Origin of the sequence: Sutterella massiliensis, from assembly GCF_016899755.1 — a bacterium.
GTDB lineage: Bacteria > Pseudomonadota > Gammaproteobacteria > Burkholderiales > Burkholderiaceae_F > Sutterella > Sutterella massiliensis.
The window spans coordinates 57,055-108,572 of record NZ_JACJJC010000009.1 but is presented as its reverse complement, the minus strand read 5'-3'; the positions used below and the strand labels follow the sequence as shown (position 1 = coordinate 108,572).

Sequence of the window (51,518 nt, the reverse complement as noted above, 5' to 3'; positions counted from 1 at the left end):
CGGAACGGGTGCGATTCGCGTGCAGCTTGCCCTCCGCATCCCATCGCCGAAGGGTCGAAATGGAGACCCCAAGAGTTTTCGCAGCTTCTCCGATGCTTATATACCTACTCATTTTGGCAATAAATAGTTATATTCGAGTAGATTTATTTTAACTGATTCAAGCCCTTTTCGATCGCAGTGCCGCTCGGCACAGCGAACATGGCCTTCCCGTCTTCGATTCGGATTTCCTTGACGATCCTTTGCTGTTCGTCGTAGAGGTGCTTAAAGAACGGGCTACGCGCGGCTTCGGCGGGCGTAATGACGCAGGGAAAGTATGGCGGCGGCAGTTTTGCGCCTGAAATTTCGTGCCACTCCAGCGGCTCCGCTTTCCCCTCGTTCTCGTCTTCGTTCCCCGTCAAAAGGGAACGAACTTCGTGAATCCGCTCCGATTGCTTGACCCTGTCGGCCTCATTCGCTTCAGGGGCCGTATTGTGAAGCGCCGTCAGTTCGGCAACGAGCTTCAATCTTTCGATAGGCGTCATGCTCACGGCTCCTTACACGAGGTTTTCCGTCACCTTAAGCGCGTAATTCGCCCAGGCGTCGATTGCCTGATTGACAACGGCCGTCTTTTGTTCATCCCCTTCCCAACGGCCATAAATCTGCGTGAGGATGTCCGAGAGCGCAGGATCATCCATCTGCGGATGCGTTCCGTCAATGACCTGCTGCAGAACTGCTTTGTCGGCGTCCCACTGCGGGTCACCGCCTTCAGTGCTCGATGCGGGCTCCGGCATGATGTCGACACGCTTGCTGGAGGGCTTGGAAAGCTCCTGCGGATCCATCATTGGGACAGCCGTTTCATCTACCGGCGAGGGTGGCACTTCGTTCTCTGATAACGAGGTTTGCGGCTTTTCGTCCGAAGCGGGCGCAGGAGCTGCGTCATTAGGCGATTCGTTGACCTTCGCCGCGGCTTCCTCAGCAGCCTTTCGTTCGGCTTCGGCCTCTTCCGCAGCTTTGCGAGCCGCCTCCTTTTCGGCCTCCTGTCGGGCTCGCTCTTCCTCGAACGCCTTCTTTTCGGCTTCAAGTTTGCTTCGCCCCTCCTCGACCTTTTCGTTAGCCGCCTTAAGGGCGGTTTCAGAGTCAGACAGCTTGATCTTGGCATCGGAAAGCGAGGTCTCAAGCGCCGCAAGCGTGGCCTGAGCATCCGAAAGCTCCTTTTCGAGCGATCCGGACTCGCTCTTCATGTCCGCGATTTTCTGCATGCGCTCCGCTCGTCGTGCATTCGCGCGCTGGAACGCCGCCGAGTTTTTCTCCGCGAGCTTCATGACTCGGCGGGCGACTTCACGAACGTTCAGGTCTTCTCCGTGTTCCGGCGCGACGACGATCGTGATGTCCTTCTTATTGAGGAGCCACTTCCACGAAATCATCTCGCCCTTCGGCGCGAGTTTCGAGGGCTGAGAATCGGGGTTGTGGAAGTAGATCGAAATCGTCTGCCCGTCAGAGAGCTCGAAGATGGCGGCAACGTTCGCGACGCCTCGGTTCTTGAAGGGCTTCGAGAGCTGCATGTTGACGGGCTTGTCCGTCCCGGAGGAGCGCTCCATCACCTGAAGCATGATTTGCATCTTGCGTTCAAGCTTGCTGTAGGGAGACGTGAGCGCATCGAGCGAGAGAATCGCCTCCGTCTCGGGATTTTCCAGAATGTCCGATTCCGTCACGGCATCAAAGATGAGCCCATCAGCCGCGTCGTCGCGTCGAATGTCATAAAGAAGTCGGTCGAGCGAGACGTTCTTCGGCTCCGCCGCTTCGTTCCAATACACGGTTCCAAGCATTGCTATCACTCCTTAAGCGGCGTCTCGCAGTTTTTCAAAAGCCGCAATATCGGCATTCAGGCCATTCAGCATTTGCTGAGCCTGCAGGTTGTTCTCTTGCGTCTGCTGTTCAACCTTGGCGATCTCACCGCGCAGTTCGTCGCAACGCTTATTCACTTCGGCGATAGCCTCCTTAAGAGAGGTCACCTTCTCCGTGAGAACCGCCTCAATGCGAGGCGCGGCCGTCTTGATCCCAGCCGGAACCTTGACCTGAACGCGCGCGAGCTTGCGCTGGAATGCGGCTCGGCCAGAATCCATGGCGTCTACGATTTCTTTAATCGCCTTCTTCGGGTCGTCCTGATTGCGGATGGGCAACGCCTTTCCGTTGAGCTTCACCTGAAAGATGTCGCCCGTCTTTTTGACGCATAGCGTGACCGTCTGCGAGTCTGCGAAAGTGAGATTGACTTCCTTGTACGAAATTCCGGCCGTTCGCTTGATGCGCTGAGGGACTTCCGTCTGAACGACGTTTGCCCCCTGTCGGCCGAAAGCCCGCGTGAAAGTCCGAAGGGCCTTGTCATTCGACGACAAGTCTTCAAAACCGAAAGTTCCAATTGGCATGAGAGGTACCTCAAAGTTGACCTCTCAATTTTCGGATTAGGCCCATGCCCGAAATCGCGCCGTTTTCCCTGATGGGCGATCTACGGTAATACGGAAGTTAGAAAACGAAAGCTCAAGGCAACTGAGGGCTACTGGATTAAGGGCGAGACACCGTTAAAGTAGTACCGACTTGAGCCATAGGACGCCATTCCAAAATCTGAGGTTGCTCGCGGCCAAGTGAGGAGTGGCGTCTTCTTTGATCCCAATGTGGGGCGTCACTCTGTTTCCTCAAGAACTGCAAGCCGTTGAACACGCTTTGGAAAGAAAATTCCGAGCCTATTGAGCCCCACCACCCCGTGATGTAAAATCGCCTATAGAAACGAAAGTTCGAGGGTAATGAAGGCCGCAATCCCCCGGATTTCATCTGGGAGCCCGCGATTGCCAAATGTGGTGCTGACTCGAACCGTAGGGCGTCAACTCAAAAACTGGACCGCGCGGGGAAAAGGTGAGGGTTGGCGCTATTTTTTTATCCTTCGGCCATTCGGATAATAACTGCATCTGGCGAGACTGAAAACGCCCCTTTAAGGCGCTTAACTCGGCCGTTGAATGTACCGCTACCTTTTACATTGAGCTGATATACCTCATTGGCTCCTGATGTTGGCAAAAGGATCTCAGCTAATGCGGGAAACTTTTTCCCCGATTCTTCGTCTTTCACGGGGTGAAGCGAATATACAAATTTCGCACCCGCATGTTTTTTATGATTCGGATCTCGTTCAACCATCCTGGTTTTACGTCCATGCATCAGAATTTCATCAAGTTGCGATAAAGCTATAAGAATGTATTTCGCAACAGCGTACATTTCTTCAGCCGAGAGCATGCTGATCGTACTGAATGGTTCCGTTCGGAGTGAACCCTTTACATCAAAGGAAATGATCTCTTCGCTCCCATCATCATTTTTCATCTGCAGCGTGTATGATCGCCCATAAAGTCGATCATTTACGAAATCCTTCAAGACACTGGAAATTTTCTCTCTGCGTTTAAGTCAGTCAAAATAAGGCTGCAACTCAGCATACGTTGCCACCGAATCAAGTGCACATGTATTCAGAAAGAGGCGCCGAAGCAACATGTACGAATCCATCGAATCCCTCCGTTCTGGCTCTATGGAGAAATTCTGCGGATTCCGTGCGCCTACCCATCAAGGCGTTTTCCAAAAACAGAATTAGATCGTTCAAATATGCCGAAGCCCCGACTTGCGGGGCTTTTTTTGATCAGTAGGCCATCTGGAGCCACGGCTCGAACGGGAGATTCTTTCGAATGTAGACCTCCATTTCAGCCACCTGCTCGGGCGTTGCCTTCACGGACTTCAGCCACTCGCGAATCTCTTGGCGCTGACGCTCCACCCACTCAATCTCGGGGCATTCTTCGATCAACTCCGGAGGCCGTCCAGATTGTCTTTTATATTCTTCCTTAGCTTCTTCGTAGCTCAAAATGCCGATACAGTCATTAGCTAGGAAGGCCTTGTAGGCGTCCGTAAAGCTCTTCGCCATGGGGGAGTCTTTGTCTTCGAGCCAGTCCTGCCGAGTCCCGTACTCTTCCTCCCACCGTTCGTCTTCGGTCATTTCCGGATCGCCATCGTCCATCAGATCGTCAAAATCGTCTTCCATCTCATTCCCCAAAACGGCGGGCGCATTCATTATCGATGATTTGCCCAATCTTCTGCGCTAACGGCCTCGGGGCCTTGCTCAGCATGTATTCACTGAACGCCTCGGCAATCATTTCCTTGACGTTAGTTCCCGCATACCTGCTCAAATCATCACGCATCGTCTTTTTGTGAGTTTTCCACAAATCCAAAATCTCAGCGTTGTATTGCAAATTCAGCATGGCATCCATGGAATGGCCCAGTTCGTGAGCGATAACGCTGCGCGCCGCATCGGATTGGCTATCCGGTCCCAAAGTTCCTTGAGGGTGAAAGCTCTCCGATTCATCACGTTTGACGCTATTGGTCAAATTCTTCCTGAAGTGGCTCGTCATTATGACGCCATAACCATAAGCACAATAGGCATATGCGCGTTCTGATTTATCCATCCCCCTGAACTTTGGAATGGAAACTTCTGGTTTGAGAATTTTTGGATTCGTGTATTTGAGCTCGTTAAAGTACTGCGATTTTGCATATGCGCGCACGTAAACTTCTCGGAGAATTGTTAGAAATTCAGGCGTGACCTCACTACTGTCCTTTACATAAGCCTTGATTCTTTTGTCGTTTTGGACGCCGTAATTTTTCGCCAACTCCATAGTCAAGTTGTAATTTCCGTAACACCTCCACCTGCGATACTGAATGGCGTCATGAATTGTGCCATCGAATTTGGCCGCTGCGAAGCGTTGATAACGGCTGACATCCGCAGTCTTCATCATTTCATCGACTCTCCTCTCGATTTCGTCGAACTGCTTTTTTCTTTCTGCCAGGAGCTCTGCTCCGGTCCCAAGCAATTTCATTTCCGAAGAGTTTGCCAACTCCGGATAACGCCCTAGAACTTCGGCGAGCGCATGCGCAATTCCCTTGGCGTTTCCGGCTTCCGCCTTCTTAAAGCAGATCAGTGAATCGGGAAGCCACGCCTTCACCTGTTCGACGTATTCGGCGGGCTTCAGGTTTTTGCTTTCGTCGAATGGATTGGCCGCCAGCCGATCCAAAACAGCTTGTACCCGCTTCCATGCGCCGAGTTTTTTGCGCAGTTCAAGGATGGTTCCCGTAATGGCGATGCGCGTGACGGCTCCGGCCGTCTGCAGTTCGCGCTTGGCCTCAAAGAGCCTCTTGGTCAGTCCTGCCGCCTCTACCGCGTTCATCGTGAAGGATTCCCCGTGATTTCGTTTCAATGAAATCCATTCTGATGATCCGAGGCTGACGGCTTCGGGCGCATTTTCCGCATTCAACCCGCAAAAACGTTTTGAGACCCCTTCGACACTGCACTTCCGCAGGAAATCATGTCGCCGATGCGTGCGACGGGCTTTCCGTTCGCGTACACCGTTCCCGATCCGCCTGCGAGCGTCCCGTCGTGGCTCGAGTCGCCGTTCGAGTGCGTAACCCAGTGGTCGCCCTGCCGCGTAACGGCAATGCCGTTCACAAAAACGTTTGAAGATCCTGAATCGCAGGTTCTAGGCGGGAAATTGCCGTGTCCCGTGCACGTGTCTCCTACTCAAGACGGGCGACAAGGGCGCGCTCGAAATGGAGCTCGTCTGGTTCGGCGATCGTCCTGCTGGTGTTCGAAAGAACCTCAACGACCCGATCATTCAGGCGCATTGGGAAACGGCGAAGCTTCTCGGCATTGACGAGCGCAAAGACTTGCCGCTCGAAGCGCAGTCCTTGAACGACAACGTTCCGGCCGCGATCGGGATCCCGACCATCAACATCGCCGTCGGCACCACGGCAACATCGCAGGGCGGACACACCTGGTACGAATGGGGCATTCCCGGCAACGGCGAAGCCGAAAGCAAGCGCGTCTACCGCCTCATCATGATGGGACTCCTCGCTGCAGGCTACAACACGGCCGACGGCAAGACGGTCGAACCCGCCCTCGGACCGATCGGTCCGCGCACGACGGAAGAAATGTACAAGTAAGGAGTTCGCCATGAAGTTTCATCATTCGCTTGCTTTCTGTGCCCTCCTTGCTGCGGGCACGGCCTTTGCCGGCACCCACACCGTTTCGATCTCGGCGCCGGGCGGCCACTCTTACGGTTCTTACGGCAACACGAACGCCGTGCACGCCGCTGCCAACGCCATCCGTGAAATCGAAAAGGCGCTCCCCGAAGCGGTCGTGAGCGACTTTAATGGCGGGAGCACCGTGAACGCCATCGCAACCGACGCCGCGTTCAAGGTGACAATCAAAAACGAAGACGCTGCCGCGCTCGAGAAGCTCAAAAAAGCGATCGACGCGGGCGTCGCACGCGAAAACGCTTTCCGCGGCGTCAAAGCGGGCGACCTCACGGCTAGCGGTGCCCCGGCGCATGTTCGCTGGAAGATGGAATGACAAAGCCTGACGCCTTTTCATTCCGTCCGTCTAAACGCCCGATTTCGTTCTTCTGCGCAGCCTGAGCGTTTTCGCGCACCATAAAAGAACCGGCAGAGAGGCAAATGCGTCCCTGCCGGTTTTTCATGCGTCGGACTTCAGCCGCCGGGCTACATCAGAGGCTCGTCTTGAAGATTTCGACGATTTCTTCGCGGGTCAGTACCTTGTAGCCGCCCTTCAGAACGATCGTGTAGTCTGCGGCCTTTTCGACCATGTCGGCTGTGAAGCCGAGTTCGGACGTCTTCATGGCGAGGCCCAGTTCGCGCATCCACGCTTCCATTGCCGCGAGACCCGCCTTCCCGGCTTCTTCGTCGGTCATCCCTTCAACGTTGATGTCCCAGACGTTTGCGGCAAATCGGCGGAATTTCGGGAGCCCGTACGGCATGATGTGGCTGTAGTAGGCGTGGGAGACCGCCGCGAGCGTCATCCCGTGCGTCGCGTCCGTGAGGCCGCCCACGGCGTGGCCGAGCATATGCACCATCCAGTCCGTGGTCTTGCCGCGGGAGATGAGCGTATTGAGGGCCCAGGTGGCCGTCCACATGATGTTCGAGCGCGCTTCGTAATTGTTGGGGTCGGCGTTCGCGATGCGGCTCGAGTGGATGAGCGAGCGCATGAGGCCTTCGCTCAGGTAGTCGCTCGTCGAATCGTCTTCGCCCGAGAAGTACTGCTCGCAGATATGATTGAAGATGTCGTAGATGCCCGCAACCATCTGGCGCTTCGGGAGCGTGAGCGTATAGAGCGGATTGAGAATCGCAAAGCGCGGCATCACGGCTTCGTCCGCAAAGACGTGACCGATCTTCTGGCGCGTGACGTCGTGCGTGATGACTGCACCCGCGTTCATTTCGGAACCGGTGCCTGGCATCGTGAGGATGCAGCCCACCGGGACGATTTCGCAGGTGGGTTCCTCAAAGCGGACGTAATACTTCTCCCAGGGATCGTCGTCGCAATTGACGGAAACGGCGAGCGCCTTCGAGTAGTCGCAGACCGAGCCGCCGCCAACGGCGAGAATAAAGTCAACCTTCGCAGCGCGGGCGATTTCGATGCCTTCGCGCAGTTTCTTGAGCGTCGGATTGGGCATCACGCCCTCGATTTCGGCGACGTTCTTGCCGCAGCGCTTCAGAATTTCGATCACCTGATCGTAGAGGCCCGACTTCTTGACGGATCCGCCGCCGTATACAAGCGCCACGTTGGGGCCGTATTTGGCGAGTTCGGCGTCAAGGTTCTCGAGGGACTTGTCGCCGAAATAGAGTTTCGTCGGGTTGCAGTATGTAAAGTTGCCGAGCATGTTTGTTTTCCTCGCGTTTTTAAATGAATCGGTGATGTTTGGGGTGTTGTCGTTTGTCGGCTCCGGCCGCAGATGCCGAGCGCCCGATGCTTGCCGTCAATAGTGCACTGGCTCTTCGTCAGGCATTTGCTCGATAGCGCCGCATCCTTGCGCATTTCGTCTCATGCGGGAAGCCGCCCGGAAACGAAAGACGCAGCTCTCTTTTCGCGAGAAAGCCGACACAGTCCCCCTTTTGCCGCACAGCCTTCTTCGCTTACTTGAGAAGCGTGCGCTCAAGGAACTTCCCGAGAAGCCGGTAGTGCTTGCGCGTTTCGGGCGCTTTTTCATTCAAGTAGTACTGCGCGTGCGAGATCGCCTCGTAGACGATGAGCTCCGCGTGGGCGTCGGCGAGAAGAAGCCGCTCGTGCATGCGCACGGTGTTGCTCAGAAAAAGGTCGCGCGTACCCGAAACGAGGAGCGTCGGCGGGAATTTCGCGAGGATCTTTTCGTCGGCATAAACGGGCGAAATGTGCGGGTCTCTGAGGTCGTTCTTCCCTGCATAAGCTTCAACAGCACTCTTGATGAGGCCGTCGTAGGTTACGAGGATGTTGTCGACATGCTCGTTCGTATAGTACGTGTCGCCGACCTTGTCCATATCCGACCAGGGCGTTCCCGAAATGAGCGCAGCGGGCATGTCGACACCCGCCTCGGCCGCCTGTATCCCGAGAATGAGCGTCATGGCGCCCCCCGTCGACGTCCCGAAAACCGCGATGTTCTTCGCGGGCACCTTTTCGAGAAGCGCGCGGTAGGCCTTGAAGGCGTCGTCGATCGCGGCCGGGTACGGGTGCTCGGGCGCCATGCGGTAGTCGACAGAGACGATCTTGTAGCCTTCGTGCGCGGCCATCAGAATCGCTTCGCCCGTGCCGGCCGCACCGTGGCCAAGAATGTAGCCGCCGCCGTGAATGTGAAAGATGATCTTGTCGGCCTTTTCAGACGAGAGATTCGCGGGCGTGAGAACCCATGCGGGGACGCCACCGAGCGTCGTCTCTTCGAGCTTCACGCCGTAGCGCGCCGCCATGTCGATCGCTGCCTTCGCGGCGCTCTCGGCATAGGCCTTTGCGATCGGCGTGATGTCGGCGGGTTTGGCGACCCCGTTCAACCAAAGGGGCGGCGGCGCGGCCGTGACGGAGGCAGACATTTCCGGGCTCAGCGTCGTCGGCGCCGGGAAGTGCTTTTCTTCGGCTGCGCCCGCCATGCTCACCCAGCCGATGGCCAGCGAGAGCCCGAGGACGATCGAAAGTGCGCTTTTTTTCATCTCGTTCTATCCGTTCTGATGTTTTTCCTTGTTTGCCGCTCAAGCCGAAACCGGCGCGGTTTGTTTCACTCGCAGCCGGTCGGTGCTTCGGTCAAGCGTTATTGTGGCCTGAATCTCACCAGGCGTACGCTTCGGGCGCTTCGCCGCCCGGGCCCGGGAAAATTTCGTCGAGCTTCGCCATCAGGTCGGCCGAAAGCTTGACTTCCATCCCCTTGATGGAGCTCTCGAGCTGCTCGATCGTGCGCGGTCCCACGATCGGGCACGTGACGTCCGGATTCGCAAGCACCCAAGCCTGCGCCACATCGGCGGGCGCGAGACCCGCTTCGTCGCAAAGCGCTTCATAAGCGGCGACGCGCTCGTAAAACTTCGGGTCGCGAATGGGAAGGGAAGGCTTCGCTCGACGCGAACCCGCGACAGCTTTTTTGAGTGCGCCCGCCAGTAGGCCGCCGTCCAAGGGACTGTAAGTCATGACGCCGAGTCCGTGCCAGCGTGCCGAAGGCAAGACCTCGAGCTCGATCGCCCGGCACGCAAGGCTGTAGCGGCTCTGTTCGCTCACGAGTCCCATGAAGTTGCGCCGACGGGCCTCGCCCTGCGCGGCGGCGATGCCCCAGCCCGGGAAATTGCAGCTCCCCGTGTAAATGACTTTGCCCTGGCGCACGAGCACCTCCATCGCTTCCCAAATTTCCTCCCACGGCGTCAGGCGGTCGAAGTGATGCATCTGGTAGAGATCGATGTGGTCTGTTTTAAGGCGCCGGAGGCTGTCTTCGCACGCTTTTCGGATGTGATAAGCCGAAAGCCGGCCGCCGTTCGGGCCGGGAATCATGGGCTGATAGAGCTTCGTTGCAAGGACGATTTCGTCGCGCTTGCCGCTTCTCTGCAGCCACTCGCCGATGATTTCTTCCGAGATGCCGTAGCCGAGCGGAATGTCCGGGCGCTGCGGGCCGCCGTAGACATCGGCCGTATCGAAGAAGTTGATGCCGCTCTCGAAAGCGCGGTCCATGATCTCAAACGCGGCGGCTTTATCGGTGCCGCAGCCGAAATTCATGGTGCCGAGACAAAGGCGGCTCACAAGGAGGCCGGTGCGGCCGAGTTTCTTGTATTCCATGGTCAACGCTCCCTATCGAACGTACGTTTGCTGCCATCCATTTTGCAGGTGCGGCACCGGCCGCGATTGTCGAATCCGACTTTCGTTTTGCCGGTGCCGATCGTTTGATCGGCGCAATGCGCACTTTTGATTCACTTTTGACGCGCGATTGCGCCCTTCCCCGCCCAATTCTCAAGCCGCATCGGGCTTCATCACGATCTTCAGAACCGGATCGGTGTGCGACGTGAGGCGCTCAAACGCATGCTGCATGTCCTCGATCGGGACAACATCGGTGACATAACGCTTCGGATCAATCATTCCGGAGGCAATGAGATCGATCGTCTCTTCGAATTCCTTGCGGGTGCAGGAGACGCTGCCGATCAAATGCGTTTCGCGAAGCACAAGGCGGTTGATGTCGATCGGAATTGTCGCGTCGATCGTGTTGCCCACCGTGACAACCGTGCCGCCCGGCTTCACGGCGTCAAGCGATGCAGCCAGAGCCGAAGCCGATCCGACGGCTTCGAATACGACGTCAAAGCCCCCGCCCGAAGCTTCGTCGTAGATCTCACGGCGATTCTCGGCCTTGCCGTCAAGGTAAGCGTCAAAGGCCCCGACTTCGCGCGCTTTGGCAAGTTTGCGGTCGTTCGTCTTCACATGGCGACATAAGACGCACCGGCGCGTTTGGCGAGTTCACCCATCATCTGCGCGATGATGCCCGAACCCACGACGAGCACCTTGTCGTGAAGCTTCAGACCGGACTTTCGAACGGCGTGATAGGCCACCATGAGGGGATCGATCAGCGCGGCGTCCGTATCCGTCACGGCGTCGGGGAGCTTGTAGGCAAGGCGCGCCGGACCAACAAACTTCTCGGCATAAGCACCGCAGCAGACGAAACCGATGTAGTTCGTGCCGTTCACCGATCGGCAGAGGTGCTCGAGACCGGCGCGGCACATGTCGCACTCGCCGCAGTAGAGGTTCGCCCAGAAGACGACGCGGTCGCCCGCTTTAAAGTGACTCGTGCCCGGATCTTCTACGACCCCGCAGAACTCGTGCCCCATCCAGAAGTCGCCTGTGTGCTTCGGGTTCCAGCCGTGCTCGGTTTTCCACATGTGAATGTCGGAGCCGCAAACACCGCACGCGGACACGCGAATGCGAATGTCGCCTGCCTTCATTTCAGGCACGGGCACAGACTTCGTTTCAAGCTTTTCCGGACCGACCAGAACGGCCGTCTTCATCATTTCGGTCATGATCTTTCTCCTTAAAAACCACACACGGCAACTCGCTCGTCGTTGGCGGCGGTTGCGTCTCTGGCGGGATGATTTCAACGCCTCAAAATGTATGTCGGCGTGAACTTTAAGAGAAGTTCAAATTTATTCATTGCTATGAACTTTTAGTTCACAGAGAAGCCCAAACGTCTTCCTTCTTTCTTTTTCCAGAAATTTCGATTACTCTCTGCTGCAGCTATCCAAAAGAAACTTTCCGATCACGTCAATCGTTCACGCATTGCCTGCATCAACGAAAAAGTGTTTGCCGCATAAATGGTCAGCCCGATCTGCGGACTCGAAGCGCGCACTTTTCGTCTTTGCTTGGAACCGATCATGTCGAGCTTTCGTCTCTACAACCGACGCCTGGATGCCTTTCTCGCCTGTGCCAGAACGGGAAGCTTCACGCAGGCGGCGCAGCGTCTTTACGTGACGCCCACGGCCCTCATCAAACAGATCAACACTTTCGAGGACGGGATCGGCGCCCCCTTGTTCGAGCGTACGCCCAGAGGCCTCAAGCTCACGCGCGCCGGCGAACGGCTGCGCCTTGAGGCCGAAGCGCTCATCGCACTCTCGGATTCAATCCTGCGCGATATTGCACGAGCTGCAGCTTCCGATGAAAACGAAATCAATGTGGGCACCTCGGCCGTCTTCTCGGGGCGCTACGTCTTCGACTGCTGGTATCGGCACCGTGAAGAACTTCCCGGCACCAAGATGCGGCTCATTTCATACGGCAATACACGCGCTGAAGTCGACCGTTCGCTCGAGCGCTTGGGCGACGAAATCGACATCATTGCGGGTGTTTTCGACGAGCGGTTTCTCGCGCGCTACAACTGCGCGGGCGTCGTCCTCGAGCGCGTACCGATCGGTCTTTCCGTTGCGACGGGCGATCCGCTTGCTGAACGGGATCGGATCGGTTTGGCGGAGCTTTCGGGACGCAAAATCTTTCTGCCGCGCTTCGGGATGCTCGAAGATTTCGATGCCGCGCAGACCGAACTTCGCGCCCGCGTACCCGATGCACGCTTCACTGAATTCGATCTTCTCGATATCGACGTCTTCAACCGAGCGTTGACCGAAGAGGGGCTTATTCTCAATATCGGCTGCTGGTCCGATGTGCACCCGCTCTTTCGCATGATTGAGCTCGACTGGACGGTTACGGCCCGATTCGGGTTCATGCTCCCGAAAGAGCCGAGCGAAACCGTGCGACGTTTTGTCGATGTCGTAAGCGCCTCCTTTCGACGAGAAGAATAGACTTCGGGCGGCGCATCCGAAGAAGTGCCGCCCGAAATGCGTTCCGAGATGGAACGATGAAGGTCCTTAAACTGCCGCAAGGCTGCGGACGCTGCCGCACCTCAGTCAGTCGCCCGCATCAGCCAAAGAGCATCGACACGGTCGCAAGCATCACGACATAGCCCACGAGAATCGGAATCGACGTGCGCTTCACCATGGTGAGCGGATTCACCTTGGCAAAGCCCGCCACGATGATGATGACGCCGGCAACGGGCGACATCGCGCGCAGCATTTCGGCCGCGGTGTGCATCATGAGCATCATGGCAATGCCGTCCGAGCCCATGCCGGCAGCGACGTCCGGAACGATGTGGCCGAGGCTTGTGAAGGCGGCAACGCCCGAACCCGTGAGAATCGTGACAGCGCCGATGATGGCCGAGAGCACGACGCCCATGCCGGTGCTGCCGAGACCAAGCCCCTGCGCGGCCGAGAGAAGCAGATCGACGATGCCGACGTTCTGCAGGCCCTTTGCGAAGAACGCCGCGACGAAGATGAGGCCGACGGTGCTCGTCAGAATGCTCCCCATGCCCTTAAACATCGCGAATGAGAGGTCGAATGATTCGCGCACGTTGCGGCGAACGACAAGGTCGACGAGGAACGCGAGCAGCCAGCAGATGAACATCGCCGTCGGCACATTGAGCGTCACCGTCTTGAAGACCATCTTGTTGAAGATCAAGAGGAAGACGATCGGAAGCACCGGAAAGATTGCGTAGAAGGCGGGCGCCTTTTCGAGGTCGCGGCGCTTTTGGGCAAGTTCGGACAAGTCCGCGACTTCGCCCGTGCCTTCTCGACGGTCGAACCAGTACTGCACGAAAACGTGCGAGACCGCCATCGCGATCACGACGGGTACGGCCATCGGGAGCTGATACTTCACGAAATATTCGATCGGTTCAAGCCCGATGAGTTCGGCAGCAAGATTCGCCGTCCCGGAAGCAGGCGCGTACCCGATGATGAGAACGCTCGCAACGACCGCAGCGGCCGAAAGCGGCGAGCAGCCCACGCGGATGATGAGCGGATAAACCGTCACGACCATCAGCATCGCCAGGCCTGCCGCAGATGTGATGACGAGACTCAGGCAGTGCCCGAAAATGAAGACGAGCGCGAGAATCAGATACGGATTCTTCACGAAGGAAAGCGGCGACGCGCAAACCGTCACGAAGCGGTCTGAGGCACCAATCGCCTGCATGTAAGCGGCAAAGCCGCCCGAAACGAGAATGATGAAGCCGACACCCGCAATCTGGGAGGTGCTGATCTGGTGAAGCAGAGCTACGAGGTCGAAGCCGATAAAGCCCGTCGACCCTTTGGCCATGAGCGTGTCGAGCCCGCCAAGGAGCGCAAGGATATTGAGAACGAGGCCGCCCAAGAAGAGCACCATGTTGACTTGGTACTTTTTGACGACGGCCCAGCCCGAAACAATCAGCACAAGAACGCCGAGCCACGGTGTGATGGCAGACATAAAAGTTTCTCCGGGTTGAGGATTTGAGGATTTGAGGATTTGAGGATTTGAGGATTTGAGGATGGTAATGGTCTTGTTGTTTCTGCCGCAGCTGCCCGTAACGAAAGGTCGGCAGCACTGCGGCCGGTCCGCCGAAAGACTAGCACCGCCGCTCTCGAGCGCCAAGACAGGATGGTGAAGCCTCGCGTATTCGCTTAGGCGACGCACCGATGAATCAGTAGCCCGGCAAATGTCACTGCACCGTGGTCACCCGAATAAACGTCAGCGAATGCCCGATTCGTCCAGCCAATCTTCAACGTCGTCCGTGAAGTCGCCCCAGTTGCGCCCCCAGATGACCAGCGAAGTCTTCACGTCGGCGCCCATGCAGTATGCCGCCCAGTCCTCGCGGGTTTCCATTTCGAAGCCGCCGCCGTGCGTGGTAAATGGCATCACGGTCTTGCCGTTCAAGTTAACGGCGAGGAGCCATGCCTGCACGGGCGTCGCAATGTGATGCCACCAGGTGGGCGCACCGAGAAAGAGCGTATCGAAGTCGTCGAGATCGAGTTCGGGCATGAGGATTTCGGGACGCACGCCCCGTTCGATATCGGCCTTCACCTGAGCGGCGGCCGTCTTGTAGTCGTCCGAGTACGGCGTTTTGAGCGTGATCTCGAAGAGCGGCACGCCGGTCGTCACGGCGATCGCTTCGGCAATGCGGCGCGTGTGTCCCGAGCGGCTGAAGTAGACCACGGCGGCGCGCTTGAGGGGGCGGGCCGGTTTCTTACCCGTTTGGTTGGCTTCTGCTGCGAGGCTCTCTGTCGAGTGAAAGGTTGCCCGTCCGGCAAGCGCCGTTAAAAAGGCACTCATGCCGGCGGTTTTGAGAATGCTGCGGCGGTCGTATTTGTCGGTCATCTTTCTATTTTGATGAAGCGGCTCTGAGGGCCGCATGCAGCGGACGGACGGCCCGCTTCAAGGTTGCGAGATCCATGCCGTCTTTGGCCTGAATCGACATGCCTTCGAGGAAAATGTTGATGAAGTCGGCTAACGCCTTGACGTCAGTTTCTTTAGAAAGCTCCCCCTCTTCTACGGCGCGGCGCAGACGACGTTCGAAGACGGCGCAGGTCTCTATTCGAAGCCGACGCACGAGCGCGCTGATTTCGCTTTCGTCGGGTGAAATATTGACGGCGGCGAGCACCACCATGCAGCCCGAAGGGTTCGAGGGATTGAGCAGAATTTCGGCCGCTTCGTCAAAGAACGATTCGAAAGCTTCGAAGACGCTGCCTTTGCCGTAGCGTTCGAGATTTCGGAGCGGTTCGGACCAATACGCCGCTTCGTAGTAGTTAACGGCTTCGATGAAAAGCTCGGCTTTTGAACCGAACGCCGCATAAAAGCTTGGCGGGTTGATCCCCATCGTCTTGCAGAGAATGGCAACGGACGCCGGTTCGTAGCCCAGACGCCAGAAGACGCGCAACGCCTCAACAAGCGCTGTGCGTCGATCGAAAGCGCGCGGCCTCCCCTTGGTCGAACGTGACGTCTTCCCCGATTTCGGCGCTCCCGAATCGACAGCCGCATTGTTTCGCAAGGCGCCGCTCTCCGTCTCGGTCTTCGTCTCGGTCTTCGTCTCGGCCGTCGTCCGGACTTCGGTCAGGCCGTCATCCGTTTCTTTTCGTTCTTTTGTCGTCATGGCGCTTCCTCTTCGTCCGTCACATCTTCATCAGGCTCGCTCGACACTCTGAGCCGCGCAATTACAAGTATTCGATGAGCCGCCTTCTTTTTTAGCACTCGATACACATATCATATCAATGTATCGATCGCTCCAGAATTTGAGAGACCGATTCTTTCTTATGACCTTTACCGTCACGGGCTCGGCGGTGTCGGCAATTCTTCCCGCCGAGCGTCTTCATCCTTCTTTCATTGATTCGAAGCTCGGAACAAAACCACGAGAGGCATGACCATGTCGAATGAAAAACCGATTACCGTGAGCGAATAGAACGCCGTCATTGAAGCGGCTGCCAAATACGTCGAAGGGCTTCAAACCGGGACCGCCGAGTAAGTAGTCGAAGCGTTCCACCCCGAAGCCAGCATGTAGGACCTTGTCGGCGGAAAGTCGCTCTTGGGCGGCCCGATTGAGAATCTTTACGACTTTGTTCGCAGCGCGGGCCCTGCGCCCGAACTCAAAGGGCGCATCGACGAGCTTGCGATCACGCCGACAACGGCCGTCGTACGCATCGACATGGAAAAAGATGCCGCCGGCGCCTGCTGCAACGACTGCCTCTCCTTGATCAAACTCGACGGCCGCTGGCAGGCGGTTTCGAAATGGTTCCACCAGTTCAATTGTTGATGAACGCTCAAGCGCGAGAAGATTCAAAACCGCCGCGTCTTTGCCGAATGCTTGCGCTGAACGCAATCTGCAGCCGAGAAGGTTGCCGGGCCCGCGCTTCTCCTGCCTCATCCGCCCGAAGGAAATCTCGGGCGGCTTTCGTTTCCGGCGTCGCCGCGGCCGATTTTCGAGACGCACCTCAGTCGCGCCGCTCTCTCTGTCTTTCGAGGTGTTGACCTTGTAGCCCCTTCAAGGTATAAGCTCCTTAACAAGAATTATTCTCAGATGCAGACAACAAATGCGACCGGAACGCTCTATATGCGGGCCCCGGCCATTGACTGTCTGCTCGGAGCCAATACATGACAGACAACCAAGGTAACGAACAAAAAGAAAAAATCAGCCGAGACGTCGCCGTGCCTGCCGATGCCGCGAAGACCTGCCCGATTGCCAAAGGCGGTGAGAAGCTTCACTTCGACATCACGGGCATGAGCTGCGCTGCCTGTTCGTCGCGCGTCGAAAAGGTGACGAACGCACTCGAAGAAGTCGATACGGCTGTTGTGAATCTCTTGAAGAACACCATGGAAGTGACTTTGGCCGCGGGCGTCGAGAAGCATGCTGCCGCCGCTGCCATCGTGCACGCCGTTGAGGATGCCGGTTATGGTGCGAGTACGCCGGAGGTCGAAGTCAAGAGCTCCTCGAACAGTCTCGGTTCGTCGGCGAGGGGCGCGAACGCTTCGGCCGCCAAAGCATCGGAAGACGCAGCGCTCGCCGTCAAGCGGCGCTTGACCGTATCGCTCGCCTTCCTCGTTCCCCTCATGTACGTTTCGATGGGCGGCATGATGGAGCTGCCGATGCCCGGATTCCTGGCCGGTCACGAGAACGGCTTCGTGTGTGCGCTGCTGCAGCTGCTTTTGTCGCTGCCGCCTCTTTTCATCAACCGCGTCTTCTTTACCCGCGGCCTCAAGGCGCTTTGGATGCGCGCGCCCAATATGGATTCGCTCATTGCCGTGGGCGCGGGCGCCTCTTTCCTCTACGGCGTCTGGGTAATTCTCAAGATGGCGTCGCTTGCTGGCATGGGCCGCATTGAAGAGGGGCTTGCCCTCACGCACAGCCTCTACTTTGAGGGCGCGGCCATGATCGTGACGCTCATTACGGTCGGCAAATTCCTCGAAGCGCGCGCGAAGGGCAAGACCGCCGGTGCGATCGAAGCGCTGATGGCGCTCGCCCCGAAGGAAGCCGTCATTCTTGTTGACGGAAAAGAAAAAGTGGTGCCGCGCGAAGCCGTCAAGGCGCTCGACAAGGTAGTGCTTCGAACAGGCGCAACGATTCCCGTTGACGGCGTCGTCATTGAAGGATCGGGCACCGTGGACGAATCGGCGATGACGGGCGAAAGCGTGCCGGTCCCGAAGGCTGCGGGCGACACGCTCACGGGCGCAACCCTTGTCGCGAGCGGACACTTCGTGATGAAGGCGACGAAAGTGGGCGACGAAACGGCGCTTGCCGCCATTATTCGGCTCGTCGACGAAGCGACCTCCTCCAAGGCGCCGGTCGCGCGTCTCGCCGACAAAGTAAGCGGCATTTTCGTGCCCGTCGTGATTGCGATTGCCGTCGTGACGCTCATCGTCTGGCTCGCGCTCGGCGCCGACTTTGAATTCGCACTGACGAACGCCATTGCTGTGCTCGTCATCTCCTGCCCGTGTGCACTCGGTCTCGCAACACCGACGACCATCATGGTCGGCACGGGTGCGGGCGCCAAACGCGGCATTCTTTTTAAGAGCGCCGCCGCGCTCGAAGCGCTCGGTACGGTGAACGCCGCCTATCTCGATAAAACGGGTACGGTCACGACCGGCAAACCCGTCGTGACCGGCATTGAACCCGCGACGGACTCGCTTGAGATGCCGCTTCTCTTTGCTGCGGGCGCCCTTGAAAACCCGTCCGAGCATCCGCTCGCGCGCGCCGTTGTCGACGAAATCAAAAAGCGCAAGCTCCCCGTGATTCCGGTCACGGACTTTGAGCAGTTCGAAGGCCGGGGCATCACGGCGAAAATGGGCGACAAAACCTACTTCGCAGGGAACGCACGACTTGCCGAAGAGCTTTACGCGCCGATTCCCGACAATCTCGCCATCAAAGCACAGCGCGCAGCGGATGCAGGTGAAACGCCGATCGTCGTCGGCATTGCCGGCACAGGCAGCACTGAAGGGACCGCCGGCGCACCCGGTGAGGTCCTTGGCCTCATTCGCATTGCCGACGCGATCAAACCCGACAGCAAAGACGCTGTGGCTGCGCTCAAGTCGCTCGGTCTTGAGGTCACGATGCTCACGGGCGACAACGAGCGAACCGCCCGCGAAATTGCGGCTCGAGCCGGCATTGAAAGCGTTGTCGCAGGGGTTCGGCCCGACGGAAAAGCCGCCGAAATCGAAAAAGCCAAAGCGGCCGGAGAGCGCGTCGTCATGGTTGGCGACGGCGTCAACGACGCACCTGCGCTCGCCGCGGCGACCGTCGGTGCCGCCATCGGCGCCGGGACGGACGTCGCCATTGCCTCGGCCGACGTCGTTTTGATGCGCAGTTCCGTTTTTGATGTTGCAGCTGCGATCGAACTCTCGCGCGCCACGATGCGCAATATCAAGGAGAATCTCTTCTGGGCATTCATCTACAACGCGATCGGCATTCCGATCGCGGCAGGTGTCTTTGCCTCGCAGGGCCTCACCCTCAACCCGATGATCGCTGCGGCCGCGATGAGCCTTTCGTCTTTCTCGGTCGTCACGAACGCGCTGCGGCTTCGATTCTTTAAACCCAAATTCGCCCCCGCCGGGACGGCAACGCTCTTAGGCGGATCCAATACCGAACAATCCACTCACAAGCAAAAGGAAATCATCATGAAGGAAAAAATCGTCATGATCGACGGCATGCACTGCGGCAACTGCACGGCACGTGTTGAAAAGGCGCTTTCGGCGCTGCCGGGCGTCGCCTCCGTCAAGGCCGACCTCGAAAAGAAGTGTGCGACCGTTGCGTGCGAAGAATTCGTTACCGACGAGATGCTCGTTCAAACGGTGAATTCGCTTGGGTTCAAAGCAGGCGAAGTTCGCTGAGTTCACCTCGGAGCACGTGCAAGTTACTTCCGCGCGACTTGCACGAGCTCTTCAGTAATCGTTTGATTCTTGACATTCTCCCGATTTCAAGAAGCGCTCCTCAATCGCACAAACGACGTACTGTCTCCAGAAGTTCGTTAAGATGCAATTACCTTCTACGACAGAGTTGCAGAAGTCACTGTATACAAAATGACTCGAAAACAACTCGGGCTTAATCTTTCTGCCGGCAACACTCTTTCATTTTTGCAACAAACCCGCAATCTCACGAATCCGATTGCGGGTTTGCTGTTTAAATAAAGGAATGCAACGGGCGATTACTTCGGCTCAACGCACTTGCGGCCGAAGAACGCTTCGTAGGATTCGTTGCGGCACTCGCCGGTCAGGCGTTCGATCGTCACTTCGTAGAAGTCCATCATCGTTTCGATGCCTTTGCGGCGCGTAACGAGCGCCTTTTCGACGTCTTCGCTCGGCGTATGACGCTGCATGAGGGGACGCATCAGATGTCCGAACCATTGCGGAACACACGGGCATTTCTTCGCGCCTTCTCGCTGAACTATTCCGTGAGGTCGGCACAACCGTTCATGCCAAATTTCTCGATATGCGGCTCGAACGTGCATCCGTCGAACTGCGTCTCTCGAACGACGAGGCGCGCTCTGCCGCAGAAATCGGGCTTCGCAACGGCTTTAAGAACGCGTCGCACTTTGGGAGGCTCTTCAAAGCCAAATACGGACTCACGCCCAACGAATGCCGCAACCGCGGATAAGGCGGTTAGGCGCTTCTGGACAAATAGAACAGAAAACCTGCCGCCCGGTGCAGAGCCGTGCGCCGCTCGCGATTCCCAATCAGTCGACGGCATAAGCACAGCCATCGTGAGCCGACGCTCTTTCGGACTCTAACGACCGCTCTATCCGAGACGCCGCCGGCAGGAGAACGGCGGCCGAAAGCGCGAGGCACACCAACGCGCCTGCAACCGACGCCGCAATACCCCACTCGGCGATGAAAACGCCGCAAAGCGCCGTGCCTGCGGCAGTACCGGTGTTGGCCGCAGAGAGGAAAAGACCGTTGCCGAACTCGGGCGCGTCGTGCGCGGCGCGGCTGATGAGGTATTGACTGTTGTTGCTCGATAGGCCCGTGAGGATGCCGAAGAGGATAACGGCAATCGCCATCGGAATGGCTGTGCCGCCAACGACGCCGATGAGTGCTAAATAGGCTGCGAGTCCGGCCGTCGTCCACCGGATCGTCCGCGCCGGCGCCTGCGCGAGCCATTTGCCGGCGAGCACATTCCCGACTATGTTCGCCGCGCCGTAAAGAAAGAGCACAAAGCTTACGACCGAATAGGTAAGGCCGGTTTCGGTCTTGAGGTAATCGGCGAGGAAGCTGAAAAAACCGAAGGTCGTGCCGTTCGTGAGAATCACCGCGGCGACCGCGAGCTGCAGTTCGCGTCGGCGAAGAATGCGGACCTGTTCGCCGTAGGTCTTGACGCCGTCAGCCGGCATGGAAGGCACGAAAAGCAGCGTAAGGATAAAGACAGCGATATTGACGACAGCGAAAAATCCCATTGCTGCCGCGTAGGACCACTCGCTCGCGATAAAGCCCGCTGCCGGGACACCGAGCACCATGCCGGCCGAGACGCCGATGAATATCCGCGCAACCGCCTTCGGTCCCTGGTTCTTCGGCACCGAGGCCGCAGCAACTGTAAAAGCCATCGACACGTAGACCGGATGAAACACGGCCGGCACGGCGCGGGAAACCAGCAGGACCCAAAAATCGGTCGTGAGCATCCCGATCACGCTGCTCGCTATGAAGACGCCAAGCGAAATGAGCATCACGTGCTTGCGGTTGAATCTTGAGAAAAGCATCGGCGTCACGGGACCGCATATCGCGATACCGATCGCAAAGATCGTCACCGTCCAGCCTGCCGTCGGGACGGAGACGCCGAACGTTTCGGCAATCAATGGAATCATGCCGATCACACCCATTTCGGTATTGAGAATGCCGAAAACGCCGAGCGTCAGAATCGGCACGAGGAGTGCATTTCGTTTGTTTTGCATTTGATGGGAAGCCAAATCATCCGGTGTACCCGAGGCCGGCGTACGGGAACCCGAATCGGTTGATCGATGTCCGAATCCTATCGATTCATTCTTTCTATTTCAAATGCCTATAGTTAATTCACATTCATGCCTATTGGGCATTCAAAATCCATTTTCAAAAGCGCTTCAAATCGGTATGATGCGTTTGTATATTTGAAGTGTTCGCTACAGATTTCTTTTCAATCTTCTTTTCAATCCCAATGACCGGAAACCAAGATGAAGACCATTCGACTGCTTTATCCCGACCATGCGAGCGGCGGGCTTGAAACGTACTATTTCGGTGCAAAGCTTCTGTCTCACATCCTGCCCGAAAACCCGAAGCAGCCGCTCGTAGAAGTCAAAATTACGCCGCCCGACGGGCGTGCGCCTGTCGTCACAAACGGCATTGCCGAACTCGACCAAGTCCAAGCCGGCATCCGCAACGCCAAAGCGGTCATTGCCCGTGAAGCGCCCGATCGTATCGTTACGATCGGCGGCAACTGCATCGTTTCGCTTGCCGCCTTCGACTATCTGCATGGTCTCAACCCGAATACCGGCATCGTCTGGATTGATTCGCATCCCGATGTGTCGCTCCCTGAAAACGGCTACCCGAACGCACACGCGATGGTGCTCGGCGCGCTCCTCGGACGCGGCGCCGAAGCGCTCAAAGTCGAAATGGAGAATCCGCCCTTTGGAGCGAAGGACCTTCTCTACGTCGGCCTGCAGGGACTCCTCGACTACCAGCGCCGCTTCCTTGAAGATGCTGGCGTCGACTTCATGCTGCAGAACGAGGCGTTCGTTGGCAGCGAGAAGATTGCCGACTTCGTTCGCCGATACGACCGGATTCTCGTCCATCTTGACATCGACGTCCTCGATCCCAAGTGCTTCCATTCGACCTACTTCGCCAATCCGGCGCTTACGGGGGACGGCTCGGGCGGCGGACGCATGACGATGGATGAACTCGCGCGCATTCTCGGCGTCATTGCAGCAAACGGTACGGTCTCGGGCTTCACGATTGCCGAGTACCTGCCGTTTGACGAAGAGCGCCTCCACAAACTTTTCGCGGGGCTCCAGATCCTGACGGACTGACGCGTCGGCGTTTTCCTTGGCACGGCGTCTCGACGACCTGCGCTGCTACCGCATACTCACGTCGTGCCTTCACCATCGTTTTGTGTCGAATCTGCGGCCTCGTATTGGCCGTTTGTGTGTCCGGATCGCCCGCCTCCGCGAGCCGACAACTGCCAGTGCCACCGACTTTTTGAGCTTATATTGGTATTTCGGTACCGACTTACGCATATAATAAATACCAACACAAAATGATTTGCCGGCGAGCGTACCGCACCGGCTCATTCAAAGAGAACCCACGCCCCCCATTCGCAGGCCTGCCTATGATCGAACTCTCAGAAGCCGCCGCCATTGCCATTCACGCCATGGTCTTTCTCTCGAGAAACGGCACGACGCCGCAGCCCTTGAAGCAGATTGCAGCCGTCACCGACGTCTCCGACAATCACCTCTCCAAGGTGCTCCAGAAGCTCGTCAAGGCGGGCTTCATTGAATCGGTGAAGGGCCCCAAAGGCGGCTATGTCATTCGCGAAGAAATGCGATCCGCAACCCTTATGTCGATCTATGAAGCGATCGACGGCGAATGGAAACCTCGGCACTGCCTCTTCTCGGGTCCGCGCAGGACGCCCTGCTGCTGCGCAATGCGTCCGATGCTCGATTCGATCAACAAAACCTTCTACGACTACATGACCGGCCACACGATCGACCGGGTCTGATCGAATACCTTCGTTCGACTCGATCGTACGTCGCCCTATTTCTTTCTTGATCGAATCGCGCCGAATCGATTCGAGGGGCCTTTTTGCGCCGAATATTTTGAATTCCGATAACAAAACGAAATTTAACTTCGTTTCATACATGAGACCTTGAACCATGAACACAAATGCCCGAATCGAAATCAAGCCGACCGATCAGGCTGAAGCGCCGCGCATGTTCTGCAATCAGTGCGAACAGACGACCAAAGGCGTCTGCTGCGTCAAGATCGGCACCTGCGGCAAGGACCCTGCGCTCGCAGCCCGTCAGGACGAGATCGTCGCGGCGTTGATCGACGCATCCCGCTACGTTGGCCACTCGTCGGACAATGCGAAACTTTTTGAAAAGGCGCTCTTTGCGACGCTCACGAACGTTAACTTCGACTGCGAGAAGATCCGGTCGCTGACCGAAGAGGTTCGTTCTCTCGTGAACGAGGCTGCCGAACTGCGTTTCGACATGCAGTCCGTTTGGACGGCGGACGACGATATTCGAAGCCTGAAGTCTCTCATTCTTTTCGGATTAAAGGGCGTGGCCGCCTACGCCTATCATGCCCGAATTCTCGGCTACACGAACGACGAGATCGATGCGTTCTATTTCAAGGCGCTTCGCGCGATCGCGTCGCTCTCGGACGCCGAATCGCTCCTGCAGCTCGTTATGGAAACGGGCCGTATCAACTTCGTCACGATGGCGCTTCTCGATCGTGCGAACACCGAAACGTACGGTCATCCGACGCCGACAGCGGTAACGACTGAAGTCGAACCCGGCCCCTTCATCGTCGTGACGGGGCACGATCTGCACGACCTCGCGCTGCTCCTTGAAGCGACGAAGGATAAAGGCGTCAACATCTATACGCACGGTGAAATGCTGCCTTGCCACGCCTATCCAGAACTCAAAAAATATCCGCACTTGAAGGGACACTTCGGCACGGCATGGCAGAACCAGCAGAAGGAATTCAAAAATCTTCCCGCCCCCGTGCTCTTTACGACGAACTGCATCATGCCGCCCAAGGCAAGCTACGAAGACCGCGTCTTTACGACGTCGGTCGTCGAATACCCGGGAATGATGCATATCGGCACCGATGCCGACGGCCGCAAAGATTTCACGCCCGTGATCGAAAAGGCGATCGCGCTCGGGGGCTTCACCGAGAAGCAGCACCTCACGGGCGCCAACGGCGGCTCGACAATGCTCACGGGCTTCGGACACAACACGGTCCTAGGCGTCGCCGACAAGGTGGTCGACGCGGTGAAGTCGGGCGCTCTCAAGCATATCTTCCTCGTAGGCGGCTGCGACGGCGCGAAGTCCGGCCGAAGCTACTATGCCGAATTTGTCAAAGCGACCCCGAAGGACACGCTCGTTCTTACGCTCGCCTGCGGCAAGTTCCGCTTCAACGACCTCGACATCGGCGAAATCGGCGGATTGCCGCGATTGATCGACATGGGCCAATGCAACGACGCCTATTCCGCGATCAAGGTCGCCGTCGCGCTGGCCGACGTCTTCAAATGCTCGGTGAACGATCTTCCGCTTTCGCTCGTGCTCTCCTGGTACGAACAAAAGGCGGTGAGCATTCTCTTGACGCTCCTCTACCTCGGCATCCGTGACATTCGCATCGGACCGAGCCTTCCGGCCTTCGTTTCGCCCAATGTTCTGAAAGTTTTGGTCGAAAACTACGGCGTCAAACCCATTACGACGCCCGAGGCCGATTTGAAGGCGATCCTCGGCTGATTTTCATTTCTCTTCGCTAAGCTCGGCACTTAACTATCGGATTGCTTTTTGGTGCCGTTCCCGGTGCGCTTGACCGTTTCAGGCGCGCCGGTTTGTTTTTGGCTCTCTCTTGGCAGTCTTTCGCGACTTTACGCAGTCGAAAAGCCATGTTGCCTCAAAGAGGCACGATTGCGAGAGAAATCCGCATTTCACTTCAACGGCCGCCCCGTAGAATGGTCGGCATGAGTACCGTCGACAAAGCCGCGCTCGAAGGCGCCGAGAACGTCAAATCCGCCAAACCCACTTCGCAGGACATACTCGGGAGACGCTTCAGCATCGCGGGGCAGCTTCGCTTTGCCTTTCCGCGCATGCTGATGTCGCTCTTCATCATGTCCTATGCGGTTGCGGACGGCGCACTCATTTCGCGCTACCTCGGCGCCGATGCGCTCGCCGCACTCAACCTCGCCTGGCCGCTTCAGGGCATCGTAAGTGCATTCGGCATCATGCTCTCGGCGGGCGGGGGCTCCGTTCTCGCGCGCCGCTTGGGCAAGAACGCGCACGCTGCAGCCGAAAGTGCGCTTTCAACCGTCTTTTTGGGCGAGCTTCTCCTCGGTGCGGTGCTCGGTCTTCTTGCGCTCCTCGTTCTCGAACCCATTCTCACGTTCCTCGGAATCGGCCCCAAGGAAATGGCTTTGGCGATCGACTACCAGCAGACGGCCCTGATCGGGACGCCTCTCCTTTTCGTGAGTCTTGCCTCGCAAACACTCTTTACGGCAACGGGCTTTCCCAAAATCGGCCTTGCAGCCTCCATTGCGTCAGGGCTCACGAACGTCGTGCTCGACATCCTCTTTATGGGCCCACTGCAGATGGGCATGAGGGGGGCGGCGCTCGCGACCGTCATTTCCTGGGCCGTCGCGATGGCGGCCGCGATCCTGTTTTTCGCGAGGAAAGGCGCGCCCGTTCAGCTGCACTTCCCCGTTCTTGAATTGAAGGCATTCAAGCATGCCGTCACGAGCGGTACGGCCGAGATGGTTTCCTACCTCTCGCACTCGGTGACGCTCTTTCTCTTCAACAGCGCGCTCCTTGCGCATCTCGGGCTTAACGGCGTCGCCGCGCTAACGATCGCCGGATACTCGACTTATGTCTTCAACTCGGTCTTCTACGGCTTTTGCGAAGCGTCTGCGCCGATCGTGGGCTTCAAGTACGGCGCAAGAGACTGGCCCGAACTCGCCCGGGTCTTCAAGAATTCGCTCCTTATCATGGCGGGGTTCGGCGTAGTCGCCTACACCTCGGCCGTGCTCTTTGCCGAGCCCGTGCTTGCCTTCTTCGTCGACCGGGATACGGCGGTCTTTACGCTTGTGCGCGAGAATTTCTCGATCTATGCACTTTCGCTGCTTCTCCTTTGCCCCAACATGTTCACGGCCTATTTCTTCACGGCCTTCGGAGACGGCAAGCGCGCGGGCATCCTGTCTTTTTGCCGCACGTTCCTCTTTCTGGTCCTCGCAATTGAAATACTGCCCGAAGTACTCGGCGACCTCGGGCTTTGGCTCGCCGTACCGACTGCGGAACTCCTTGCTTTTTGCGTTTGCGTCGTCTTCATTCTGAAGAATCGGCGACGTTACGGCTACGACGGCAAAGCGGCGCTTCGTATCAACGAGGCATGACAGCGGCGGCGCGCTTGTGCGCTTGAACGCAGCGGTCATTCGCGAGGATTCGCGATGAGCCTGCGACGCGCGGCACCGAACCGCCCGCCATTCCGCCCGCTGTTCCGCACTCAAGGTGAGCGTTGGAAAATCAAGCGCCGCCCCTGGCAAAAATTCTCGAGAGACGCCAAATAAAGAAGAGTCCCGTAGCGGCAATCGCAGCTGCGGCACCGTAGCAGACCGCGTAGCCGAGACCGGCACCGCGCAGCGTTCCCATGAGGGTTGGCCCAAGGACACCCGCAACTGCAAAGCCCGCAAACATAATGCCGAAATTGACCGAATTGTTTCGCGAGCCGAACACTTCGGCGGTAAAGCCCGGAAAAACGCCCATGAAGGAGCCGAACGCCATCCCGACCGAGACGAGACCAGCATAAAAAAGTGGAGGACGCTCGGGGCCGGCAAAAGCGAGCGCGGCGAGGCCCGCGAGCGAAAAAGCGATCCCCAAAGTCAGTGCGGCAAGACGACCGAGTTTGTCGGAGAGCGTTCCCGCAAAGATACGCCCGACCGTATTGGCGAGCGCCATGACGGAAACGGCGACGCTCGCGTCTGCCGCAGTGAAACCCATCTGGTTGCGGGCGATCGAATAGGCATGCGCAAGAATCATCATCGCAGCCACGGCGCCGCACATGAGGAGCGCAATCATGGACGGAAATTCTTCGGAAGCGATCATTGCGCGCCAGTTGCGGTCCGCTCTCTGAACGGATTTCGCCGGCGCCGTCCAGCCTTCGGGCACAAAACCCGGCGGGCAGCGCATGGAGAGAAGTCCGCCCGCGACGATCACCACTGCAAAGACGACGCCCAAGCCTTTCATCGCCGCTTCAATGCCGAACTCGGCAATAAGCCAGGCGGCAGCTGGCGGCAGAATCACGGAACTCGAACCGTAAACGGCCGTCGTGAGACCACCCGAGAGTCCGCGTCGGTCCGGAAAGAACTTCATCGTATTGTTGACGGTGCAGCCGTAGACAAAGCCGAGACCAAGCCCGAAGCCAAGACCGTAAGCAAGAATGATTTCGAGCGGCGTCGCGGCGGTGCCGCAGAAATAAAGACCCGCCCCCATCAGAAGACCGCCCGCGGCGATCACGAATTTCGGCCCGAATCGGTCGTTCACGGCCCCGCCCGAAATCATGGTGATGGGACCGACGGCATTGGCAAGCCCGAACGCGAGCGCAAGGTCGGCGCTTGCCACTTTGTCGGGACCGATCGCGGTCAAACGATCGGCCAACGCTGCGCCGAAAACGGACCAGGCGTAGAGAGACCCGGCAAAGAGGTTGATGAAGCAACCAACGACCAGAAGATGCCAGCGCTTTCTTGTTAGATTCATCGTTGTGTCAGACCTAAGTACGGTCCGTTTTTTTGTGATCTTGATATTGTGCCTCGATAAGACGCTGCTTCTCTTCGGGTGTTTTCACGAGGTTGAGAAAGAACGACCCCCGGACCGATCTCCCTCAATGTCGTTCATTGGGCGGCTTATCTCAATCGAATAACACCGATTCCTTCCCGGCACGCGTCCAATCGTAGGGCGTAGACCATTTGGGATCTGCCCAGAAGGCCGGCACCCCCTTTTCCAAAAGGAACGCTTGAATGCTCCGCACGGTTTGATCAAGAACGCTGTACGACGAAAGCGAACCGCTTCCGCCATAGAAAAACGGCAGCACAACCAGCCAGCAGTTACGTAGCGGCACCGCTTGGCCGTCGGCATCGAGTGCATGCCCGATCTCGTAGACGGCTGTTGAGATACCGGTTACGTCAGAGAGATGCATTTCCTCGGATTCAAGCGCACCGAACATTTCGGCAAATTCACGCTTTTTCCCGATGCCGATGCCGACAACCAATTTGGGCGATCCGTCGCGCGTTGTCTCGTACAAGCGTTTCAATAAAGCAGAACTTCGCCACTCAACCGCTTTTTTGTAATACTCGTTCACATCGAAAAATTTGCCTGCCTGAATCAAATCCACGATTCGTCCGAGATCCACGCCTTGGTAGCGAACGTGAAGCGCTTGCCATTGACTGTTGTTTTGCCGTGAGAACGGAAAAAGGTTGAGTTTTGCACCGACACCGTTCGGCATAAAGAGACCTTTGGCTGCTGCGCGTTCAGCGAGCGTCCCAGAAGCAACGTTCTCTTCGTACTGCCAGCCGAAAAGCCGCGTGCAGAACCGCACGAGGTACTGGTTGTAGCGATAGGCATTGAGCCAACGAGCAGCTGCGTCTCTATCAGGTTTAAGCCAAGCCGTACACGTATTTTCATACTCATCGAAGTCGATGTAGGACGTGCCGTCGGGCTCGCTTGAGCCGCCGCCCCATTCAAGTCCCGAAATCCAAAGCGGCGACGCCCAGCCGCCGCCTTCGCAGCCGCAGGAAAGGTTTTCACAGATGGCACGAAGCTCGGCGTAGGCCTTTTCCTTTGTGAACGATGAACGGATTTGAGCGGCGCGTTGAAGACGCACGGCCTCTCTCTCGGCTTGGGCATCCGCAGAAAGCGAAGCGATCGGATCAAATGGCGCATCACCTTGGAGCGCGATGTGATTCACATAGGCGACGAGCCGACGGCTGAGCTCCTCATCGGGATCACCTCGTCCGCACTTTAAAAAGTACTGTTCGGTCAGCCACCGATATTCGGCCGACGCATTGAATGTGAAAGGCGCGAGCGGTTTGGCATTCGGTTCGATTTTTCCGGTCATTGCAGGCGTTCCACCACCATCATCAAGAGAAACACCAAGTTTAGCCGCTCCATACCTCGACGCCCGATACACCGGTTATTCCGGTCTTTGATCGAAAAACGGGACGCCCGACATAACCGCCGATGCGTCCCGTATTGTGTGTTGTCGTGAGACTTGGATTATGCGGATCCGCCGTTAGGCTTCGCTTCGTTCGTTTCTGCCGCAGCCTTCGGCTCGGTTTCTTCTGCCTCGGGCTTTTCAGTTTCTTCTGCCTCTTCTGCCGCCTCATCGGCTTCCTTCGCAATCGCCGCCATCACGGCGACGGCATCGGACTCGTGCGGCTTGGGCGCGGGCGGAAGTACGGGCTCCTCGGGCGTCTTTTCTGCGAAGGCAGTGGCTTCGGAATCAACTGTCGACGGTTCGGCTTGGGTCACCGCTTCTTCCTCTTCGGCAAATTCCGAGAGCACGCTCGTCGCGGCATAAGCGGCACCGGCCGTGGCTGCTCCGAGAATGACTGGGGCTTCAGTCTTTTCCGACTTCTCGGTCTTTTCGGGCTTCATACCCTGCTCAACCTTTTCGTCCGCCGGGGGGGCGGAAGCTTCGGCCTCATCGGTTTTTGCCGGTTCATCCTTCTCGCCCTCTTCCGTTTCGGCTTTCTTCTTCGGACGGAGTTTTTCCGTGAGATCCTCGAAAGCATCGGTACGTTTTGCCTTGGGTTCAATCACTTCACCCAAAGGCGCATTTTCGGCAACGGCCGCTTCGATCTTGACGGCGAGGAGTCGTGCCGCAGCGTCCCCCGTCGAGAGGAAGCGAATGTTTTCGAGACGCGCTTCGGGCCACAGATCCGCATCGCGCGCAACCACGACGATGGGAATTTCAGGCGAAACACGGCGGGCGGCATTCGCGGCCGAGACGGCATCGGCGGAGCTGTCGACGAGGATGAGGCGCTGCGCGTGATGAAGGTGCGCCGCAATCCAGGACTCTTCCTTCGAAAGGAGGCCGCTCACAACGGAAATCGACGCTTCGGAAAGACGCTTGGCGATTTCTTCGTTGGCAGTGAGAACCACCATCGGGACCTTCGATTCCGAAAGGAACTTTGCGAAGCGTTCGATAAAGGCATCGTTGCCGGCCACAACAACCTGCCCCGAAAGCATTTCGGGCTGCGTTTCCTGCGGCAGCGCCTCATAGGGCATCGTGCGCATGGCGGCCTTTCGCGCCCAAGTCCAGCGGCCCGTCAAGAACTTCGCGAGATGCGGGATCACGCCGAAGCAGACGGGATTCAACGCGATCGAAAGGATCGCGCCCGCCACGATGAGGTTGAGAAGCCCCGGTTTGGCGAGACCGAGCGACTCGGCCTGCCCCACGAGAATGAACGAGAATTCGCCGATCTGCGCGAGCGAAACGGCTACCGTCAAGGCCGTGTGAAGCGGGTACTTGAGCGCCCAGACGAGAATAAAGGCGCAGATCGACTTCCCGAAGATGATCGTAAAGAGGACGGCAAGCACTTCCCAGGGATTCTCGATCAGCACACGCCAGTCAAAGAGCATGCCGACCGCAACGAAGAAGAGCACGGAGAAGGCGTCCTGCAGCGGGAGCGACTCGGTCGCCGCGCGGTGCGCAAAGCGGCTCTCCTGCATAACCATGCCGGCGAAGAAGGCGCCGAGCGCGAAAGAGACGTGGAAGATTTCCGCCGCGCCGTAGGCGACACCCACCGCACAGGCGAGAACGAAGAGCGTGAAGAGTTCGCGCGAGCCCGTCTTCGCCACCTGCGCCATCGCCCACGGCAGAACGCGGCGGCCGGCCAAAAGCATCACGACGACAAAAGCCACGGCGCCGAGCAAGGTCTTCCCGAGACTCATCGCGAGTTCCATGCCGCTCACGGTTGCCTTGGTACCGGTGCCGGGCGCAAAGATTTCCGCGAGAGGCGGCAGCATAACGAGGATGACAACGGTCGCCAAGTCTTCGACGACGAGCCAGCCCACGGCAATGCGCCCGTCGGGCCCGGAGAGAATTCCTCGCACTTCAAGGGCCTTCAAAAGCACGACCGTTGAAGCGCACGAGAGCGAGAGCCCGAGCGCAAACGCTTCAACCCAGTGGCGATCGAAGAGCGTGTGTGCGGCAACGGCGCCGAGCACCGTCGCGCAGAACATCTGCAGCACCGCCCCCGGAACGGCGATGCCCTTCACGCTCATCAGGTCCTTGATTGAAAAGTGCAGACCGACGCCGAACATCAGGAGCATGACGCCCACTTCGGCGAACTGACTGGCGAGTTCCGGGTCCGCATAGACACCGGGCGTAAAGGGACCGGCCGCGATGCCGGCAAGCAGATAGCCGACGAGTGCGGGCGCCTTCAGAAAGCGCTCGGCAATGAAGCCGAAAACGAGCGCAAGCATGAAGCCGATCACGAGCGTCGAGATGAGCGGGAGCGAGTGTTCCATTCGTGCTTATTCGGTTGGCGTTTGTTGGAATTGTTCTGCTGCTTCCGGCCGCTTCTGCCACGCCAGCGGCGCCACGGCGAAGACGAAAGCGAAAAGCGCGCATGGCACGTAACCGCTTTTGCAGTCTCACTTCAATCGCGAGCAGCGCGTTTTTCGCTTTCCCTTATCGGAAACACGGATAGTATAAGTAGCGCCTGTGCCGGAACGCCTGCAAAACGGGCGTAAAAAAGTGGTTTTCCGCAAATTTTCCGACGAAGTCCGCAATCAGGGCGACACGTCTTTTCGTACGCGTTTCACCGCTCGAAACGCCGACCCTGCATGCCGTCTCTCTGTCGCTCAAGCCTGCCGTCTCTTCTTCGCGGCTTCTTCTACTTTTTCTGACGTCGATTTTCACGACAGAAGTCGCTCAACCGCGTGGTTTGCCTCTGTTTATTGCGCTTGCGGGTTCGTACAATCATCGTAAGAAGCCCTCCATTTCGAACGCAGGTGTTCGACTCGCGGCACCGTATGTGCGAAATTGTGTGCGCTGTTGCGCCTTTCCGGCGCCCGAGCGCCGAACGAAGCGTGTAGTATTGGGGGCCTTTTATAAAAAGAAGCCAAACGCACTTGACGGGATCTCCAAGCGGGTCCTGCGTTCGGCCGTTTGTGTGTTTTCCGCGCTTTTCGACCGTTAGTTTTTCGGACATGTCTCAAGAATCCGCGTCTGCCGATGCCGCAGGCATCGAAAGTGGAGCCGCCGCGCAAAAGCCCGGCCGAAAAGAAGCTGCCGACGATGTCGGCCGAGCGGTGCAGGTGAAGCCGCGCCGCCCCCGCAAAGAGGGCCCGGCCGTTGTCGGGACGCCCGGCGTTACCGCGCAGGCGCGCACGGGCATTCGTGCGGGCGCGCCCAACGTCAAGACGAGCATGAAGCCCGGCTTCCGACCGGTTGCGATCATCCCCGTCTACAACCAGCCGCAGTGTCTCGCCGAAGTGGTTGCCGACGTCCGTAAGCTCAGTCTTCCGGTCTACCTCGTTGACGACGGCTCGGATGAAACGACACGTTCGCTTTGCGACCGGCTCGCAGAGCCCGGCGTTCGCGTCATTCACCGCACGGTGAACGGCGGCAAAGGTGCGGCCGTGATCGACGGCTTCAAGGTCGCGGGACGCGCAGGCTACACGCACGCGCTTCAGATCGACGCCGACGGTCAGCACGACCGTGCAGCACTGCCGAAATTGCTCGCGCTCGGGCAGAAGTACCCCTGCACGCTCATTTGCGGCTACCCCGTCTACGATGAAACGGTGCCGAAGGCGCGGCTCTTCGGGCGCAAGCTCACGAACTTTTGGGCTGCGGTCAACAGCCTCTCGCTCTCCTTTGAAGACGCCATGTGCGGACTTCGCCTCTATCCGCTCGACCCCGTACTCGGTCTTGTTGAGAACGCGAAGATCGGCCGCCGCATGGAGTTCGATCCGGAAATTCTCGTGCGTCTTCTCTGGGCGGGTGTCCGCATCAAGAACATTCCCGTTCGCGTCACTTACCCGGCAGAAGGCGTGAGCCACTTCAATGCGCTCACCGACAACGTTCGCATCAGCCTCATGCACGCCAAGCTCTGCGTCCTGATGCTTACGCGCCTGCCGATCATTCTCTTTTCGCGCATCTGCGGACGGGACCCCGAATGCAAAACGGTTTGCCCAGACGCCCCCCTCCAAGCGGCCAACGACAAAACGATCAAGTCCTCGAAGGCCGCCAAGCCCGCGCAGCTCCCGCCCGCGAACGGCACCCGTGCGGCGTCCGTGCGTTCAGCCCAAACAGCCGGCGCTCAGCCTAAGACTGCCAAGGTCGCGAAAGCACCCGCGCCGAGCGCTGCCGCTCAGGCGGCTGCGCTCGCACAGGCGCAGGCCGAAGTGCGGCGCACGGGCATTTCGCAGGCGGCAACCGAACGCGAAGCACTCAAAGCCCAAAAGCAGAGCGCAGCCTTAACGAGCGTTCGGCCGAACGACAGCGTTGCCGGCAGCAACTGATGCGCCCGACCGAAAAAGCGAAGTCCGTCGGCCCGCATCGCCCGAAGGCGGAGCCCCATTGGTCGAAACTCGGCGAAAAAACCTCGACCGCGGGCATCCGCATTCTGCTCTTTGTAGCCAAGTATTTCGGGATCAGGCCATTTCGGCTGATTCTGAAGCCCGTTCTCTTCTTTTACTGGTCGACAAACACGAGACTACGGCGCGACCTCCTTGCCTACCAGGAGCGGGTGGTCGACTACCTAAAGCAGAGACCGTGGATCGAGGTCGATCAGCCAGATGCCGTTCTTCATGCCGGCGCACGGCCGGACGCGAAGACCGCGCTCGCGCAGCTTGAGCGCTTTGGCGAAACGATTTTGGATAAGCTCCTTGCTGCGTGCGGTGCGCACGCTGCGAAGCGTCAGCTTTTCCTTGAAGTCGCCGGCGACGAACCTTTTGCGGCCGATCCGCCCAATCAGGGCGCCGTTATTCTGACGTCGCACGCGGGCTGCCAAGAGCTTCTTTCCCGCGAATCGAGGCACCATACGGACCATCCGCTCGTCGTGCTCGAGCACACGGGACATGCGAAACGCTTTAACAAGCTCTTGGAGAACGCTTCCCGAAGCGACGGATCCCGTCCTGCGGCCCCGCGCTGCGAGTTCTTTGAAGTCACAGAGCTCTCCCCTGCCCTTGCGATGGCGCTCGCCGACCGTGTGGAGCAAGGGGCGTACATCATTCTCGCGGGTGACCGGACGCCGATCGGATCGGAAAAAGCGGTCGCGGAAGTCGACTTTCTCGGCGCCAAAGCACCGTTTCCGACGGGCGGCGCACTCCTCGCGCTTCTTTTGAAATGTCCGCTTCGCATGATGACCTGTACGCGTAGAGCGTCTATATCCGGCGACCCGCCGGGGTCCGCTCGCTACCGTGTGAAGTTTGCCTCGCTTGACGAGTCGCCCGCAGCCTCGCGCCGCGAAAGAGAAGCTTGGTTAAAACGGATGGCGCAGGCCTATGCCGACAATCTTGCCGCCGAGATCCTGAGGTCACCGCGGGATTGGTTCAATTTCTACGACTTCTGGGGCGAATCTCAAAGCGATGAGACCGTTTGCGGCCGCCGAAGAAAGGGATTGAACTGAAAAATTTTCTTTGTTTACACACAATCTTTCAGTTGCCCTGCACCGAAAACCGCTCAGCATCCGCAACGGCTTCCTTCTTGAACACCGCTCGGTACCCACGACCATCCACGCCTTTGCGACCGATATCTATCGCGACAGACGGCTTCTCTAGGTCACTTCTGAAAAACGAAATACACGGCCAGCACCAGGCACACGAAGGCCGCGAGGTGGTTCCAGCCGAGACGGATGTTGAAAGCGATGAGGCCGAACAGCGTGAAAATGAAAAGCGTGATGCATTCCTGGATGATCTTGAGCTGAACGAGCGAAAAGGGACCGCCGTTCATTTCGAAGCCGATGCGGTTTGCCGGGACCATGCAGGCGTACTCAAAGAGCGCTATCGACCAGGAGAAAACGATGACGAGCGCGAGCGGCCAGTTGGAGATGACTTTGGCCGCCTGCAGCTTCAAGTGCAGATACCAGGCGCACGTCATGAAAACGTTGGAGATGCAAAGCAGCGCGATTGTTGAGAGGCCTTTGGCGAGCATGACTTATTTATTGAAGAAAGATTTCGGAAGCAGCAAGCGTAGCGCGCCTGAAGCCGATTTGCACGCCGGCCGAAGCATCAAACGCTTGACGTATGCCGCACGCGGGCTGGGCGATTCAACGCCCGCATAGATCAAGAGGGGAACACCGTTGCTACGATGTCCCCCTCCTGCGCTCGGATTCTTTTGAATTCGGTCGTGTTGAACGAATTCCGCTATTCGATCCGTTGCTGCCGGACATGCGCCTCGGCAGCATCAACGCTCTTTAGAGCAGCTCAAGAACGTTCTTGAGCGTCGCGACGCGGTTTTCGATCGTCGGGATCTGGAGATTTTCCTTGGCGCTGTGGAAGCCCGAACCGGCCGGGGCCACACCGTCAACGACGATCGTGTAAGCGGCGATCTTGTTGGCGTCGGAACCGCCGCCGGCATCGATCCAGCCGGCTTCGTAGCCGGCACGGCGGGCAGCTTCGTTGATGATATCAACGAGTTCCTTCGAACGATCGCTGTAGGGCATGGCGGGCGAGTTCGAAACCTGCTTGGCTTCAACCGTGATGTCTTCGCCCCAGTTCTGCTGGGCGAGGGCTTCGATCGAGGACTTCAGGTATTCGCCGTCTTCGTCGGTCTTGAAGCGCGTGTCGATCTTGAGCGTGCAGAGATCGGGAACCGTGTTGCAAACCGTACCGCCCTGAACGACGCCGACCGTGACGGACGTGCCGCGGCCTTCGAGGTCCTGGAGTTTGCTCACTTCGATCGTGAACTTGGCGGCAGCGAGAACGGCGGAACGACCGTCCTGCGGGGCGTTGCCGGCGTGAGCGGCGACGCCGTGAACATTGATTTCCCAAACGCCGCGGCCCTTACGGGAGCGAACGAAGGAGCCGTTGGCACGGCCCGGTTCGCAGACGATGGCGTACTTGGCGGTCTTGGCCTGTTCGATGAGCCAACCGCGGGACGAAACCGAGCTCACTTCTTCGTCAGGGTTGTAGCAGACGAGGATGGCGAGACGATCGAGGTCTTCCTTGCGAGCCATCTTGAGGGCGTGGAAGATGGCGATGACACCGGCCTTGCAGTCGGCGCAGCCCGGGCCCATCACGCGGTCGCCTTCAATCTTGAAGGGGCGTTCGGCAACGGTGCCTTCCGGGAAGACCGTGTCGAGGTGGGCGTTGAACATGATGTCGTACTTTTCGGCATCGGGCTTGTTCGTGGCGCGCAGACCCATGCCGGCCTTCGGGCCGAGATCGACGAGTTCGGTGTGGAAACCGATTTCGTCGAAATGACGCTTCATGATCTTGGCAACCTGCGTGACGCCTTCAACCGTGGCGGAGCCGCAGTCGATGTTCACAACCTCTTCAAGGTCCTTGAGATAGGCTTCGAGCATTCTTCTCTCCGAAAAATACGTTTGTCGCACGGCCGTCGCTGCGGGCCCTTCCCGCCGCGCGTCCGCACAACCGTTTGTGGTCGAAGAGCATTCTGCTACTCGGGTTCTTTTCGGACATTGCACCTTGGTTCTAAAACGCTGGCGTCCCCGCGCTTTCCCGTATATGGGCCGTGATGCAAACGGCTGCAGGGGCGCCCCGGATTAGAGAGAGAGGAATCCGCCGCAGGCGGTTCTTCTTCAACAGTGACAACTGAGCATCGCCGCCGCATCCGCCAAATGTTCTAAAACCGTTCTTGACGGGCAAAAGCCGTGGTAACGCTCGCTACTCCTTTGATTTAAGAGTGCGAGACGATCCACCTGTTGCGCGCGTCTTCGATTCGAAGAATCCGAACATCATTACACCGCCGATTCGAAACGGGCACGCTGTCCTCCCGGCATCTTGGCGCGAGGATGACGACTCTGACGAATGAGGACGATGGTCGCGATCAGCTTGCTGAGGAAGGTCCCCGGCACTACGAGGTTTGGCGCATTCCGTTCGAATTCGATGACAAACCGGGCGTCTTCAAAAACCGCCCGGTCATCGTTGGCGCTATCGAAGAAGACACGGTTGAGGTGTTCATCATTTCGGTCAAAGTCACCAGTCACCCGCCGCGCCCGGCTTTTCTCGAGGAAGTTCCTCTTCTTGACTGGCAGGAATACGGAATACGGCAGACTCAGCGATCGCGACGCAAAAGCTGTCGATGCAGCCTTGTTTGGTCTTGGGTTCCTCACTACGTCGAGGCGCCATCAATAGCCATTTCACGAATGCCGCTCAAAAAGGACGGCTTTGTGCTTTTCGGCAGCCGTGAAGAGAAAACGGTATCGCTCACCGGAACGAAGCCAGCGGCCTCAAGCTTAAAGATGAGCGCAGTGATGCTCGTCAAAGTTCGCCGATCGCCTCCAAGAAATGATGAATCTCGAGGGCCGAGCGCACTTCGAGCTTCTTGCAGGCGTTCGAACGGTGAATCTTCACCGTGTGTTCCTGAATGTCGAGGTCGATCGCAATCTGCTTGTTCATCTGGTCCTGTGCGACGCGCTTTAAAATCTCCTTTTCGCGATCGGTCAGGAGTTCGTAGCGGCTTCGCATGCCTTCCACTTCAATTTGCACGCGCCGCGCTTCAATGTTCTTTTCGGTGAGACGCTTGACGATTTCACGGAACTTCGCGGGGTCGACGGGCTTTTCCAAAAAGTCCTCTGCGCCGAGCTTCAGGGTGGAGACGGCCATCCCGATATCGCCGTGCCCGGTCAAAAAGAGGATCGGGAGATCGATCCCGCGGCGAAGCATCTCCTGCTGCAGCTCAAGCCCGCTCATGCCGGGCATGCGCACGTCGAGAACGACGCAGCCCGGATGCCGTAGATCGTCGTGGTCGAGAAAATCGCGTGCACTCTCGTAAGTGACGACGTCGATCCCGACCACCCGCAGGGCGAAGGATTCCGAACGGCGTACCGTTTCTTCATCGTCAACGATGCGAACAAGCGCGGGATAGAGGTCGGGCGAAGGCGTGGCGGTCATAAAAATACTTTTCTCTCAGACGAAATCGGGCGCTCCGAATTTCGTTTCTTTGTGCGTTGTGTTTGGATTTAAGTCTCAGCCGACTTCGTGCTCGCCGGCTTTCGGGCGGCTGCCCGCACCGTCCGTCTGTCGCTGCGCCATCGAAAGGATTGCGCAAAGACCGGACGGCTCTACACGGCGGAAGCGCAGCTTCGCGGCGTGACGCTCGGCAATGACGCGGCAAATCGAAAGCCCGAGCCCGAGTCCCTCGAGTTTATCGCTTGAAATGGGGTGCGCGAGGTCGTTGAACTGCGCGTCCGAGATGGCGGGCCCGTTGTCGCGCACCTCGAGCACCCAGCGGGGATCGTCCGATGTGACGCCGTCGGCAAAGAGGCGAATCGAAATCGTGCCCTTCCCTTCGGGCGACGCCTTCGCCGCGTGCAGCGCATTCTTTAAAAGATTGACGATGAGAAGCTCGAGTTCAAGCGGATCGCCTTCGATCGGGGCTTTATCGGCGAAATCGGACGTGATGCGCACGCCCGTGCGGTCGGCGCTCGAGCCGAAGGTTACAAACGCACGCTTCGTGACTTCGCAGAGGTCGATCGGCGCGTGCACCTGCGTCTTCTGTTTGGCGTACTTTCTCACGCGTTCGACAATTTCCGAGACACGTTCAGCCTGCTCGGCGATTTCGCGCGTGGCTTCGTCAATCATCGGATCCTTTCCGCGGCCGCCCAAATAAAGCTGCAGACCGTCTGCGTAGTTGATGAGCGACGCCACGGGCTGACGCAGTTCGTGCGCGATCATGCTCGAGAGTTCGCTCACGATCCCGGCGCGCTCGAGCTGCGACAAGCGGGCGCGGTTTTCCTTTTCGCTCTCTTCCAATGCGGATTTTTCGTCAATGATCTGAACGAGCGCCCGTGTGCGGTTGCGCACGACGCGGCTCACGAGAATGTTGTACCCGACGGAACCGGCGAGAATGAGGAAGCCGATCAGCATCGCATACTTGTAGCGGTCGGTTGTGTCGTCGCGGTCGCCGTCGGCAGAGGCCATCACCCCGGCGTACCGGTGGATGACGCGGCGCGAATCGTTCACCTGGTTGGCAACGGTCCACCCCCAGCCGTCAGCCGTGAGAGGCATGCCGAGAAGCGTCGAAGAAGCGATCTTCCCCCATTCGGCAGGCAGGTCGGGGCGCGCGGCGAGAACGAGGTCCGGATAAAGCTGCGTCGACGTTCGACAAGCAAAGCCTTCGACGGGGCGCTCGCCGAGCACGCGGAATTCGTCCTGTGACACCAGTCCCTGCAGCTGAAGCGACTCGAGTTCGCATGTTGAAAGCACGCCGGCCTCAACGCGGCCTTCGCGAACCATTTCGACGACTTCCTCAGGCGAATCGCTCGTAAAGAAAACCTTCCCGAAGAAGTTGTTCGGGTACTGAGTGATGTTGCCGATCGCGGCAAGTGCCGTGAGCCAGCCCGAGAAGGACGACTTTTCGATCGCGGCTACGCGTTTACTGCGCAGATCGCCGAGCTCGAGCAACTCGTCGCTGTCCCCGCGCACAATGAAGACGGACCCCGAGGCCTTTTCGCTCACCGTGGCCACCGGCGTCTTTCGCGTCGCAAGCCAGATGGCGCCCGAACCCGCATCGGCCAAATACGTGTAAAAGCCGCTCGAAACGAGGAAAAGATCGAACTCGCGCTTGATGGCGCCAAGCTGGAGCTCGAATTCGGAAAGCTTTACAAGTTCGATCTCAAGTGTCGGAAAGGCGCTTCGAAGCCGCTCGAGCGACGGAATGAGAAGCTTCTTGCGCATATTCGTCTCGGCGCGCTCGAAGTAGCCGATCCGGAGTCGTTTGCCGCGTGCCTCGGGAATGATGGGCAATCCTTCGACAGCCGCGGCTTCCGTATCGGCCCAGCCGTCGTCGACCACCGTGTCGGACGCCGACGGAGCGGCCGAGAGCGGCGACGCGCAGAAACCAAGCGCAAAAAGACTCGCCAGAAGGCCGGCTGCGAGCGCCGCAGAGAAGAGCTTGCGCCGTTCAGCTGCCGGCCGAGAGACGGCCACGTCCCTCTGCGCTTTGCCTTTGAACGGTCGGAGCGAGCGCTGTCGAGTCATTTTTGAATCCGAATGGTATCTGAGTAATTCGCTGATTATGCTGTACTGTGCCAAAAAACGAAAGATTGGCGCGAAAAGAAAAACTTTTCGTCAAGACGCCTGCTATACGCAGTTTTCCGACCGCATCAAGTAAACGAGGCCTCTTCGAATCGGCTCCGAGTCGGCCGTCAAACGGATAAAAAAACCTCCGGCACGGAGGAGCTCTCGTGCCGGAGTTTCGTGCCTCCCTACGAAACAGGAAGCGTTCGACCGAAATCGATTAGTTGAGGATGATCGTCATCACGATCATGACGATGAGGCCGCCCGTCATCGGGATCGCGGTGCGGCGCACGAGTGCGAAGGGACTGATGCCCGAGCAGCCGGCAACTGCCACAACCACAGCCGTAATCGGCGACATCACGCGGGCAAGACCCGTCGAGAGCTGCATCGGCATGAGGAGAAGAATCGTCGAGACGCCGAATTCCTTGGCAAAGTCAGGAACGAGCGGCGCGAAGGCGTAGAACGGCGCATTGCCCGAACCCATAACGACCGAGGCGATCGAAATGAAGGCAACGACGACGATCATGATGGCATAGGCGGGCAGACCGAGGTTCTTCGTCGCTTCGATGAGATAGTCGATCGTGCCCGTGGCGATAAGGCCCTTGGCGAAGAGTTCGCCGGCAACGACAAGCGTCACAACGGTGGCAAACTGCTTGCCCATCATGTTGAAGAATTCCATGCCCTGCGCGAGGACTTCCTTGGGGGCCTTGCGGATCAGTTCGCAAACCATGGAGATCGCGAACGAGATGAACATCGCGGTCGGCACGTCGAGCTTGACGGAGTCGATGACGAAGCGGTTGAAGACGATCAGCAGAACGAGCGGGATCGTCGGCAGAATGCCGTACCAGCTCGGGGCACCTTTGGCGTCGAGGTCATCGTTCTTGACGACGGACAGATCGACTTCGTTGGCCTTGTCGCCGTCCTTAGCGTCAAAGTAGCGCTGCGTGAAGAAGTGCAGCACCGCAACGGCAATCGTCACCACAATGCCGACCGGAATCTGGTACTCGATGAAGTAGGTCATCGTGTCCATGCCGGCAACCTGCGCAGCGTAGTTCGCCGCACCCGAGGTCGGACCCATATCAAGGCAGGAGACCGTGGCGATCAGCGCGGCGGCGGAAAGACGCGAAGCGCCGAGCTTCACGAGCACCGGGTACATCGTCACCATCAAGAGCATGGCGAGGCCAGAAGCCGACGGAATGAAGAGGTCGGCGACGGCGCCCACGATGTAGCTCATCGAAAGAACGATGTAGGGCGACTTGAAGACGCGGAGCGGACGCGAAAGGTAGTCGGCCATGATGGCGGAAGCGCCGATCATCGACATGTACTTCGAGTAGCCGGCAGCCGACATGATGAGAAGACCGATGCCCGCGAGTCGCGAAGACATGAGAGAGCTGATGGCCTTAAAGAGGTCAAAGCCCACGAAACCCGTGCTCTTGACGCCCTTCGGGAGGATCTGAGCACCGCCGGGCAAGAGCCCGCACATGTCCATAATGACGGCAGCCGTGAGCAGGATGAGGCCGCCGAAGAGAAGCACGAACTGTGCCTTCATCTTCTTGAGAAGCACCTTGACGACGAAGATCGTCACCAAGAGGGAAATGATTACGCCGACCATAGCGATTCCTTTGGTTGAGGTCCGGTTTAAGTGTGTTGAGGGTGAAAGGCTCGATGTCGACCTGCTTTGTCGGCCGCACGCCTTCCCGCCCGGTCGAAATCGGTCGGATTCCGACGGTTCGATCGAATTCTGAAGAGAATCGACTGAAGCCGCTATGTACCAAGGTTCAATAGGCAACCGCCCTGCTGACTCGGAAAATCCCGAACGCAGAACCGAGTCACAGCGGCTTCATCCGCCGCTTTCCGTGCACGGTCGGCCGATAACTTAACCCTTGGAAATGAAGGCTTGTCGGAAGCAGGGCTTCGACTTCGCGCGTTCAGCGATCCTTTTTTTTAAAACGCACGCCATCGCCGCTGCGAAACGCTTTGCCGCTATGAAACACTTCAGTTGGTCGCGTCTTCTTGGAGATCCTTGTCGCGAAGCAGCTCCTTGCGGTATTCCGCGGGCGTCAGGCCGGAGATACCTTTGAATGCCGCTATGAAGGCCGACGGACTCCCGTAGCCCGCCGCATAGGTCGTCTCCTTGACGCTCTGCCCTCATCCCGTGCGCGTCTTGTTTAGGCATAAAAAAGCCTGGAATTTCAATCTGTTCCGAAGCGTCACCGTCAACTATCGAAAACCCGACCCTGCCTACTCTCGACCGTTCGTCTGCTCAAGCAACCCGAGTGAAGAGAGAAGCGCGCAGCCTACCGATCCTCGATTTCGGACGCGACAGACAAAAAAGAGCCGGGCAGCCCGAAGCGTTCGACGGAATCGAACACGAGCGCCGCCCGGCGAGAGAAGAAAGTCTCATACATCAGAAAGACCCTCGGATTCTGCTTAGATCGCGTGAGTCGGTGAGGATTGTCGGGCGCCCGCTCACGTCGCGCCATGTACCTTGGTTCAATTCCCCGGAAAGTTGAAACTGCCGATAATTCGTTTGCTCGGCCCAGGTCTCCCTAATCAGGACGCATTGCCCTCCGAAAGGGCGTTCGGGCCCAGAAGACCAAACTCAAGCGAAACAAGGAGCAACGCAACATGAACCGCAAAGAGGTACTTCTTGAAAGATTTCTTCGTTATGTCGCCATCCCGACCCAGAGCGACATGAAGGCAACCGTCGTTCCGAGCAATCCGAACGAATTCAAGCTTGCCGAACTGCTCGCCGAAGAACTGCGCGGTCTCGGCTTCGTCAACATCGAGATTTCCGAGCATGCCGTGCTGACGGCAAAGCTTCCGTCGAATCTGCCCGAAGGCACGAAGGCGCCCGTCATCGGCTGGATGGTCCACATGGATACGGTCAACGCCGGTCTCTCGCCCGAGATCCACCCGTGGGTCGTTCGCAACTACCAGGGCGGCGACATCTGCCTCAACGAAGAAAAGGACATTTGGCTTCGCACGAGCGAACATCCCGAAATCGAACGCTATAAGGGCGACGACATCGTCGTCACCGACGGCACGTCCGTATTGGGTGCAGACGACAAGTCGGCAATTGCGAACGTCATGACGGCGTTCTCGATCGTTCGCGAAGAAAACCGGCCGCACGGCGACATCTACGTTGCGTTCGTGCCCGATGAAGAGCTCGGCGAGCGCGGTGCACGCAAGACCGATCTCTCAAAGTTCCCCGTCGACTTCGCCTACACGATCGACTGCTGCGAACTCGGCGAAGTCGTTTGGGAAACGTTCAACGCCGGCAACGGCAAGCTCACGGTGCGCGGCATCTCTGCCCACCCGATGGCTTCAAAGGGCGTTCTTGTGAACCCGATCCTCGTCGTGCACGACTTCATCAATATGCTCGACCGCGGCGAAACGCCCGAATACACCGAAGGTCGCGAAGGCTTCATCGTTCTGAAGACGATGGAAGCGACGCCCACGACCGCCGTCCTCACGATGAAGATCCGCGACCACAACAAGAAGCTCTACGAAGCCAAGAAGGACAAGCTGCGCGCAGCGGCCGAATACCTCAGGATCCGTCATCCGAAGGCCAAGATCGAACTCGAGCTCTCCGACTCGTACGCCAACATCGCCGACGCCGTTCGCGACGACAACCGCATGGGGATCGACATCCTCTACAAGGCCCTTGAAATGTCCGGCGTTGAAGCGAAGACCATGGCCATGCGCGGCGGCACGGACGGCTCGTACCTCTCCGTCTGCGGCCTCTTGACGCCCAACTACTTTACGGGCGCGCACAACTTCCACAGCAACTGCGAGTTCCTCCCGATGAATTCCTGGGACAAGAGCCTTGAAGTGACGCTCTCGCTTGTCCGCATTGCTGCTGAAAGCCGCAAAGCCTGATTGAAGCAGTCTCTAAGCTGCAGAAGTGCGACTGCGCGCTGCTGCAGCTCACTGCACCCGGTGCCATAAGCTTGAATGTCGACGTCGGGTGCGCCGAGCTCAGGAAGGGGCGTATGGTTTGAAACCGTACGCCCCTTTGCGCGTTTAAGCACCTTGTGACACCTTGTGATAGACCGATAGCGTCTCTCTTTGACGTAAAGTCCCTCGAACGAAGCGTACTCGGCGTACGCTTGGATGGGTGAGGCTTTTCTGGGATAACACAATCATGCACCGAAGAGTTGTGCTTTTATCGGCATTTTCCGCGGCGCTCACGGCAACCGTTTCCGGTCGCGTGCTTGCAGCGGGCGGAATCAGCCGCGACGAGGCCGTTTCGCTCGCGCTCGCCTACGCAGGTGTAGCCAAACGGGACATTTTCAATCTCAAGATCGATCGCGATGAGGAGCAAGGTGTTCCGGTCTATTCCATCGAATTCGAGACGAAGTTCGGCGACTTTGACCTGTGCGTCGCCCGCAGTTCCGGCCGAATCATCGATGCCGACATGGAGATCGATGACGAATGGGTTCGGCGCCAGCCTTCGGCGGCAAATCCCGAGAGCGAGGTCCGTCGGGAAGTGCTGCGTCGTGTTCCCGGAGCGTCGTCGGCCGACATTCGTCTCCGACAAGAAGGTCGACGTTGGGAAGGCGTCCTTCGCCACGACGGCATGAAGTACGAATTCGAGGCGGATCGCCGAACGGGCCTTATTTTCGACTGGACGGCCGAGCGGCGCGCATAGCGCTGTCTCGGGAACGCCCGTGGCGTTTTCCAGACTATCCGATGTTTCTATCGGAACGCGTGAAGCAAAACGGTTCAAGAGTGCCGGATCCTGGCGATGCGAGGTCCGGCAGCAAAGCCCGATTGAGAGAATTGTTGCGCAATTCGAGAAAATGCGCCTCTTAGCGTTTTTCGACTCAAGTATGCTCGAACAAGAGAAGCACCTGCACCTTATGCACGCTCCTTAAGGTCAGTGCGGTACTGAGGACGCAATGTCACTCAACTACTGAGCTTTCCCTGCATCGTGCAAAGGCTGTCCTTCCGAATACAAACGAGGGAAGCCGCATCCATTCAGACGGCTTTGCCGGATGTATGGGTGCGGAGGCTTCACGAACAGTCGAAGCGCCTCGTTGATTTCCTTCGCGAAACGGACTCGGCGCACGCTGCAGAGAGGACGACGAAATAGGTTTACAGCCCGCTCGATTTGCCTCAACAGGCCCAAAACTGTCGCCCATACGCGACGATTCCGCTCGTCTCGTGCTTTTGATCGCACTGAGCGTGCCGAAATGGTCTTTCCGGTGTTATATTTCGTGGGCCCGAAGCGGCTGAGCAATTGCCTCGGCAGTCAAATCCTCTGCAAATCGCGGGCGGCATGACGAACGCTTCGGGTGCCGCCCGCCCCGCGCTTTTTGGGATCCGGCTGCAGATGAAGTTTCGCCTCCTTCGTGTTCCTTGAGCGAAGCTGCGCCTCAAATACTTGGCGAGAGACGTCGCGTTTATTTCGCCTGTCGCCGCTTTGATGACCGTTTCTTCAAGATCCTTTGGCACTCGCGTACGGATCCCGTTCATTCTTGAGAAAAGCGAACGTGCAGTTGATGGCAGTTCTTTTGTTGCCATCAAAGCGGACGTGTCCTCTCGCTGTCGCGACGTATTACATTCACCGCTGTCCCGGGCACTCCACCATAGCGAAGGACGTTTCACTCGCGGCAGACGATCACCTGCAACGGTGTCAGGTGGACCAGCGACTCGTTAAGTGCGTCAAGCTCGTCGAGGATGACGCGGAACTTCTCGTGGTGCTCGGTGCGGAAATCAGCACAACTGCCGGCCTGCCTCTCACGGAAATCAAGACCGGCCCGCCGCCATTCTCGCCTGCGGGATCGATAATCCGAACGGGCTTTTGACAAGCCTGCGAAAGCGGTACGGAATTCGATTCCATAAGATTGATCGTTCTCGGTTGCACTGCCAGTTTTGAGAATGAAACTCCACGTCGAGCGCTGAAAAAGTTTAACCGGTTGAACTTTTTTCATCTGTCGCCTCTTCATTCAGGGCTGGGCAGCAGCTGCCTCCTGCATGCGCGCGTTGGGTATGATGTTCGCTTCTCTTTGTTTTCTTCTGCCGCCATGCAGCCGCGTTATTTAACCCGATCTGCCGTCCGCTATCTTCCTGATTTGCGCATCGTTCGATTGCCTCTTCTGCTCTGCGCCGGCGCCCTCTTCTTTTCCCTGCCGACCGATGTCGTACTAGGTTCGGAGACTGCGTCCCAATCGACTCTTTCGCAGGCGCTCGATCAAAACGCTACTGATGTGAGCGGCCGGGATCTGCGGCAGACGCTCGATGCGCTTCGCGTCAGCGCTCTTGAAGGAAACTTTCGCGAAGAAAAAACCATCGCCGGCTTTCCCAAACCCATGGTGTCGACCGGGCGTTTCTCGCTTACGACCCAAAAGCTCGTCTGGGACGTGACCGATCCCTTTCCTAGCACGATGACGATCGATTCGACGGGGATTCACTATTCGAGCGACGATCAAAAGGGCTTTGAAACGAATGCGGGCCCGCAAAACAATGAAGCGGCCAAGATCCTTACAGGTCTTCTCTCCGGACAAGCCGAGACCTTGGAAGCGTTTTTTGTGCTTAAGGCGACAAAGACCCGGACGGGCAGCATTACGATCGAAGCGACACCGAAAAACGAGATGCTCTCGCAATTCGTTGCCAAGGCGGTGCTCACGGGAAGAACGCACGTGGAAACGGTTCGCATCGAAGGGAATGGCGGCGAGACGACGCTCATTCTTTTTTCGGACGTTAAAGCAACGAAGTAAGCACGCCGTGACCGCCGGCGTCTTTATACGCCGATCCATCCGCTTTATTTCAAAGCGATGTCACTGCTGCGAGCGAAAAAACCGCGCGAAATCGCGTACTTCAATCGCCTTTCGGGTAGAGTGAACTACTCGTTCACTATTTCGGAGCCTCAACATGCAACTGCGCTCTATTTTGGCAGCCTCCGCTGCCGTTATCGTTCTCGCCGGCTGCGGCGCTACTACGCTCGTCCTCCCGCCCGAACAGGCCGTGAGCGCGAGCTTCTCGCAGTCCGATATCCGAACTGCCATTCTGTCTGCCGCGTCCGCGCGTCACTGGCGCGTCGTCGAAGACGTCCCGGGCCGCGTCCGCGTGAGCTACCCCTCAAATGAACGCACGATGAACTACGAGGCAACGTTCGACGTCAACTACTCTAAAGCGGGCTACAACATCAAATACGTGAAGAGCTACGGCCTCGGCGAAAAGCTCAACTGCAACGGCACGGATCAGCTTTGCATCCACCGCAATGTGAGCAAGTGGGTGGCGAACCTCAACGCCGACATCCAGCGCTTCCTCGTCAACCCGAACCGCAATGAATAACAATGAGGCGCCGCGGCGGCTCGAACGTCCCTCACACACGAGCCGCCATCCCGCCCGAGTCCGCTCCTTTTCCCTTTCGTTCTCAATCCGACACGACAACTGCAATCGTGCCGATCGCTTCTTCGGGAGGCCGTTCGCCGCTTTGAACGCCCTCGGGGATCCCGCTAAAACATGATGAAGCACGTCCCTTTCCTGCGCACCCTTCCCGCTGCCGCCGCGCTTGTTCTTCTTTCGGGCTGCAGCACGATGAGTGATATTTCAACTGCGCTCAATCCTTTTTCCGACGAGAAGCCTGAAGCTGCCGTCGCAATGCAAAGCGCGGCGGCGCCCGAGGACAAAACCGCACGAACGGCAGTGACGGCCGACGCGACACCTGAGTACGACGCCGCAGCGAGCCGCGCGCTCAACATTCTGCGCTTTCACTACGCCACGCAGGTGAAGGACTTGCCGAGCGACCATGTTGCCGATGCAGGCCATCCGCTTCCCGAACTTTTGAAAAGCGCAGAACCCTCCGATTTCGGTTCTTCCTACCGCGATTACTTTTCTCCTTCGGCCATCGCCGACTTTTTCGGAAAGGCAGCGGCGAACGTCCTTCACTCCGAAGACATGAAGCCGCACCTGCTTGGCTTCATCCCCGTCACCGAAGCACAAACGCGCGAGGATGCCGAGCGCCGCTTTATCGAAAAGAGTGCCGATGCCATTTGCCGCTCTGCCGCTTCACTTGGTTTCAAAGTGGCGGGAGAACCCCGCGGGTACCGCCTCGAAGGCATGATCGAAAGCGCCTCGGAGCTCAAAGTAACGCTCGTCAACCCCGATCTCGGATGCCCGGCACCGACCGTGCGAAACGCTTCTGGCAAAACCCGCGCGAATCCGATGAAGCCACCTGCCGAACACCACCCGGCCTGCGACGTGCATCTGCGCGTCAATGGTATGGACGACGCGGCTTCGCCTGTTGTGATGCGGCCGAGCTGGCTTCTTGCAAGCGCCGCTGACAAACTCGAGGATGATGTCGGAGAAATCGCTGTCCGCCGCTTCGGCGAAGGTGTCTACATTGCGTTCAAGCACCCCGCTTCTGCCAAGCTGACGGACGACGAACTCTATACCGCGCTTTCGCGAGAGCTGCCCCAGGGCTGGCAGATTTACCTGCCGCCCAAGCCTCTCAAAAAACGGGAAGCATCGGACGCGAATTCGGGCTCGGCCAACGACAAGGGTACCTGCTTCCATGCCCCGCTCATGCTTGAGCAGGGAAACACCGTCGTCTTTGAAGTGCCGACACTACGCTGAAGACTCTTCTTTTATTTTGAAGAGAGAGTCAACGAGCATTTTTTTGCGGAGATCGCTTTCCGTAAATCTCAAGCCTGCCGTTTTTCCAAAAAAAGTCGGCGGGCTTTCTTTCCAGCGAAACTCTACTTTTCGCAAGCTGCGACGTTGCGCACCGGCAGGTCCCGAAAACACGGCACCGGCTCGTTCCTTTTGCTGCAGGCATTTTGACTAAATAACAAACTGATTTGTCCATTCGGGACTTATCGGCCGAAGACCCGCCGCAGACAATAAGGCCATCGTCAGCATGAAAAAAGGAGATGATCATGACGAAGACCAATCTGCAGCGCCGTACGTTCCTCTCGGCCGGGGCAGCCGGTGCGGCTCTCGCATTGGCTGCGCGCCCGCGCAGCGCCGAAGCTGCCTGCGTCGACACGATGCCTGCGAAATGGGACGAAACCTTTGACGTCATCGTGGTGGGTTCGGGGTTTGCCGGGCTCGCAGCGGCCGCCGAAGCCATTGACGGCGGCGCGAGCGTCGTCGTACTCGAAAAGATGACGGCGCTCGGAGGGAACTCGGTTATCAACGGCGGCCTCTTTGGCGTTCCGGGCTCGGAACAGCAAAAAGCCATGGGCATCAAGGATTCGCCCGAGCTCCTGGCCGAAGACATGCTGCGCGAAGGTCTCGGCTACAACTATCCCGACAAGGTCCGCTACATGGCCGAGCACACGCTCGAAACTTACGAGTGGACGGTGAAGACACTCGGCGTCGAATACATCCAGGGACAGGTGAACGCCGAAGGCGGTCACTCGGTGCCGCGCTGCGTCGTGACAAAGAATGGCTCGGGCTCGGAAATCGTCAAAAAGCAGCTCGCCTACCTCGAAAAGAAAAAGGCCGAAATCCGCAATCGCGTCTACGTTGAAGCAATCGTGCGCGACGGCGACGGTCGCGTCAAAGGCCTCAAGGTTCGCGAGGGTTACCGCTTCCCGAAGGAGAACTCGGGCAAGGTGCGCTACTACTGCGCGAAGAAAGCCGTCATTCTCTGCCACGGCGGGTTCGGCGCCGACGTCACATACCGCATGAAGCACGACCCGAAGCTCACCGACAAGTTCGACACGACTTGCCAGCCGGGTGCGACGTCCGAACTCTGGCGCGAAGCCGCGCGCATCGGCGCAAGCATGGTTCAGTGCGACTGGATTCAGTGCGGTCCGTGGACGTCGCCCGAAGAAAAGGGTTTCGGCATTGCGCTCTACTTCGCGAACGGCTGCGCCGGCTCCTGCGGCATCTGGGTCAACTGCACGACAGGGAAGCGCTTCGTGAACGAAATGGTCAACCGCAAGATCCGCGCCGACGCCATCATCAATGCGGGCAACAAGGGCGACCGCTGCATCGCCATCGCCGACAAGACCGCCGTCGAAACGACGATCGCGATCACGCGCCCGGGCATCTTCGAGAAGCAGCTCGAAAAGGGCGTCCTCCACGAGTTTGCGACGCTCGCCGACCTTGCCAAGGCATACAGCATTCCGCTCGATGCGCTTAAGAAGTCCGTCTCCGACTACAACGATGCGCTCGGCGGCAAGGGCAAGGACGAAATGGGCCGCTACTTCTTCCCGAAGGCGAAGCCCCTGGCGGTCGACGGCGGTCCGTGGTATGCCTCCATCCTTTCCCCCAAGGTTCACCACACGATGGGCGGCATCGAAACCGACAAATTCTGCCGCGCGCTCGACATCACGAACGACGAACCGATTCCGGGGCTTTATGCCGCGGGTGAAGCGACGGGCGGCGTGCACGGTGCGGTGCGGTTGGGTTCCTGTGCCGTTGTCGACTGTCTTGTGAACGGCCGCATCGCAGGGCGCGAAGCCGCAAAGGAAAAGGCCTGGTGCTGACCGAAAGATCCTGCGGAAAGACGCGCAAAGTCCGGCGCGCTTTCCGCGTTCATCCCGCCGCCTTCTGTTTTCTCTCCATTGACGGCCGCGTACCTGCACATAGATCTGAAAAGATCTGCAACGACAATTCTTTTCGGCAATGGACATTCGAAGCAGCCTCATTGCCTGGCGGCTTCTTGCCGCGATCGGCGAAAAGAGCGGCTTGGCTCGCGCAGCCGAGTCGCTCGATCTTGATCCGGGGCGTGCTTCCCGTCTCATTCACTCGCTTGAAGCGGCGCTCGAGTGCGAGCTCCTCACTCGCACCGAACGCCCGCTCGGACTGACAGAAGAAGCGCGAACTCTGCTGCCTGCGGCGCAGGAATACATTCGAGCGCACGACGCGCTTATCGCTGCCACGAAAGCAGCTGCCCCGAAGATCGAGCATCTCAGAATCGGCGTGCCCGTCAACATCGCACGCAAGGAAATTCTTGAGGTCCTTTCGCTGCCGCACTTAAAGAGTGCGGTCAAAACGGT

At 58.2% G+C, this 51,518-nt stretch carries 46 protein-coding genes and 2 pseudogenes (1 of these 48 running past the window's edge); 18 read left to right on the top strand and 30 right to left on the bottom strand.

What is annotated here, in order from left to right:
• The 8 genes and pseudogenes from H6A60_RS07185 to H6A60_RS13925 form a co-directional block, all read right to left on the bottom strand.
• A partial coding sequence (locus tag H6A60_RS07185; protein ID WP_205102813.1) for a MerR family DNA-binding transcriptional regulator occupies positions 1–112 on the bottom strand: 112 nt, incomplete at its 3' end.
• Between the two features lie 31 nt (positions 113–143).
• On the bottom strand, positions 144–521 hold the full coding sequence (locus H6A60_RS07180; RefSeq protein ID WP_205102796.1) for a hypothetical protein: 378 nt from the start codon (positions 519–521) through the stop codon (positions 144–146).
• 12 nt (positions 522–533) lie between these two features.
• The gene (locus tag H6A60_RS07175) at positions 534–1,805 is read right to left on the bottom strand and encodes a defense against restriction DarA-related protein (RefSeq protein WP_205102794.1); all 1,272 of its coding nucleotides are present in this window, start codon (positions 1,803–1,805) and stop codon (positions 534–536) included.
• 12 nt (positions 1,806–1,817) lie between these two features.
• Positions 1,818–2,402, bottom strand: coding sequence for a defense against restriction DarA-related protein (locus H6A60_RS07170; protein WP_205102791.1), 585 nt, complete (start codon positions 2,400–2,402; stop codon positions 1,818–1,820).
• Positions 2,403–2,907: 505 nt separating this feature from the next.
• A complete protein-coding gene (locus H6A60_RS07165) occupies positions 2,908–3,393 on the bottom strand; it encodes a hypothetical protein (protein ID WP_205102789.1) in 486 nt (161 codons plus the stop codon).
• A gap of 256 nt (positions 3,394–3,649) precedes the next feature.
• Positions 3,650–4,045, bottom strand: a complete 396-nt coding sequence (locus tag H6A60_RS07160) for a hypothetical protein (protein WP_205102786.1) — start codon at positions 4,043–4,045, stop codon at positions 3,650–3,652.
• 1 nt (position 4,046) lies between these two features.
• Positions 4,047–5,309: a hypothetical protein gene (locus H6A60_RS07155; RefSeq protein WP_205102783.1), complete on the bottom strand. Its 1,263-nt coding sequence runs from the start codon at positions 5,307–5,309 to the stop codon at positions 4,047–4,049.
• Positions 5,306–5,509: pseudogene (locus tag H6A60_RS13925) on the bottom strand (PAAR domain-containing protein); the annotation flags it as partial. The gene H6A60_RS07155 and the pseudogene H6A60_RS13925, both read right to left, overlap by 4 nt.
• Positions 5,510–5,601: 92 nt before the next feature.
• On the opposite strand from H6A60_RS13925, the gene H6A60_RS07145 reads away from it, so the two are divergent.
• Together H6A60_RS07145 and H6A60_RS07140 are read left to right on the top strand one after the other, a co-directional pair.
• Positions 5,602–5,994, top strand: coding sequence for a hypothetical protein (locus H6A60_RS07145; RefSeq protein WP_205102779.1), 393 nt, complete (start codon positions 5,602–5,604; stop codon positions 5,992–5,994).
• A 10-nt stretch (positions 5,995–6,004) separates the two neighbouring features.
• Positions 6,005–6,403, top strand: coding sequence for a peptidase dimerization domain-containing protein (locus tag H6A60_RS07140; protein WP_205102777.1), 399 nt, complete (start codon positions 6,005–6,007; stop codon positions 6,401–6,403).
• A gap of 154 nt (positions 6,404–6,557) precedes the next feature.
• Here H6A60_RS07140 and H6A60_RS07135 read toward each other — a convergent pair whose 3' ends face one another.
• From H6A60_RS07135 to H6A60_RS07115, 5 genes are all read right to left on the bottom strand, one after another.
• A complete protein-coding gene (locus tag H6A60_RS07135) occupies positions 6,558–7,727 on the bottom strand; it encodes an iron-containing alcohol dehydrogenase (RefSeq protein WP_205102775.1) in 1,170 nt (389 codons plus the stop codon).
• Positions 7,728–7,980: 253 nt separating this feature from the next.
• Positions 7,981–9,021, bottom strand: coding sequence for an alpha/beta hydrolase (locus tag H6A60_RS07130; RefSeq protein WP_205102773.1), 1,041 nt, complete (start codon positions 9,019–9,021; stop codon positions 7,981–7,983).
• Positions 9,022–9,136: 115 nt separating this feature from the next.
• Positions 9,137–10,126: an aldo/keto reductase gene (locus tag H6A60_RS07125; protein WP_205102771.1), complete on the bottom strand. Its 990-nt coding sequence runs from the start codon at positions 10,124–10,126 to the stop codon at positions 9,137–9,139.
• 171 nt (positions 10,127–10,297) lie between these two features.
• Entirely contained in the window at positions 10,298–10,759 is a 462-nt protein-coding gene (locus H6A60_RS07120; RefSeq protein ID WP_205102768.1) for a zinc-binding dehydrogenase, read from the bottom strand.
• Complete coding sequence (locus tag H6A60_RS07115) at positions 10,756–11,352, bottom strand: zinc-dependent alcohol dehydrogenase (protein ID WP_205102766.1); 597 nt, start codon at positions 11,350–11,352, stop codon at positions 10,756–10,758. Before H6A60_RS07115 ends, H6A60_RS07120 begins: the two co-directional genes overlap by 4 nt.
• A 351-nt stretch (positions 11,353–11,703) precedes the next feature.
• Between H6A60_RS07115 and H6A60_RS07110 the strand changes: the two genes are divergently transcribed.
• Positions 11,704–12,618 (top strand): LysR family transcriptional regulator, encoded by a 915-nt coding sequence (locus H6A60_RS07110; RefSeq protein ID WP_205102764.1) that lies wholly within the window; start codon positions 11,704–11,706, stop codon positions 12,616–12,618.
• A gap of 118 nt (positions 12,619–12,736) precedes the next feature.
• Here H6A60_RS07110 and dcuC (H6A60_RS07105) read toward each other — a convergent pair whose 3' ends face one another.
• The 4 genes from dcuC (H6A60_RS07105) to H6A60_RS14220 all read right to left on the bottom strand — a co-directional run bounded on the left by dcuC (H6A60_RS07105) (position 12,737) and on the right by H6A60_RS14220 (position 16,604).
• A complete protein-coding gene (dcuC, locus tag H6A60_RS07105) occupies positions 12,737–14,110 on the bottom strand; it encodes a C4-dicarboxylate transporter DcuC (protein WP_205102762.1) in 1,374 nt (457 codons plus the stop codon).
• 261 nt (positions 14,111–14,371) lie between these two features.
• Positions 14,372–14,998 carry a flavodoxin gene (locus H6A60_RS07100; protein WP_205102760.1) on the bottom strand — a complete coding sequence of 209 codons (627 nt, stop codon included), beginning with the start codon at positions 14,996–14,998 and terminating at the stop codon, positions 14,372–14,374.
• Positions 14,999–15,002: 4 nt separating this feature from the next.
• Positions 15,003–15,770, bottom strand: coding sequence for a TetR/AcrR family transcriptional regulator (locus H6A60_RS07095; protein WP_205102758.1), 768 nt, complete (start codon positions 15,768–15,770; stop codon positions 15,003–15,005).
• 216 nt (positions 15,771–15,986) lie between these two features.
• Positions 15,987–16,604 (bottom strand): hypothetical protein, encoded by a 618-nt coding sequence (locus H6A60_RS14220; RefSeq protein ID WP_239477643.1) that lies wholly within the window; start codon positions 16,602–16,604, stop codon positions 15,987–15,989.
• Between the two features lie 161 nt (positions 16,605–16,765).
• On the opposite strand from H6A60_RS14220, the gene H6A60_RS07085 reads away from it, so the two are divergent.
• On the top strand, positions 16,766–19,495 hold the full coding sequence (locus H6A60_RS07085) for a heavy metal translocating P-type ATPase (protein WP_205102754.1): 2,730 nt from the start codon (positions 16,766–16,768) through the stop codon (positions 19,493–19,495).
• A 314-nt stretch (positions 19,496–19,809) separates the two neighbouring features.
• Here the strand turns inward: H6A60_RS07085 and H6A60_RS07080 are convergent, their stop codons facing one another.
• Complete coding sequence (locus H6A60_RS07080; RefSeq protein ID WP_205102752.1) at positions 19,810–19,992, bottom strand: hypothetical protein; 183 nt, start codon at positions 19,990–19,992, stop codon at positions 19,810–19,812.
• 14 nt (positions 19,993–20,006) lie between these two features.
• Between H6A60_RS07080 and H6A60_RS07075 the strand changes: the two genes are divergently transcribed.
• A complete protein-coding gene (locus tag H6A60_RS07075; protein WP_205102810.1) occupies positions 20,007–20,258 on the top strand; it encodes a helix-turn-helix domain-containing protein in 252 nt (83 codons plus the stop codon).
• Positions 20,259–20,337: 79 nt separating this feature from the next.
• Here H6A60_RS07075 and H6A60_RS07070 read toward each other — a convergent pair whose 3' ends face one another.
• Positions 20,338–21,546, bottom strand: a complete 1,209-nt coding sequence (locus tag H6A60_RS07070) for an MFS transporter (RefSeq protein WP_205102750.1) — start codon at positions 21,544–21,546, stop codon at positions 20,338–20,340.
• Positions 21,547–21,801: 255 nt separating this feature from the next.
• On the opposite strand from H6A60_RS07070, the gene H6A60_RS07065 reads away from it, so the two are divergent.
• From H6A60_RS07065 to H6A60_RS07050, 4 genes are all read left to right on the top strand, one after another.
• Entirely contained in the window at positions 21,802–22,653 is an 852-nt protein-coding gene (locus H6A60_RS07065) for an arginase family protein (RefSeq protein ID WP_205102748.1), read from the top strand.
• Positions 22,654–22,952: 299 nt separating this feature from the next.
• On the top strand, positions 22,953–23,342 hold the full coding sequence (locus tag H6A60_RS07060; RefSeq protein ID WP_205102746.1) for an RrF2 family transcriptional regulator: 390 nt from the start codon (positions 22,953–22,955) through the stop codon (positions 23,340–23,342).
• A gap of 154 nt (positions 23,343–23,496) precedes the next feature.
• The gene (gene hcp / locus H6A60_RS07055; protein WP_239477642.1) at positions 23,497–25,098 is read left to right on the top strand and encodes a hydroxylamine reductase; all 1,602 of its coding nucleotides are present in this window, start codon (positions 23,497–23,499) and stop codon (positions 25,096–25,098) included.
• Between the two features lie 221 nt (positions 25,099–25,319).
• A complete protein-coding gene (locus H6A60_RS07050; RefSeq protein WP_205102744.1) occupies positions 25,320–26,741 on the top strand; it encodes an MATE family efflux transporter in 1,422 nt (473 codons plus the stop codon).
• Between the two features lie 130 nt (positions 26,742–26,871).
• On the opposite strand, the gene H6A60_RS07045 is transcribed toward H6A60_RS07050, so the two are convergent.
• The 3 genes from H6A60_RS07045 to H6A60_RS07035 all read right to left on the bottom strand — a co-directional run bounded on the left by H6A60_RS07045 (position 26,872) and on the right by H6A60_RS07035 (position 31,875).
• Positions 26,872–28,101, bottom strand: coding sequence for an L-lactate MFS transporter (locus tag H6A60_RS07045; protein WP_205102743.1), 1,230 nt, complete (start codon positions 28,099–28,101; stop codon positions 26,872–26,874).
• A gap of 151 nt (positions 28,102–28,252) precedes the next feature.
• Positions 28,253–29,458, bottom strand: a complete 1,206-nt coding sequence (locus tag H6A60_RS07040) for a hypothetical protein (RefSeq protein WP_205102741.1) — start codon at positions 29,456–29,458, stop codon at positions 28,253–28,255.
• A 158-nt stretch (positions 29,459–29,616) separates the two neighbouring features.
• Positions 29,617–31,875: a cation:proton antiporter domain-containing protein gene (locus H6A60_RS07035; protein ID WP_205102739.1), complete on the bottom strand. Its 2,259-nt coding sequence runs from the start codon at positions 31,873–31,875 to the stop codon at positions 29,617–29,619.
• A gap of 684 nt (positions 31,876–32,559) precedes the next feature.
• Here H6A60_RS07035 and H6A60_RS07030 point away from each other — a divergent pair.
• The gene (locus H6A60_RS07030; RefSeq protein ID WP_239477641.1) at positions 32,560–33,873 is read left to right on the top strand and encodes a glycosyltransferase family 2 protein; all 1,314 of its coding nucleotides are present in this window, start codon (positions 32,560–32,562) and stop codon (positions 33,871–33,873) included.
• Entirely contained in the window at positions 33,873–34,982 is a 1,110-nt protein-coding gene (locus H6A60_RS07025) for a lysophospholipid acyltransferase family protein (protein WP_205102737.1), read from the top strand. The genes H6A60_RS07030 and H6A60_RS07025 overlap by 1 nt, the downstream gene beginning before the upstream one ends.
• A gap of 152 nt (positions 34,983–35,134) precedes the next feature.
• Here H6A60_RS07025 and H6A60_RS07020 read toward each other — a convergent pair whose 3' ends face one another.
• The 7 genes and pseudogenes from H6A60_RS07020 to H6A60_RS14000 all read right to left on the bottom strand — a co-directional run.
• Positions 35,135–35,506, bottom strand: coding sequence for a DMT family protein (locus H6A60_RS07020; RefSeq protein ID WP_205102735.1), 372 nt, complete (start codon positions 35,504–35,506; stop codon positions 35,135–35,137).
• A 262-nt stretch (positions 35,507–35,768) separates the two neighbouring features.
• Entirely contained in the window at positions 35,769–36,878 is a 1,110-nt protein-coding gene (locus H6A60_RS07015; protein WP_205102733.1) for a M20 family metallopeptidase, read from the bottom strand.
• A gap of 396 nt (positions 36,879–37,274) precedes the next feature.
• Positions 37,275–37,523 carry a hypothetical protein gene (locus H6A60_RS07010; protein ID WP_205102731.1) on the bottom strand — a complete coding sequence of 83 codons (249 nt, stop codon included), beginning with the start codon at positions 37,521–37,523 and terminating at the stop codon, positions 37,275–37,277.
• Between the two features lie 274 nt (positions 37,524–37,797).
• Positions 37,798–38,430 carry a response regulator transcription factor gene (locus H6A60_RS07005; protein WP_205102729.1) on the bottom strand — a complete coding sequence of 211 codons (633 nt, stop codon included), beginning with the start codon at positions 38,428–38,430 and terminating at the stop codon, positions 37,798–37,800.
• A 75-nt stretch (positions 38,431–38,505) separates the two neighbouring features.
• Positions 38,506–40,518: a sensor histidine kinase gene (locus H6A60_RS07000; protein ID WP_205102727.1), complete on the bottom strand. Its 2,013-nt coding sequence runs from the start codon at positions 40,516–40,518 to the stop codon at positions 38,506–38,508.
• A 259-nt stretch (positions 40,519–40,777) separates the two neighbouring features.
• Positions 40,778–42,169: a C4-dicarboxylate transporter DcuC gene (gene dcuC, locus H6A60_RS06995; protein WP_205102725.1), complete on the bottom strand. Its 1,392-nt coding sequence runs from the start codon at positions 42,167–42,169 to the stop codon at positions 40,778–40,780.
• 383 nt (positions 42,170–42,552) lie between these two features.
• Positions 42,553–42,693: pseudogene (locus H6A60_RS14000) on the bottom strand (helix-turn-helix domain-containing protein); the annotation flags it as partial.
• 492 nt (positions 42,694–43,185) lie between these two features.
• Between H6A60_RS14000 and pepT the strand changes: the two are divergent.
• Together pepT and H6A60_RS06980 are read left to right on the top strand one after the other, a co-directional pair.
• A complete protein-coding gene (gene pepT, locus H6A60_RS06985; protein WP_205102723.1) occupies positions 43,186–44,439 on the top strand; it encodes a peptidase T in 1,254 nt (417 codons plus the stop codon).
• A gap of 265 nt (positions 44,440–44,704) precedes the next feature.
• A complete protein-coding gene (locus H6A60_RS06980) occupies positions 44,705–45,211 on the top strand; it encodes a PepSY domain-containing protein (protein WP_205102721.1) in 507 nt (168 codons plus the stop codon).
• Positions 45,212–46,198: 987 nt separating this feature from the next.
• Here H6A60_RS06980 and H6A60_RS06975 read toward each other — a convergent pair.
• Complete coding sequence (locus H6A60_RS06975; protein ID WP_205102718.1) at positions 46,199–46,405, bottom strand: type II toxin-antitoxin system prevent-host-death family antitoxin; 207 nt, start codon at positions 46,403–46,405, stop codon at positions 46,199–46,201.
• 4 nt (positions 46,406–46,409) lie between these two features.
• Between H6A60_RS06975 and H6A60_RS06970 the strand changes: the two genes are divergently transcribed.
• The 5 genes from H6A60_RS06970 to H6A60_RS06950 all read left to right on the top strand — a co-directional run.
• On the top strand, positions 46,410–47,282 hold the full coding sequence (locus H6A60_RS06970; RefSeq protein ID WP_205102716.1) for an outer membrane lipoprotein carrier protein LolA: 873 nt from the start codon (positions 46,410–46,412) through the stop codon (positions 47,280–47,282).
• A 154-nt stretch (positions 47,283–47,436) separates the two neighbouring features.
• Positions 47,437–47,859: a hypothetical protein gene (locus H6A60_RS06965; protein WP_205102714.1), complete on the top strand. Its 423-nt coding sequence runs from the start codon at positions 47,437–47,439 to the stop codon at positions 47,857–47,859.
• Between the two features lie 171 nt (positions 47,860–48,030).
• Entirely contained in the window at positions 48,031–49,143 is a 1,113-nt protein-coding gene (locus H6A60_RS06960; RefSeq protein WP_205102712.1) for a hypothetical protein, read from the top strand.
• Between the two features lie 302 nt (positions 49,144–49,445).
• Entirely contained in the window at positions 49,446–51,005 is a 1,560-nt protein-coding gene (locus H6A60_RS06955) for a flavocytochrome c (RefSeq protein ID WP_239477639.1), read from the top strand.
• Between the two features lie 139 nt (positions 51,006–51,144).
• On the top strand, positions 51,145–51,518 hold the 5' portion of the coding sequence (locus H6A60_RS06950; RefSeq protein WP_205102708.1) for a LysR family transcriptional regulator. The gene runs 577 nt beyond the window's last position; 374 of the gene's 951 nt are visible here — the first part of the coding sequence; the start codon lies at positions 51,145–51,147; the stop codon falls past the right edge of the window.

What these genes read in the sequence shown, in the direction of transcription:
- H6A60_RS07145 (WP_205102779.1), top strand. Translation starts at nt 5,602, where the DNA reads ATGGAGCTCGTCTGGTTCGGCGATCGTCCTGCTGGTGTTCGAAAGAAC.
- H6A60_RS07060 (WP_205102746.1), top strand. Translation starts at nt 22,953, where the DNA reads ATGATCGAACTCTCAGAAGCCGCCGCCATTGCCATTCACGCCATGGTC.
- H6A60_RS07025 (WP_205102737.1), top strand. Translation starts at nt 33,873, where the DNA reads ATGCGCCCGACCGAAAAAGCGAAGTCCGTCGGCCCGCATCGCCCGAAG.
- H6A60_RS07180 (WP_205102796.1), bottom strand. Translation starts at nt 521, where the DNA reads ATGACGCCTATCGAAAGATTGAAGCTCGTTGCCGAACTGACGGCGCTT.
- H6A60_RS06960 (WP_205102712.1), top strand. Translation starts at nt 48,031, where the DNA reads ATGATGAAGCACGTCCCTTTCCTGCGCACCCTTCCCGCTGCCGCCGCG.
- H6A60_RS07020 (WP_205102735.1), bottom strand. Translation starts at nt 35,506, where the DNA reads ATGCTCGCCAAAGGCCTCTCAACAATCGCGCTGCTTTGCATCTCCAAC.
- H6A60_RS07080 (WP_205102752.1), bottom strand. Translation starts at nt 19,992, where the DNA reads ATGCGTCCCCTCATGCAGCGTCATACGCCGAGCGAAGACGTCGAAAAG.
- H6A60_RS07130 (WP_205102773.1), bottom strand. Translation starts at nt 9,021, where the DNA reads ATGAAAAAAAGCGCACTTTCGATCGTCCTCGGGCTCTCGCTGGCCATC.
- H6A60_RS07140 (WP_205102777.1), top strand. Translation starts at nt 6,005, where the DNA reads ATGAAGTTTCATCATTCGCTTGCTTTCTGTGCCCTCCTTGCTGCGGGC.
- H6A60_RS07000 (WP_205102727.1), bottom strand. Translation starts at nt 40,518, where the DNA reads ATGACTCGACAGCGCTCGCTCCGACCGTTCAAAGGCAAAGCGCAGAGG.
- H6A60_RS07110 (WP_205102764.1), top strand. Translation starts at nt 11,704, where the DNA reads ATGTCGAGCTTTCGTCTCTACAACCGACGCCTGGATGCCTTTCTCGCC.
- H6A60_RS07095 (WP_205102758.1), bottom strand. Translation starts at nt 15,770, where the DNA reads ATGACGACAAAAGAACGAAAAGAAACGGATGACGGCCTGACCGAAGTC.
- H6A60_RS07015 (WP_205102733.1), bottom strand. Translation starts at nt 36,878, where the DNA reads ATGCTCGAAGCCTATCTCAAGGACCTTGAAGAGGTTGTGAACATCGAC.
- H6A60_RS07135 (WP_205102775.1), bottom strand. Translation starts at nt 7,727, where the DNA reads ATGCTCGGCAACTTTACATACTGCAACCCGACGAAACTCTATTTCGGC.
- dcuC (WP_205102762.1), bottom strand. Translation starts at nt 14,110, where the DNA reads ATGTCTGCCATCACACCGTGGCTCGGCGTTCTTGTGCTGATTGTTTCG.
- H6A60_RS07115 (WP_205102766.1), bottom strand. Translation starts at nt 11,352, where the DNA reads ATGACCGAAATGATGAAGACGGCCGTTCTGGTCGGTCCGGAAAAGCTT.
- H6A60_RS07005 (WP_205102729.1), bottom strand. Translation starts at nt 38,430, where the DNA reads ATGACCGCCACGCCTTCGCCCGACCTCTATCCCGCGCTTGTTCGCATC.
- H6A60_RS07065 (WP_205102748.1), top strand. Translation starts at nt 21,802, where the DNA reads ATGAAGACCATTCGACTGCTTTATCCCGACCATGCGAGCGGCGGGCTT.
- H6A60_RS07175 (WP_205102794.1), bottom strand. Translation starts at nt 1,805, where the DNA reads ATGCTTGGAACCGTGTATTGGAACGAAGCGGCGGAGCCGAAGAACGTC.
- H6A60_RS07160 (WP_205102786.1), bottom strand. Translation starts at nt 4,045, where the DNA reads ATGGAAGACGATTTTGACGATCTGATGGACGATGGCGATCCGGAAATG.
- pepT (WP_205102723.1), top strand. Translation starts at nt 43,186, where the DNA reads ATGAACCGCAAAGAGGTACTTCTTGAAAGATTTCTTCGTTATGTCGCC.
- H6A60_RS07045 (WP_205102743.1), bottom strand. Translation starts at nt 28,101, where the DNA reads ATGAATCTAACAAGAAAGCGCTGGCATCTTCTGGTCGTTGGTTGCTTC.
- H6A60_RS07170 (WP_205102791.1), bottom strand. Translation starts at nt 2,402, where the DNA reads ATGCCAATTGGAACTTTCGGTTTTGAAGACTTGTCGTCGAATGACAAG.
- H6A60_RS06980 (WP_205102721.1), top strand. Translation starts at nt 44,705, where the DNA reads ATGCACCGAAGAGTTGTGCTTTTATCGGCATTTTCCGCGGCGCTCACG.
- H6A60_RS07050 (WP_205102744.1), top strand. Translation starts at nt 25,320, where the DNA reads ATGAGTACCGTCGACAAAGCCGCGCTCGAAGGCGCCGAGAACGTCAAA.
- H6A60_RS07100 (WP_205102760.1), bottom strand. Translation starts at nt 14,998, where the DNA reads ATGACCGACAAATACGACCGCCGCAGCATTCTCAAAACCGCCGGCATG.
- H6A60_RS07125 (WP_205102771.1), bottom strand. Translation starts at nt 10,126, where the DNA reads ATGGAATACAAGAAACTCGGCCGCACCGGCCTCCTTGTGAGCCGCCTT.
- H6A60_RS07085 (WP_205102754.1), top strand. Translation starts at nt 16,766, where the DNA reads ATGACAGACAACCAAGGTAACGAACAAAAAGAAAAAATCAGCCGAGAC.
- H6A60_RS07070 (WP_205102750.1), bottom strand. Translation starts at nt 21,546, where the DNA reads ATGCAAAACAAACGAAATGCACTCCTCGTGCCGATTCTGACGCTCGGC.
- H6A60_RS07040 (WP_205102741.1), bottom strand. Translation starts at nt 29,458, where the DNA reads ATGACCGGAAAAATCGAACCGAATGCCAAACCGCTCGCGCCTTTCACA.
- H6A60_RS06965 (WP_205102714.1), top strand. Translation starts at nt 47,437, where the DNA reads ATGCAACTGCGCTCTATTTTGGCAGCCTCCGCTGCCGTTATCGTTCTC.
- hcp (WP_239477642.1), top strand. Translation starts at nt 23,497, where the DNA reads ATGAACACAAATGCCCGAATCGAAATCAAGCCGACCGATCAGGCTGAA.
- H6A60_RS07030 (WP_239477641.1), top strand. Translation starts at nt 32,560, where the DNA reads ATGTCTCAAGAATCCGCGTCTGCCGATGCCGCAGGCATCGAAAGTGGA.
- H6A60_RS07035 (WP_205102739.1), bottom strand. Translation starts at nt 31,875, where the DNA reads ATGGAACACTCGCTCCCGCTCATCTCGACGCTCGTGATCGGCTTCATG.
- dcuC (WP_205102725.1), bottom strand. Translation starts at nt 42,169, where the DNA reads ATGGTCGGCGTAATCATTTCCCTCTTGGTGACGATCTTCGTCGTCAAG.
- H6A60_RS06955 (WP_239477639.1), top strand. Translation starts at nt 49,446, where the DNA reads ATGACGAAGACCAATCTGCAGCGCCGTACGTTCCTCTCGGCCGGGGCA.
- H6A60_RS06975 (WP_205102718.1), bottom strand. Translation starts at nt 46,405, where the DNA reads ATGGAATCGAATTCCGTACCGCTTTCGCAGGCTTGTCAAAAGCCCGTT.